The organism is Salicola sp. AFF1 (assembly GCF_056783195.1).
Genome location: NZ_JBXAYL010000001.1, coordinates 171,154 through 227,722, shown reverse-complemented (window position 1 = coordinate 227,722; position 56,569 = coordinate 171,154). Strand labels below are relative to the sequence as shown.

51 protein-coding genes (2 of these 51 running past the window's edge) are annotated in these 56,569 nt (G+C 62.3%); 21 read left to right on the top strand and 30 right to left on the bottom strand.

The window, feature by feature from the left end:
• Together AC1RQI_RS01080 and AC1RQI_RS01075 are read left to right on the top strand one after the other, a co-directional pair.
• A protein-coding gene (locus AC1RQI_RS01080; protein WP_481903309.1) for an L-serine ammonia-lyase crosses the window boundary here: on the top strand, window positions 1-1,050 show its 3' portion. It extends 330 nt beyond the left edge of the window; 1,050 of the gene's 1,380 nt are visible here — the last part of the coding sequence; the start codon falls outside the window, past its left edge; its stop codon occupies window positions 1,048-1,050.
• 38 nt (window positions 1,051-1,088) lie between these two features.
• On the top strand, window positions 1,089-1,664 hold the full coding sequence (locus AC1RQI_RS01075) for a helix-turn-helix domain-containing protein (protein WP_416633718.1): 576 nt from the start codon (window positions 1,089-1,091) through the stop codon (window positions 1,662-1,664).
• 91 nt (window positions 1,665-1,755) lie between these two features.
• Here AC1RQI_RS01075 and AC1RQI_RS01070 read toward each other — a convergent pair whose 3' ends face one another.
• From AC1RQI_RS01070 to AC1RQI_RS00990, 17 genes are all read right to left on the bottom strand, one after another.
• Window positions 1,756-2,949: a glycine C-acetyltransferase gene (locus AC1RQI_RS01070; RefSeq protein ID WP_481903363.1), complete on the bottom strand. Its 1,194-nt coding sequence runs from the start codon at window positions 2,947-2,949 to the stop codon at window positions 1,756-1,758.
• Window positions 2,949-4,457, bottom strand: a complete 1,509-nt coding sequence (locus tag AC1RQI_RS01065) for a Na+/H+ antiporter NhaC family protein (protein ID WP_481903308.1) — start codon at window positions 4,455-4,457, stop codon at window positions 2,949-2,951. Before AC1RQI_RS01065 ends, AC1RQI_RS01070 begins: the two co-directional genes overlap by 1 nt.
• A 64-nt stretch (window positions 4,458-4,521) precedes the next feature.
• Window positions 4,522-5,547 carry an L-threonine 3-dehydrogenase gene (gene tdh, locus AC1RQI_RS01060; protein ID WP_481903307.1) on the bottom strand — a complete coding sequence of 342 codons (1,026 nt, stop codon included), beginning with the start codon at window positions 5,545-5,547 and terminating at the stop codon, window positions 4,522-4,524.
• A gap of 367 nt (window positions 5,548-5,914) precedes the next feature.
• Window positions 5,915-6,823: an AgmX/PglI C-terminal domain-containing protein gene (locus AC1RQI_RS01055; protein WP_481903306.1), complete on the bottom strand. Its 909-nt coding sequence runs from the start codon at window positions 6,821-6,823 to the stop codon at window positions 5,915-5,917.
• Window positions 6,820-7,311 (bottom strand): ExbD/TolR family protein, encoded by a 492-nt coding sequence (locus tag AC1RQI_RS01050; RefSeq protein WP_416633714.1) that lies wholly within the window; start codon window positions 7,309-7,311, stop codon window positions 6,820-6,822. Before AC1RQI_RS01050 ends, AC1RQI_RS01055 begins: the two co-directional genes overlap by 4 nt.
• Window positions 7,308-7,832 carry an ExbD/TolR family protein gene (locus AC1RQI_RS01045; RefSeq protein WP_481903305.1) on the bottom strand — a complete coding sequence of 175 codons (525 nt, stop codon included), beginning with the start codon at window positions 7,830-7,832 and terminating at the stop codon, window positions 7,308-7,310. Before AC1RQI_RS01045 ends, AC1RQI_RS01050 begins: the two co-directional genes overlap by 4 nt.
• A 9-nt stretch (window positions 7,833-7,841) precedes the next feature.
• The gene (locus AC1RQI_RS01040) at window positions 7,842-8,534 is read right to left on the bottom strand and encodes a MotA/TolQ/ExbB proton channel family protein (RefSeq protein WP_416633712.1); all 693 of its coding nucleotides are present in this window, start codon (window positions 8,532-8,534) and stop codon (window positions 7,842-7,844) included.
• Between the two features lie 2 nt (window positions 8,535-8,536).
• Window positions 8,537-8,842, bottom strand: coding sequence for a hypothetical protein (locus AC1RQI_RS01035; protein WP_481903304.1), 306 nt, complete (start codon window positions 8,840-8,842; stop codon window positions 8,537-8,539).
• Window positions 8,839-9,435 carry a tetratricopeptide repeat protein gene (locus tag AC1RQI_RS01030; RefSeq protein ID WP_481903303.1) on the bottom strand — a complete coding sequence of 199 codons (597 nt, stop codon included), beginning with the start codon at window positions 9,433-9,435 and terminating at the stop codon, window positions 8,839-8,841. Before AC1RQI_RS01030 ends, AC1RQI_RS01035 begins: the two co-directional genes overlap by 4 nt.
• Window positions 9,419-12,220, bottom strand: a complete 2,802-nt coding sequence (locus tag AC1RQI_RS01025; protein WP_481903302.1) for a tetratricopeptide repeat protein — start codon at window positions 12,218-12,220, stop codon at window positions 9,419-9,421. The genes AC1RQI_RS01030 and AC1RQI_RS01025 overlap by 17 nt, the downstream gene beginning before the upstream one ends.
• Entirely contained in the window at window positions 12,217-13,278 is a 1,062-nt protein-coding gene (locus AC1RQI_RS01020; protein ID WP_481903301.1) for a tetratricopeptide repeat protein, read from the bottom strand. Before AC1RQI_RS01020 ends, AC1RQI_RS01025 begins: the two co-directional genes overlap by 4 nt.
• A gap of 137 nt (window positions 13,279-13,415) precedes the next feature.
• On the bottom strand, window positions 13,416-14,765 hold the full coding sequence (locus AC1RQI_RS01015) for a tetratricopeptide repeat protein (protein ID WP_481903300.1): 1,350 nt from the start codon (window positions 14,763-14,765) through the stop codon (window positions 13,416-13,418).
• Window positions 14,766-14,769: 4 nt separating this feature from the next.
• Window positions 14,770-15,402 carry an energy transducer TonB gene (locus AC1RQI_RS01010; protein ID WP_481903299.1) on the bottom strand — a complete coding sequence of 211 codons (633 nt, stop codon included), beginning with the start codon at window positions 15,400-15,402 and terminating at the stop codon, window positions 14,770-14,772.
• On the bottom strand, window positions 15,402-15,818 hold the full coding sequence (locus AC1RQI_RS01005; protein WP_416633705.1) for an ExbD/TolR family protein: 417 nt from the start codon (window positions 15,816-15,818) through the stop codon (window positions 15,402-15,404). Before AC1RQI_RS01005 ends, AC1RQI_RS01010 begins: the two co-directional genes overlap by 1 nt.
• A 10-nt stretch (window positions 15,819-15,828) precedes the next feature.
• Window positions 15,829-16,362 (bottom strand): MotA/TolQ/ExbB proton channel family protein, encoded by a 534-nt coding sequence (locus AC1RQI_RS01000; RefSeq protein WP_416633704.1) that lies wholly within the window; start codon window positions 16,360-16,362, stop codon window positions 15,829-15,831.
• 11 nt (window positions 16,363-16,373) lie between these two features.
• Window positions 16,374-17,765, bottom strand: a complete 1,392-nt coding sequence (locus AC1RQI_RS00995; RefSeq protein WP_481903297.1) for a MotA/TolQ/ExbB proton channel family protein — start codon at window positions 17,763-17,765, stop codon at window positions 16,374-16,376.
• Complete coding sequence (locus tag AC1RQI_RS00990; RefSeq protein WP_416633702.1) at window positions 17,762-18,565, bottom strand: DUF3450 domain-containing protein; 804 nt, start codon at window positions 18,563-18,565, stop codon at window positions 17,762-17,764. Before AC1RQI_RS00990 ends, AC1RQI_RS00995 begins: the two co-directional genes overlap by 4 nt.
• Window positions 18,566-18,840: 275 nt before the next feature.
• Between AC1RQI_RS00990 and AC1RQI_RS00985 the strand changes: the two genes are divergently transcribed.
• Window positions 18,841-21,864 (top strand): TonB-dependent receptor, encoded by a 3,024-nt coding sequence (locus AC1RQI_RS00985; protein ID WP_481903296.1) that lies wholly within the window; start codon window positions 18,841-18,843, stop codon window positions 21,862-21,864.
• A gap of 128 nt (window positions 21,865-21,992) precedes the next feature.
• A complete protein-coding gene (locus AC1RQI_RS00980; protein ID WP_481903295.1) occupies window positions 21,993-23,630 on the top strand; it encodes a hypothetical protein in 1,638 nt (545 codons plus the stop codon).
• Between the two features lie 317 nt (window positions 23,631-23,947).
• Here AC1RQI_RS00980 and AC1RQI_RS00975 read toward each other — a convergent pair whose 3' ends face one another.
• Window positions 23,948-24,559 carry a methyltransferase gene (locus tag AC1RQI_RS00975; protein WP_481903294.1) on the bottom strand — a complete coding sequence of 204 codons (612 nt, stop codon included), beginning with the start codon at window positions 24,557-24,559 and terminating at the stop codon, window positions 23,948-23,950.
• Between the two features lie 138 nt (window positions 24,560-24,697).
• Between AC1RQI_RS00975 and AC1RQI_RS00970 the strand changes: the two genes are divergently transcribed.
• Window positions 24,698-25,453, top strand: coding sequence for a VIT1/CCC1 transporter family protein (locus tag AC1RQI_RS00970; RefSeq protein ID WP_416633698.1), 756 nt, complete (start codon window positions 24,698-24,700; stop codon window positions 25,451-25,453).
• A 7-nt stretch (window positions 25,454-25,460) separates the two neighbouring features.
• On the opposite strand, the gene AC1RQI_RS00965 is transcribed toward AC1RQI_RS00970, so the two are convergent.
• The gene (locus AC1RQI_RS00965) at window positions 25,461-25,841 is read right to left on the bottom strand and encodes a MerR family transcriptional regulator (protein ID WP_481903293.1); all 381 of its coding nucleotides are present in this window, start codon (window positions 25,839-25,841) and stop codon (window positions 25,461-25,463) included.
• 127 nt (window positions 25,842-25,968) lie between these two features.
• Between AC1RQI_RS00965 and AC1RQI_RS00960 the strand changes: the two genes are divergently transcribed.
• Together AC1RQI_RS00960 and AC1RQI_RS00955 are read left to right on the top strand one after the other, a co-directional pair.
• Window positions 25,969-28,452 carry a heavy metal translocating P-type ATPase gene (locus AC1RQI_RS00960; RefSeq protein WP_481903292.1) on the top strand — a complete coding sequence of 828 codons (2,484 nt, stop codon included), beginning with the start codon at window positions 25,969-25,971 and terminating at the stop codon, window positions 28,450-28,452.
• Window positions 28,453-28,784: 332 nt separating this feature from the next.
• Window positions 28,785-29,585: a crotonase/enoyl-CoA hydratase family protein gene (locus AC1RQI_RS00955; protein WP_481903291.1), complete on the top strand. Its 801-nt coding sequence runs from the start codon at window positions 28,785-28,787 to the stop codon at window positions 29,583-29,585.
• Here the strand turns inward: AC1RQI_RS00955 and AC1RQI_RS00950 are convergent.
• Complete coding sequence (locus AC1RQI_RS00950) at window positions 29,582-30,046, bottom strand: DUF4112 domain-containing protein (protein ID WP_481903290.1); 465 nt, start codon at window positions 30,044-30,046, stop codon at window positions 29,582-29,584. The genes AC1RQI_RS00955 and AC1RQI_RS00950 overlap by 4 nt on opposite strands.
• Window positions 30,047-30,140: 94 nt before the next feature.
• Between AC1RQI_RS00950 and AC1RQI_RS00945 the strand changes: the two genes are divergently transcribed.
• Genes AC1RQI_RS00945 through AC1RQI_RS00920 form a run of 6 tightly spaced genes read left to right on the top strand, consistent with a single transcriptional unit; the run spans window position 30,141 to window position 35,976 of the window.
• Complete coding sequence (locus AC1RQI_RS00945) at window positions 30,141-32,939, top strand: monovalent cation/H+ antiporter subunit A (protein WP_481903289.1); 2,799 nt, start codon at window positions 30,141-30,143, stop codon at window positions 32,937-32,939.
• Entirely contained in the window at window positions 32,940-33,281 is a 342-nt protein-coding gene (locus AC1RQI_RS00940; RefSeq protein WP_416633692.1) for a Na+/H+ antiporter subunit C, read from the top strand.
• Window positions 33,278-34,801 (top strand): monovalent cation/H+ antiporter subunit D, encoded by a 1,524-nt coding sequence (locus tag AC1RQI_RS00935; RefSeq protein ID WP_481903288.1) that lies wholly within the window; start codon window positions 33,278-33,280, stop codon window positions 34,799-34,801. The genes AC1RQI_RS00940 and AC1RQI_RS00935 overlap by 4 nt, the downstream gene beginning before the upstream one ends.
• Window position 34,802: 1 nt before the next feature.
• Entirely contained in the window at window positions 34,803-35,306 is a 504-nt protein-coding gene (locus AC1RQI_RS00930) for a Na+/H+ antiporter subunit E (protein WP_481903287.1), read from the top strand.
• Entirely contained in the window at window positions 35,303-35,572 is a 270-nt protein-coding gene (locus AC1RQI_RS00925) for a K+/H+ antiporter subunit F (protein WP_416633689.1), read from the top strand. The genes AC1RQI_RS00930 and AC1RQI_RS00925 overlap by 4 nt, the downstream gene beginning before the upstream one ends.
• Window positions 35,569-35,976 (top strand): Na+/H+ antiporter subunit G, encoded by a 408-nt coding sequence (locus AC1RQI_RS00920; RefSeq protein WP_416633688.1) that lies wholly within the window; start codon window positions 35,569-35,571, stop codon window positions 35,974-35,976. The genes AC1RQI_RS00925 and AC1RQI_RS00920 overlap by 4 nt, the downstream gene beginning before the upstream one ends.
• Here AC1RQI_RS00920 and AC1RQI_RS00915 read toward each other — a convergent pair.
• Window positions 35,937-37,331, bottom strand: a complete 1,395-nt coding sequence (locus AC1RQI_RS00915; protein WP_481903286.1) for a sigma-54-dependent transcriptional regulator — start codon at window positions 37,329-37,331, stop codon at window positions 35,937-35,939. The genes AC1RQI_RS00920 and AC1RQI_RS00915 overlap by 40 nt on opposite strands.
• Window positions 37,328-38,797 carry an ATP-binding protein gene (locus AC1RQI_RS00910; RefSeq protein WP_481903285.1) on the bottom strand — a complete coding sequence of 490 codons (1,470 nt, stop codon included), beginning with the start codon at window positions 38,795-38,797 and terminating at the stop codon, window positions 37,328-37,330. Before AC1RQI_RS00910 ends, AC1RQI_RS00915 begins: the two co-directional genes overlap by 4 nt.
• 204 nt (window positions 38,798-39,001) lie before the next feature.
• Here AC1RQI_RS00910 and AC1RQI_RS00905 point away from each other — a divergent pair, with 204 nt between their 5' ends.
• The gene (locus tag AC1RQI_RS00905; protein ID WP_481903284.1) at window positions 39,002-39,388 is read left to right on the top strand and encodes a DUF4168 domain-containing protein; all 387 of its coding nucleotides are present in this window, start codon (window positions 39,002-39,004) and stop codon (window positions 39,386-39,388) included.
• Between the two features lie 137 nt (window positions 39,389-39,525).
• Window positions 39,526-39,930: a DUF4168 domain-containing protein gene (locus AC1RQI_RS00900; protein WP_481903283.1), complete on the top strand. Its 405-nt coding sequence runs from the start codon at window positions 39,526-39,528 to the stop codon at window positions 39,928-39,930.
• Window positions 39,931-40,005: 75 nt separating this feature from the next.
• Here AC1RQI_RS00900 and AC1RQI_RS00895 read toward each other — a convergent pair whose 3' ends face one another.
• The gene (locus AC1RQI_RS00895) at window positions 40,006-40,737 is read right to left on the bottom strand and encodes a DUF481 domain-containing protein (RefSeq protein WP_481903282.1); all 732 of its coding nucleotides are present in this window, start codon (window positions 40,735-40,737) and stop codon (window positions 40,006-40,008) included.
• Between the two features lie 92 nt (window positions 40,738-40,829).
• Here AC1RQI_RS00895 and AC1RQI_RS00890 point away from each other — a divergent pair, with 92 nt between their 5' ends.
• The gene (locus AC1RQI_RS00890; protein ID WP_481903281.1) at window positions 40,830-41,495 is read left to right on the top strand and encodes an SDR family oxidoreductase; all 666 of its coding nucleotides are present in this window, start codon (window positions 40,830-40,832) and stop codon (window positions 41,493-41,495) included.
• Here the strand turns inward: AC1RQI_RS00890 and AC1RQI_RS00885 are convergent.
• The 3 genes from AC1RQI_RS00885 to AC1RQI_RS00875 all read right to left on the bottom strand — a co-directional run bounded on the left by AC1RQI_RS00885 (window position 41,484) and on the right by AC1RQI_RS00875 (window position 44,556).
• Entirely contained in the window at window positions 41,484-41,795 is a 312-nt protein-coding gene (locus AC1RQI_RS00885; protein WP_416633681.1) for a hypothetical protein, read from the bottom strand. The two genes, AC1RQI_RS00890 and AC1RQI_RS00885, sit on opposite strands and share 12 nt — an antisense overlap.
• A 94-nt stretch (window positions 41,796-41,889) precedes the next feature.
• Window positions 41,890-42,669: a crotonase/enoyl-CoA hydratase family protein gene (locus AC1RQI_RS00880; RefSeq protein ID WP_481903280.1), complete on the bottom strand. Its 780-nt coding sequence runs from the start codon at window positions 42,667-42,669 to the stop codon at window positions 41,890-41,892.
• 84 nt (window positions 42,670-42,753) lie between these two features.
• On the bottom strand, window positions 42,754-44,556 hold the full coding sequence (locus tag AC1RQI_RS00875) for an acyl-CoA dehydrogenase (RefSeq protein ID WP_481903279.1): 1,803 nt from the start codon (window positions 44,554-44,556) through the stop codon (window positions 42,754-42,756).
• A gap of 115 nt (window positions 44,557-44,671) precedes the next feature.
• Between AC1RQI_RS00875 and AC1RQI_RS00870 the strand changes: the two genes are divergently transcribed.
• Window positions 44,672-45,676: a GlxA family transcriptional regulator gene (locus AC1RQI_RS00870; RefSeq protein WP_481903278.1), complete on the top strand. Its 1,005-nt coding sequence runs from the start codon at window positions 44,672-44,674 to the stop codon at window positions 45,674-45,676.
• A 221-nt stretch (window positions 45,677-45,897) separates the two neighbouring features.
• Here AC1RQI_RS00870 and AC1RQI_RS00865 read toward each other — a convergent pair whose 3' ends face one another.
• Window positions 45,898-47,337, bottom strand: coding sequence for an HDOD domain-containing protein (locus AC1RQI_RS00865; protein WP_481903277.1), 1,440 nt, complete (start codon window positions 47,335-47,337; stop codon window positions 45,898-45,900).
• Between the two features lie 189 nt (window positions 47,338-47,526).
• Between AC1RQI_RS00865 and AC1RQI_RS00860 the strand changes: the two genes are divergently transcribed.
• The 3 genes from AC1RQI_RS00860 to AC1RQI_RS00850 all read left to right on the top strand — a co-directional run bounded on the left by AC1RQI_RS00860 (window position 47,527) and on the right by AC1RQI_RS00850 (window position 51,528).
• Window positions 47,527-48,078 (top strand): PH domain-containing protein, encoded by a 552-nt coding sequence (locus AC1RQI_RS00860; protein ID WP_481903276.1) that lies wholly within the window; start codon window positions 47,527-47,529, stop codon window positions 48,076-48,078.
• Entirely contained in the window at window positions 48,059-49,561 is a 1,503-nt protein-coding gene (locus AC1RQI_RS00855) for a PH domain-containing protein (protein ID WP_481903362.1), read from the top strand. Before AC1RQI_RS00860 ends, AC1RQI_RS00855 begins: the two co-directional genes overlap by 20 nt.
• A gap of 68 nt (window positions 49,562-49,629) precedes the next feature.
• Window positions 49,630-51,528, top strand: a complete 1,899-nt coding sequence (locus tag AC1RQI_RS00850) for a hypothetical protein (RefSeq protein WP_481903275.1) — start codon at window positions 49,630-49,632, stop codon at window positions 51,526-51,528.
• A gap of 18 nt (window positions 51,529-51,546) precedes the next feature.
• Here AC1RQI_RS00850 and AC1RQI_RS00845 read toward each other — a convergent pair whose 3' ends face one another.
• Window positions 51,547-52,785 (bottom strand): saccharopine dehydrogenase family protein, encoded by a 1,239-nt coding sequence (locus tag AC1RQI_RS00845; protein ID WP_481903274.1) that lies wholly within the window; start codon window positions 52,783-52,785, stop codon window positions 51,547-51,549.
• A gap of 128 nt (window positions 52,786-52,913) precedes the next feature.
• Between AC1RQI_RS00845 and AC1RQI_RS00840 the strand changes: the two genes are divergently transcribed.
• Window positions 52,914-53,903, top strand: a complete 990-nt coding sequence (locus tag AC1RQI_RS00840) for an alpha/beta fold hydrolase (RefSeq protein ID WP_481903273.1) — start codon at window positions 52,914-52,916, stop codon at window positions 53,901-53,903.
• Window positions 53,904-53,952: 49 nt separating this feature from the next.
• Here AC1RQI_RS00840 and AC1RQI_RS00835 read toward each other — a convergent pair whose 3' ends face one another.
• Window positions 53,953-55,677, bottom strand: a complete 1,725-nt coding sequence (locus AC1RQI_RS00835; RefSeq protein WP_481903272.1) for a BamA/TamA family outer membrane protein — start codon at window positions 55,675-55,677, stop codon at window positions 53,953-53,955.
• A 33-nt stretch (window positions 55,678-55,710) separates the two neighbouring features.
• Window positions 55,711-56,569: the 3' portion of a DNA repair protein RadA gene (radA, locus tag AC1RQI_RS00830; RefSeq protein ID WP_481903271.1), read on the bottom strand. It continues 536 nt past the right edge of the window; only the last 859 of its 1,395 coding nucleotides appear in the window; its start codon lies beyond the right edge, outside the window; the stop codon is at window positions 55,711-55,713.

The window sequence follows — 56,569 nt, the reverse complement described above, 5'->3', positions numbered from 1 at the left end:
CGGGACATGCAGCTGTTCGAGGAAAGCCTGCCCCATCACCCCAACGCCATGCGACTGATTGCCCATGGGCAAAACGGTGAGAGGCACCGCAACACCTATTTCTCGGTCGGGGGTGGGTTTGTCATGGATCAGGCCCAGGCAGAGCAGGGCCTGCTGGATAGCGATACCACTAAGCTCCCCTATGACTTTGACACCGCTGCCGACCTGTTGACGATATGCCAAGCAAGCGGCTTGCGGATTAGCGAGTTGATGCTCGAGAATGAGCGCGCCTGGCGCAGCGAAGCCGAGATACGCAAAGGGCTTTGCGATATCTGGGAGGCGATGAAAGCCTGCGTGAATAAAGGACTTGAGACTGAAGGCTTGTTGCCGGGCGGGCTGAATGTTCGTCGCCGTGCCCGCGTCCTTCATCAAAGGCTGCTGGCCGTTGAGGACAATCCTTCAGTGATTACCACAACGATGTCGGCCATGGACTGGGTCAACCTTTATGCGCTGGCGATCAATGAAGAAAACGCGGCAGGTGGCCGCATGGTGACGGCGCCCACAAACGGTGCCGCAGGCATCATCCCAGCGGTATTGCACTACTACATGCACTTTCGCGAAGGGGCTAGCGAACGAGACGTTGTCGACTTCCTGCTGGCGGCGGGTGCGGTCGGCGTTCTGTGCAAGAAAAACGCCTCCATTTCGGGTGCCGAAGTGGGCTGCCAGGGCGAGGTCGGCTCCGCGTGCGCCATGGCCGCCGCCGGCCTGGCGGAGCTGATGGGGGGCAGTGTCGCGCAAGTGGAAAACGCCGCTGAAATAGGCCTGGAGCATAACCTGGGGCTGACCTGTGACCCTATTGGCGGCTTAGTCCAGGTGCCTTGTATCGAGCGCAATGCCATCGCGTCAACAAAAGCGATCAACGCGGCACAGATGGCACTCCGGGGTGATGGTGAGCACTTTGTTTCGCTGGATAACGTGATCCGTACCATGCGCGATACCGGCGCTGACATGCAGGATAAATATAAAGAAACCTCGAAAGGTGGATTGGCGGTTCATACGATCGAGTGTTGAACATTCACCTCTGATTCGTCCTTGGGTTCCTTGAGATCATGAAATCAACATACCCCCAAACCAGTGACGGTCAGTTGCTTTGCGACCGTATCATTGAACTGCGCAAGAAACGCGGCCTGACACTGGATCAGCTCGCCGCGGGCTGTGGCGTCAGCCGCTCGATGCTCAGCCAGATTGAGCGCGGCAGCGCCAATCCAACACTGGCGGTGACCCTGCGCATCGCCCAGGCCTTCGGCCTGAGCATCGGTGACCTGGTCGACCAGCCCTGGACCGCCTCCAGCATTGAGGTGGTCCGCGCTGATGACGCCACCCATCTGTTCCGGGATGACCGCGAGTGCCGTATCCGCACCCTTTCCCCCCTGCACCTCGAGAAGAATGTCGAGTTCTACGAGCTGCGCATCGCACCGCGTGCCAGCCTGCGCAGCGCGGCCCATTTCGAGGGAACCCGGGAATTACTGACCATTACCCATGGTCACGCCCGGGTGATCGCCGGCGACAATGAGTGTCACCTGAACGCGGAGGACTCGTCGCACTACCACGCTGACCAGGAACACTGCATAGTCAACGAAAGCGACGAAGAACTACTGGCCTTCCTGGTCGTGACCTATGAATAAGCCCTCCCCTTCAGGCCAGCGCTACGCGCCAGACTGCTCGCCCCGGACATCGCTACCGGTCAGCCCGAGAAAGCCGCCTATCGGCGTGTGATCATGCGATCACACCCAGTTCGCGGCCAATGCGCGTAAATGCTTCAACAGCGGCGTCAATCTGTTCTGGCGAATGCGCTGCCGACATCTGGGTGCGGACACGTGCCTGCCCCTGTGGCACCACCGGATACGAAAAGCCGATGACGTAGATCCCCTCATTCAACAGGCGTTCCGCAAAAGTGGATGCCAGGCGGGCGTCGCCCAGCATCACAGGGATAATCGGATGATCCGCGCCGGCAAGGGTAAAGCCGGCCTGCGCCAGTCCTTCGCGAAAACGGGCGACGTTCTCCCACAGCTGCCGGCGCAGCGCATCGCCCTGTTCGATCCTGTCAAGCACCTCAAGGCTTGCCGCAACAATGGGCGGTGCCAGCGCGTTGGAAAAAAGGTACGGCCGCGAGCGTTGACGCAGCCATTCCACAATAGCGCCGCGTGCGGCGGTCACCCCACCAGAGGCTCCGCCCAGCGCCTTGCCAAGGGTGGTGGTGATGATATCCACTCGCTCCATCACGTCGTGATATTCAGGCGTGCCACGCCCGCTGTCGCCCATAAAGCCGGTGGCGTGACAGTCATCGATCATCACCATCGCGTCGTAACGCTCGGCCAGATCGCAAATGCCTGTGAGGTTGGCGACCACGCCGTCCATGGAGAACACGCCATCGGTGGCGATCAGCTTGAATCGCGCGCCAGCAGCGTCGGCCTCCTGCAGCCGAGCCTCAAGCTCGGCCATGTCGTTGTTGGCGTAGCGATAGCGGTTGGCCTTGCACAGACGAATGCCGTCGATAATCGAGGCGTGGTTGAGCGCGTCGGAAATCACCGCATCGTCAGGGCCGAGCAGCGTCTCGAAAAGACCGCCGTTGGCGTCAAAGCAGGACGAGTAAAGAATGGCATCGTCCATGCCCAGAAAGTCCGCCAGCCGTTTTTCCAGCCGGCGGTGTTCCACGTGGGTACCACAGATAAACCGGACCGAGGCCATGCCCAGGCCCTGCTCGTGCAGGCCACGCTCGGCGGCCTTGATCAGCGCCGGGTCATCGGCCAGACCAAGATAGTTATTGGCACAGAAGTTGACGACCTCCCCCTGGGCCACGCGGACGCTTGCCCGCTGGGGCGACATCAGCTCACGCTCATGCTTGTAAAGGCCTCCTTCATGGAGCTCATCAAGCTGGCTCGCCAGCTGTTGCTGAAATGCGCGGGTCATCATGCGTTTGCCCCCTCGGGTGCGACCTGTGTCGGGTATTCGGGCCGCTCTTTCAGCTCCTCGCCGTCGGGGCCATCATAGCGCCGCCCCCAGCCGGTAAGTGCTGCCAGCAACATGATCGCCACCAGCAGCCAACCCTGAAAGACAAACGGAAAGACTTGCGTGGGCGCCACATTGGGCAGCCAGTCATAGGTTTCCTGCATCACCTGAATGGTCGACCAGCCCAACAGCACCGGCGCGCCCCAGGGAAATATGTAGCCCAACGCCGAGGTCATGGCATCGAGCATGTTGGCCCGGCGGTAACGGTGGATGCCGTAGCGCTCACCCAGCTCACGAACAAAGGGCGCGGCGGCAATCTCCGCGGCGGTGTTGATGGTGATCGAGGTGTTCAACAGCCCAGCAATGCCCCAGATGGCAAGCTCCGCCCGGCGCATGGAGTTCTTGATCCAGCCCGTCAGCTTACGGGTCACAACCTCCATGGTGCCGCCGAGTTTGAGCAGGTAGGCCGCCGCAACGATCATCAGGATCAGAATCGCCATGTTGACGTAGCCTTTGACCCCCTGCACCAGCGCGCCGGTCATTACCGTGTCGGTTTCGGTGTCAAAACCGATAATATCCCCCAGAGCACCGGTGCCGGCCAGCAGAATCGCTGGTATTGATGCGATAATGCCCCAGGTCAGCGAGGTCACCAGGTGCTGACCGGACAGAGCCAGCACCAGTACCAGGGCAAAGGGCCCCAGCATCAACAGTCCCTCGGGCTGGGTAGAGCTCATCATCTTCTTAATGGCTTCAGACTCAGCAACGCTGACATCGCCACCGCCACCAAATACGGCGAACAGAATGACCGTGGGAATCGCGGCAGCAATGGCATACTTGAAGCGACTGCGCACTACGCCGGGCACGTCGGCTCCCTGAGTGGTCGCCGAGACAATGGTGGTATCCGAAACCGGCGCGAGATTGTCACCGAAAATCGCGCCGGAGAGAATGGCGGCAAACAACATGGTCGGGTCGCTGCTCAAGGCCACGCCGGCCGGGTACATCAGGGTACAAAAGGCCACTGTGGTGCCGTAGCCAGTGCCCACGGCGGTGGAAAAAATCGCCGCCAACAGAAACGTCATGGCCACAAACAGCCCGCCGGTCACACCGGATACACCGCCAATCCAGGCCAGCCCTTCGACCAGTCCACCAACCTGCAGTACCTGGGAAAACATGCCGGCAAAAAACCAAGCGACGATGGCCACGACACCCACGGGCTGAGTCATGCCTTCAAACAGCCCGTGAGCGTAATCGGACCAGCTGCTTGAGCAGCAGAAAAGCCCCAGAACAATACCAAACAGGGCCCCCATTACCAGGCCGATCTGGGACGACACCCCCAGAACACTGGTAGTAACCGCCCAGATAACAAAGAACACCAGCGGAACGGCGGCGCCAAAAGCGCCAAAACGAAACCTCAGGGAAGGCACGGGCGATGGCTCTGCCTGGTCGGGGGTTGCGGTTGTTTCTGACATGCGATCTCTCCTTGTCTATTGTGATTATAATGTCAGGTCGGAATCTTCAGAGGAGAATCTGGCCTCATTCCCAGTTGAGGATCACTTTACTGGCCTCCCCGGCCAACAAGGCCTGGAACCCCTGTTCAAAATCGCTATAAGGCAGCCGGTGCGTGATCACCGGTGATATGTCCATCCCCGATTCCTCCAGCACCGACATTTTATACCAGGTCTCATAGACCTCGCGCCCATACACACCTTTGATGGTCAGCATGTTGAAGATCACGGTATTCCAGTCGATGGCCAAATCCTCGGTGGGAATGCCGAGCATCGCTACCCTGCCGCCGTGACACATATTGGCAAGCATGTCCTGAAAGGCGGCAGGGCTGCCGGACATCTCCAGGCCGACGTCGAACCCTTCCAGCATCCCCAGCGAACGCTGAACCTCGGCCAGGCTTTCTTCCTGAGCGTTGACGGTACGGGTTGCCCCCAGGGTCTTGGCCAGCGATAACCGTTGCGGGTTGAGATCGGTAATCACCACATGCCGGGCACCGGCGTGACGGCACACGGCGGCGGCCATGGCGCCGATGGGCCCCGCCCCTGTGATCAGCACGTCCTCGCCGAGGACGTCGAACTGCAGAGCCGTGTGCACGGCATTGCCCAGAGGATCGAATAACGCCGCTACATCCAGGTCGATACCGGGGCGATGCTCCCAGACATTGGACATCGGCAGAGCCAGGTACTCGGCGAAGGCGCCGGGGCGATTGACCCCGACACCCCGGGTATGGGCGCACAGGTGGCGTCGCCCGGCCATGCAGTTGCGACAGCGGCCGCAGACCACGTGCCCCTCCCCAGAGACGATCTGGCCAGGGCGGAAGTCGTTAACATTGGAACCCACCTCGACGATCTCGCCGACAAACTCGTGGCCGACCACCATGGGTACCGGGATGGTATTCTCCGCCCATTTGTCCCATTTGTAGATGTGCAGGTCGGTCCCACAGATCGCCGTGCGCTTCACCTTGATCAAAACATCGTTGATGCCGACTTCGGGCATAGGCACGTCTTCCAGCCATAGCCCCGGGGCCGCCTCTCGCTTAACCAACGCTTTCATGTGCGTCTCCTTACCGCGGTGACTGATTCCCTTCTCTGGCAATCGCTCACGAGGGAGCTACCATAAAGGAATATTTTCCAGCATAGTGGATTGGATCCATTATGCAAGATAATATTCCTATTTCTCTGAATGCTCCAATCGCCTTGCCAGGCCACCCATTGATCAAACCATGACCCATTTTGACGACTCATCACCCAGCACCCACTCTCTGGGGCCAGCTTAAGTCCGGGCGTTCGCAACTGTTTTGATTCTGAGAGAGGCCGGACCCTCAGGCAGGGTCCGAAGCAACGGATAGGCATGACCGCGAAGCGGCTTAAAAGGACTGATGGGGCCTGCCTGGCTCACGCCACCGGCTGATCCAGATCACCTACCCCGGTGGTGCCAGATCCACCGGGAAGCGTACCGACCGTTCCGGCACGTCCATGGCTCCGAAATCGAACAGGGTGACCCGATCAGCGATCTTACGGGCAACACCCTCGTCTCCCAGCGTGGAGTCGGCCACGGTCACATCCACCACGGAGCCATCCGGGGCGATGACAAGCGCCAGCACCACCTCCCCTTCAAGCAATGGGTTCTGGCGGCGGGCGCGGTTGTAGATGGAGAACAGCGCGGAGCGGTTGCGCTGAAAGGTCTTCCGGATATTCGCCATGGGTCGCTCGCTCGGCTCTGTGTCAGCGGGCCTGCTCTCAGCCTCGCCACTGGCCCCGGCGCTGGCAACATCCCGCGTTTCACGCCGCTGCATGCCACCGTCTTCAACGCCACCACCAGTCGGCTCGTCCGGACCGCCCGACCCTGCCATGATGCGCTGTTTATCAGGCCCGGACGGTACCTCTCCAGTCTCCCCTTCAGAACCTGGCACTGATTCCTTGATCTCCGTCTCGGGTTCCGGGGCCAGTTCACGCAGCTGCGCAAGCTCATCCTTCATTCCAACCAAACCGGACTCCTCGGCCACTTCACGAGCCTGCTCAACGGTTTCCTCCGGCTCCGCCGGCGTCGGCGCGGGGTCCGGCTCGCTGGTTTCCGGCTCGGGTTCGGGTTCGGGTTCGGGTTCCGGCTCCGGTTCGGGTTCCGGCTCGGGTTCTTCCGGCTCTTCGAGCATGCGCGCCACCTGGGGCTCAGGCTCTTCCGGCTGCTGCGGCGACCGCTCTGGCAGATCCAGTCCCGGAATCACAAGAGCCAGCGGCACGAAGAACACCAGAAGAACCGCCAGGATCACCCCCAGCAGGCGGTCCTCGCGCCGGGTACTGCGCCACGGTAATGCTGGAGAGCGATTCAAGGCGTACCTCCCTGGCTTTCCGGTGCGCTCTCCACGGCCAGGTGGAGCCGGGTGTAGCCCGCGTTCACCGCGCTGCGCATCACCGGGCGCAAGCGCGCGTAATCCAGGCTGCGGTCCGCCACGATCATGGCGCCCGCGTTCTCACCCGCCTCCGGACGCGCGGCAAGGTGTGCCTCAAGATCAGCAATGGCACCACTGCCTGCCTCATCGGTCACACCATCCAGGCGCGCGACCTCCTGACCTCCCACCAGGATGCTCTCGCCAGCCACCACCACCCGGAGAATGCTCTCGGGCACCTGCTCAGCTTCGGAACGTGGCAACTGGATATCACTATCCTCCTTGAGCACCTTCACGTCCGAGGAATTCACCATCAGAAAGAAAACGAGGATGGTGAAGATGTCCATCAGCGCGGTAAGGTTCAACCCGCCGGGCCGGTTCATGCGCCGGTAATGGCGCTGGATACGGCGGGCGCGTCGCGATTCCTTCATGAATCCGCCTCCTTACGGGCAGGCGCTGGCGCATCCCCCAGGGCGATCTCCGGGAAAAGCTCGGCGGTTACCACCTCCGCCGCCACAACCTCGGGGTAGCCGCGGACGGTGTCCATGGTCGTCACCAGCGTCTGGTAGTCGGTCTCGGGGCCAGCGAGCAGCCGGATATCGCGGGTATCGGGAAAGCGCTCCTTGACCCCCTTGAGCAGCTCGCGCAGGGCCTCAAAGTCCGGGCTTCCGTTGTCCCTGGGCTCGAAACGCCGGAGCACGCCGCCGTTTCGATCACCCACCTCCAGGTGGCCGTCACGAACCACCACGTAAAGCCCCAGCTCTTCGTCCTTTTTCTCCATTTCACCCAGGCGCTGCCCGGCCTCCGGGAAGCTCAGTTCCAGAATGCGCGTCTGGGTGAAAACCATGCTCAACAGCAACACGGGCACCAGAACAATCATCAGGTTCAGGAAAGGCGTGATGTTCAGGTCCGCTTCCGCCGTTGTCTGCCGGCGATGTCGGCGTCGTCTCATGGGCCTGCCTCAGCCTTCACTGCGTGCGTTACTGCCCGCCTGGGTTTCCGAGATCAGGTTCAGGAGCTTGACCCCGGCCATCTCCAGACTGTCGATCATTTCATTGGTACGGGTCTGGAGGTACGCGTGCGCCAGCAGCAGTGGAATGGCGGACATCAGGCCAAAAGCGGTGGTGTTCATGGCCACGGAAATGCTGTCCGACAGCATGCTGGCCTTGTTGGCCGGGTCCGCGTCCGCTACGGCGGTAAACGCCGAGATCAGCCCCATAATGGTCCCCAGAAGCCCCAGCAGAGTGGCCACATTCGCCAGTGTTGCCAGGTAGGGGGTACGCTTCTCGAAACGTGGCAGCACTTCCATCAAGCCTTCCTCCATGGCGTACTCCACGTCCGAGCGGGACTGGCTGTTACGGAACCGGGCCAGGCCGGCGGCCACCATTTCGCCCACCTCGACACCGGACTCCCGGGCGGCCTTCGAGGCCTTCTGGAATTCCCCTTTCTGCAGCAGGGGCCAGATGCCAGTCTCGAAGACCGTCCGGTTGCGCCGCCGTGCCACCTGCAGGTAGATCATCCGCTCCAGCACAATGGCCAGGCCGATGACCAGAATCAGGCCGATGGGAATCATGAACAGCCCGCCGTCCTGGAAGAAGCGTACAACAACTTCCATCAATGGGTGCTCCGTCACGTTGGATGTCGGTGTCTGCATGATCAGCGTGTCTCTCCGGTTGGGGCAGCTTCCGGCAGCGCTTGCAAAAGCGCGCCGGGCTCGCTGCGGTATCTGAGGTAGCGGCGGTAATTCACGTCATCAACGGGATGCAGGAAGTCGCCGAAACGGCCCTGCTGCGTCGATGGTTCTTCCATGGGCGCATCCCCCGGCAACCGCCAGGCCTTGAGATGCATCACCCCCGGGCGCTCCTCCACGCCCTGGATCCGGATGCCCTCCGTCTCTTCCTGCGCCGCGACCGGCAGCGCCAGAAGCAGCATTGCCAGGGCTGTAATGCCTTTCCCTGTCATTGCACCCTCCGTTCCAGGTCCTGGATCCACATGGCCACTTCCTTGTCCGTGTCGTCACGCAGCGACTGATAGCGGCGGTAATGCTGCAGTGCCTGCTCCAGATCCAGCAGGTAGAGTTCAGACAGCACCGCCAGATTGTAGTGCAGGCGCGCCTCACCTGGATTGGCGTCCAGTGCCTGGCGCAGTAGCCCCGCGGCCGCTTCAATACGCCCCTGCTGACGATAGAGCAGTGCCAGGTCATTGGCAGCCGCTGCGTTCTGCGGAGGCCGCTGCAACAACGCCTCCAGAGCCCGGATGGCCCTGCGGGGCCGCTCCTGGTGGCGCGCCACCCTACTCCTCACCATGAGCACGTCCGGATGAAACCGATGCTCGGTCTCCACCGTTGCCAGTCGCTGAGCGGCCGCCTCCGGCTTCCCGTTGGCAAGCGCATCGCGGGCCTGCTCCAGACGTTCCCGGTCCGCCTCATCCAGAGGTGGCGTCACCAGCTCCACCCTCTCAGGCATACTGCCCTGCCCGGGTGCCGTTTCCAGGCCCGCGCAGCCGGACACAAGCACCAGGGCGGTGACCAGAACCCCTTCAACGTGCCGCTTCATGGTGTGCCTCCGTCCACTCCAGGTCCCGCTTGTAGCGGGCCGGAAACAGGGCCGCCAGGCTTTCAAGGCTGCGGTTGACCCATCCTGTCCAGTGGCCTTCCGGAATCCGCTTCTGGTTGCGCTGGTGGAGCTCGATGGCCTTCTCCTCAAACGGGTAGGCCTCCTCCTCCAGCAGCATTTCATACTGGTTCGCCTGCAGGTCCGTCAGCCCCTCAGGGCGCTCGGAATCCAGAACATCCTGGGCGAGCTGACGGTAGAGTTCAGCCATCCGGTAGGTGCTTTCAGTGGCTGTCTTCGCAATGCCATACCCCTCTGCCCTGCGGAACCAGTCAAGGGCTTCCTTCAGGGCCTCGCGTTTGCGGGCAAGCGACTGCTCCAGCGGCGCGCTGAGCTCAACGCGCTTGAATCCCTGGGCAGCGCGCCGCCCCAGCCAGAGGGCGCTCTCGCTCGCAAGCAGCGCGCTGCGCGAGGTCTCACCAGTGCCCGGTTCCGCATCCACAATGGCTCTGTGGGTGTCGGCCAGCGCCTGCTCGCGGCCCAGTGCCTCCTGCATCACCGCCAGTTCATGCCGACGCTCCTGCTGGAAGGTATGCCCACCCAGGTGCTGGGCCCCTTCCGCCAGGTAGCGCTGGTACAGCTCCACCGCATCCGACAGGCGCCCAGCCCTGCGATAATAGCGGGCGGCTCTCAACTGATGGCGCCAGCGTTCCTCGCCCTCCAGGTCCCGTGGCATTGTCGCGAGCATGGTATCCGCCGCTGCGCCGGGGCGGCCCGCCTGACGGTGCGCGTGGACGATCCGTTCAGCCGCCCTGGGCGCCAGCTCGTGGTCCGGGAAGCGTTTGCGGAAGCTTTCAAGAAGCTGGATGGCCTGATCCCAGTTTTCCATGGCCAGCACCAGCCCGGCTTCATCAAAGCGCGCACTGGCCGCCACATCCGTCCCGGGGGCGGCCTCATAGGCCTGCCTGAAACGTTCACGGGCATCCTGGGGCTGATCCTGGTCCGCCATTTGTTCCGCGTACTGGTAGAGGGCCAGAGCGTGACGTTGGCGGTACTCGGCCTCGCGTTCATCCCCAGCCGGTATCAGTTGCCGCACTTCGGCCCAGGCGCTGGCCGCCTCTTTGTAGGATTCCGCCTGCATGCGTATATGGCCCAGCAGGACCCATGCTGCCCTGTGCTGATCGGGCGTGGCATCGGCCCTCACCAGCGCCCGCGCGACCCGGCGGGCCTGCGCGTGCTGCCCGGCTTCGTAGAGGCGGTTGGCCAGCACCTGCCTAACACCATTGAGGCGTGGATGCCATGGGAAGGCTTCCACGAAACGGCGGGCATCCCCGATCAGCTGGTCGCGGGTCTCATTGTTGCTTTTATCCTGCCATTGGTCCCGCCGGACCTGGACGAGGGCATAGGCGGCCTCGCCCGCGCCCGGGAAAGGGGCTTCCGAGTAGGCGGCACGCTGGTACAGATCGGCAGCGCTGGCCGTCCGGCCACCACGCTGGGCCGCATCCCCCGCAAGCAGGATCATATAGCCAGCCCCCGTCCCCATGACGCCGGCCTCCATCCGGTAACGCCCAGCGCGGTCGGCATACTGGCGCAGCCGCCGTGACGCCTCCCGGTAGTGATGACGGGATTGCGCTCCCTCAAGGGCCTGACCGCGAGCGTAATGCCACACACCCAGCTCCCTCAGATAGCCGACGACCCGCCGGCGCACTCCGGTGTCCAGGCGCGCCATGGCATCCGGCATGGCATGGGCTTCCAGCGCCGCTCTCATGGCCTCGCGCATCCGCTTGGTATTGCCGGCCAGTCGCCAGCTTTCCACTGCCTCCATCAGCATGGCCGGTGCCGCGGCATGCTCCGGGTAGCGCTCCCGGAAGGTCTGGGCCGTGGCCACACTGCCGCGATGATTGCCCTGCTCTCTCTGGAATTGCAGCAGGTGACGAAAGAGGGTGGCCACATAAGGGCGCTCCCCGTGCGTATCCAGAATACGGGCCAGTGTTTCCGGTCCGCGCTCATAGGTGGCGATGAGACTGAGAACCCGCTGGGCATCCGCCACCTGCGAGGCATCCTTGCCCGAAACGGCCTCGAAACCAGCCCCCTGCTCGTGATACTGGTCCAGAAACCGCAGGAACAGCCCAGCCGCCGTCATCCCCCGCTCACTCAGAAAACGACTCCAGCCCAGCATGTAGAGGCTGTCATTACGGAAGTCGTCATCCGACCCGTGGTCTCGCGCTTTGAGGAAGGCTTGAGCCGCCTGGGTGTAGCGGCCTTCGCTGAAGCGGTACTCGCCGGTTCGAAACGCCGCCTCGGCCATGAACCGCGAATCACGATGGTCCTCCAGAATCCGCTCCAGGTAGCCCACGGAGCGCTGCTGCAGACCGGCAAGGTCGCTCGCACGCGCTGCCTCGTACAGCAGTTCCGCCTCACGTTCGTCCTCCGCGCCGGCCAGCAGGGTTTCAAAATCAGCCAGTGCGGCCCTGTGCATTTGCCTTGAGTCTTTTTCCGACAGCCCCAGTGCCCCGCCGAAACGGGCCTGGAGCTTCTGGATGCGGTTCAGCATGCGTACCCGTACCAGCGGGTCATCCGTTCGACGGAAAACCGATGCGTGACGACGGACCGCCTCTTCCAGTGACGCATCCGGGGTCGGGTTGTCGCCAATGTTCAGAACGATGGGGCTGAGTTCTCCCAGAGTCGTGGCGCCTTCCTGCAGGAGCACCCTGGCGCTGGCCCCGCCAGCCCCCGTCACCAGCCACAGTGTCATGCACACAGTCAGGACGCTGACGGCTCGTTTCATTCCCAGCCCCCCCGTTGTACGGGTCGTTCCGTCTGACGCAACGCCACCTCTTCATAGACCAGCGCCTGCTGCCTGAGATTGCGGTCCCTGAACCCCGAAAGCCGTTCCCTCTCCGCCTCGAGGAACGCCAGCAGTCCGGCGTCCAGCTTGGCCCGGGCCGCCGTTAGATCACCGCCATGGGCCACATACTCCAATACCCAGGCAATCAATGGTGAGCGGGCGTGATCGCGGCTTCCCTTCAGGAACTCGACCAGCACCTGGTCCCCTTCGAGCTGGGAGCGGATCAAGCGGGCAACCCCCTTCTCCCGGACCTGACCCATGAGCTTGTTCAGTTTTTTGAGGCTGCGCTCCAGAAAGGCATGGTTGCGCTCTGCGGTTATCAGCGCCTCGCCATGATGGCCGAACTCACTGTAGCCCCAGACACGCGCCAGCCGGGCCTCAACCACGCCCGGCCAGGCCACAGGGAACCCCTCCGCGCGTTCCCATGTCTGCAGCGCGCGGTGCAGCCGGCCGCTGCGGGCACGGGCCATACCGAGCAGGTAAAGTCCCTCGCTGACCAGGGTGCTGTCCGTACGCACCCGCTTGAGGGTCCGTTCCGCGCGCTCGGGATTCCCCCCTCGCAACGCCATAAGCCCCTCGGCGATATGCGCCCTGCTGACCAGGTCCGCCCCCTTCAGCGAGCCGTCCCCGCTGGCCAGGGACCGCACGACGCGCAGCGCCGCCCGGGCACGGCTGAGGGACTCCCGTTCCAGGTACGCCATGGCCAGGTTGTAATAGCCCATGCCCCCCCACAACGGGTCATCGATCCGGTTGAGCTGATTGCCAGCCTCACTGAAGTGCCCGTATTGCCGAGCCGTCTCGGCAAGAAGGAAGAACAGTTCGTCGCGCCGGCCTTTCGCGACACCATTGGAAGACAGGCTCTCGGAAAGAATGGCCTCGGCACGCCCCGGGCGATCCGCCGCCAGGACCTCGCGCGCCCGATCCAGGGGCGACGCCAGCACCGACGGGACGCACAGGGCAAAGACAAGCAAAGAAACCTTGATCAACCGGACCGCCATAACCTCCAAGACTCCGGACTACCGGGATAGGCAAGGAGCAGTCTATCAAGCGCGACCACGGCGGGATGTGGGACAGGTCACCCACTGGCGATCCGGAGTGTTATCGCTGTCGCAATTCCAATGATCGGTATCACCGCTCAAAGGACCTGGGCGGTGCTCTCTCCTTCCCCCTTCCCGGTTTCGGTGGATGCTTCAAGCTGCTGGCGGCGTTTCTGCTCCCGTTCAACGTAGTCATGCCACTGTTTGGCCATCTTTTGGGTGGCCTCAAAGCGCCGACCCTGCTTGAACGCCCGCAGGCTTTCGCTGAAACGGTCCTGGTGATAGAGGGCAAGCCCCCGCACCACATGGGCTCGGCCCAGGCGGTCGAAGCCACCCCGTTCGATTGCGGTGGCGGCGTACGCTCCGGCCTGCTCCCATTGGCCAAGATCCGCCGCAACCTGGGCCATGCGCAGATGCAATCGACCGTCGTTGGTTTTCCCGGCGGCTTGCTCGAACGCGTTGATGGCCTCATCGTATTCCTTGGCCATCAGGAAGTGATCCCCCATGCGCTCAAGGTTGTCGCTGTTGGCCTCAATGTTGCCACTGTCGATGCCTTGGCGCATGACCTGAGCCGCCTTGAAGGGACTATCCTGGGAGGCCAGCAGCTGGGCCAGGCCCACCAGTTCGGATTCTTTATCCAGATACCCTTTCTCATAGGCCGCCTCGCGCACAGCCAGCTGTTCCCTGGGTTTGTCGAGCTCGCCATAAACGGAAGACAGTTGCATCAGGTAGCTTTTCTGCGGGTATTCGCGCACCAGAACCTCCAGCACTCTGGCCAGGCCCTGATAATCCTCCTTCTGATAGAGAATGCCGCGCTTGAGCAGGTACCAGTTCTCGGCCACGTCGCCCTTGCCTTCCCTGCGGGTGCCTATGGCGCGATCAATAGCCGCAAGGGCCTCATCCCAGTTCTCCTGCCGGTACTGCAGCTGGGCCTTCAGCGCATAGGCCTCGGCGCCCGGGTCATCCTGCAATGCAAACCACTCCTCCAACGCCTCCATGGCAGCGCTATAACGCTCCCGCACCATTTCAACCTTGGCGAGGCTGTACCAGGTGTCCTGCTCCAGGCTCAGGGGAATATCCGATTGCTTCAGCAGCTCGCGGTAGGCATTGGCAATGGCACCGTGGTCATCCTTCTGATGGTGCAGGAAGGCCGCCAGGTTCCAGCGCATGGCCCGCTCGTAACTATTGAGGCTGGCCGGGTCCATCCGCTCCCAGACCTCGAACGCCTTATCGAGCTTGTCGTTGTCCGCGAGCTGGCGAATACGGCTGAATCGTTTGTGAACGTTCTGTCGCATAGCCGGGGTCCGACGGACATTGTCGTCCTTTTGAGCGTGCGCCTGGCTGAACAGCGCCGCCGCCATTCCGGCCGGAACCGGCAAAGGCTCCGCCAGCAGGAATGTCGCCGCAAGCAGCGGCATCCCGAATGTAGCAATGCTGCCCCGTTTCATGACCTCACCTCCCCTTATCCATCTCGAAGCGGATGATATTGCGTACTCCCGACACCTCCACGGGCTCGCCGTTAACGGTCTTGGGCCGGTATTTGAACTTCAGCGCCGCCTTCTTGGCTGCCTCGTTGAAAACGCCCTTGGGATCCGCTTCAACCACCCGCGGGCTTTCCACATTGCCGTTCTCCGTGACAGTGAATTCCACGACCGCATACCCCTCAATACCCCGCCGCAGGGCACGCTGGGGGTAATTGGGCTCGACCTTGACGATCGGCAGATACTCGCTGTTGCCCCCGCCGGATATGCCTGCCCCAATGTCCAGATTGCTGTCCATGGCAACATCCCCGATATTGAGTCCTCCGGAACCGGTATCAGCCGTCTGTTGCGTCTGCTGCGGCGTCTCCGGCTCTGGGGGCTCCTGCTGTGGTTCAGGAGGCTCCGGTTTCTCTCGCTCCTTTTTCTTGACCTGGCTCTTCTCCGGAACGCGCACAAAATCCACGGTGTAACGCTCCCCTTCCTCGCCCAGCGCCGTCGTCCCGGAGGCAATCAGCTGTTGCATGAGAAAGAAGACCGTAAAGGTTACAGCAGCCCCGACAGCCAGCGCTGCCAGAAACCGCCCCAGAATGCCGACTCCGCTCATTACGGCTCCTGCGCTGCAATGGACACGTTATTCACACCCGCCTCACGCGCGGAATCCATAACCGACACCAGATGCCGCGTGGCGGCCTCCTTATCGGCCTGGATCACCACGGACCCCTGGGGATTCTGGGCATGCAGGCGCTCGATATTGGCCCGGACAGAGCCTGGCTCAACCTTGCGTTGGTCGATCCAGATGTCGCCATCCGGTCCGATCGCCACAAGGATGCTGGCCTGATCCTGCTGATTCGCGGTATTGGCATCCGGCCGGTTCACTTCCAGCCCGGACTCTTTCACGAAGGAAGCGGTGACGATGAAGAAGATCAGCATGATGAAGACCACGTCCAGCATGGGCGTGACGTCGATGCTCTCCTCTTCTTCGGCTTCCTGGTTGGCGAATGATTGGAAACGTCTGCGCATGATTCGCTACTCAGTGGTCAAAGGTCAGTTGGTCTTCGAGCCGCGTGGCCTTCAGCCGCGCATTGCGCTGAAGCACGGTGATGGCGAAGACACCTGTCAGGGCACCCACCATTCCGGCCATGGTCGGGATGGTGGCCTTGGAAATGCCGGAGGCCATGGCCCGGGCGCTGCCGGTGCCCATTACCGCCATCACGTCGAACACCTCGATCATGCCGGTAACGGTGCCCAGCAGCCCCAAAAGCGGGCAGATGGTCACCAGTGCCTTGATCAGCCCCAGCGAGCGCTGGAGCTCCTGGTGGACGCTGGTGACCATGTCCTGGCGCACCTGGTGGGCGTACCAGGACTGGCGCTCGGAGCGCGCTTCCCACTGGTTCCGCACCCGGTCGGCCAGACGCCGGAACGTCAGTGCAAAGAACAGCCCGCGCTCGATGATCAGCAGCCACATCACAAAGATGACCACCATGATGAAGCCGAGCACGGTGCCCCCGCGCTCCAGGAACTGGAGCACCTGGTTGTAGGCTTCAATGAGCTGTACCGGTACCATCCTCGGCCTCCTCAGGCATTCGCCTCGGCGGTTGCAGCGCCCTCGTCATCACGCCGTGCGACGATGCCGATGGAGCGCTCTTCCAGAAGCTGGCTGAGACGCTTGCTCCGGCCCTGAACAACGGTGTGCAGCAGCACCGTGGGTATGGCCACCGCCAGGCCCATGACCGTTGTTACCAGCGCCTGCGAAATGCCGCCGGCCATCAGCTTGGGATCACCGGTGCCGAACAGCGTGATCGCCTGGAAGGTGTTGATCATGCCGGTGACGGTGCCGAGCAGTCCCAGCAGCGGTGCGACCACCGCAATAATCTTGAGCACCGCCAGGAAGCGGGTCAGCTTGGGCGATTCCTGGGCAATGCTTTCGCTCAGCTTGAGCTCCAGGGTCTCGGAATCCTTGTGCTTGTTCTGCTGGTAGACCTGCATCACCCGGCCCAGCGGATTGTTGGGGTCGGGCTCGTCACTGCGCGCCTGGCGGTTGACCTTCATGGTGATGATGCCGAGCGAGACGAGCCGTTCCAGCGTCAGCAGCAGTGCGAACGCGCCCAATGCCAGGATGATGTAACCGATCATGCCGCCCTGGTTGATGCGCTCACGCAGATCCGGGGTCTGAAGCAACAGCGAGAGCAGTGAGCCGCCGGAAGGATCCAGCCAGAAGTCCTCGCGCTCGCCGGCCTCTGCGTTAACGAACTGCTGGGCGGCCGAGACATAGCGGTCGCCCGGTTGGCTGGGAAGCTCCACCAGATTGCCGGTATCGCTTTCCCAGTTCAGGTACCGACCATCGCTGTCCAGAATGTTGAAGGTGCCAACGCGGATCACCTCGCGCTTGCCCTTCTTGCCGCTGTCATCGACCACCTCGGCGCGGTAGCGTTCGATTTCACCGGAAGCGACCATCTCTTCCTGCATGCGGTACCAGAATTCCTCGAGCTCCCGTATGGTGGGTAGTTTGGAGGAGGACCCCGCCTTCTTGATCAGCGCCTGCAGGAAGTCACCGCGCCCGGGGTACTGGGAGCTGGTGGGCGAGGCTTTCATGGTGGAACGCACATCGCTGCCCACCTGCTGGAGCACGCCAAACAGCTCCTTCAGGTCGCCGGAGCGCTCATCAAGCCGCTTCTGGAGCTCCGCGATCCGGGTTTCATTCTCGTCAAAGCGATTTTCCATCGCCTCAACCTGATCCTGAAGCTCGCCCAGGCGCTGCCGGCGTTGCTGCAGCCGCTGGTCCTGTTCCTCGCGCTCTTGTATAAAGCTTTCCAGGCGCTCGCGCTGCTCACTGGCATCCCGGGCCTTGCCCTGGCGCACCAGCTCCAGCAGCTCGCCGAGACTGGCCTTGCGGTCGGAACCGGCATCCTGCGCCAGAGCCGGGGCGGTCAGGCACAGACACAGCATCAACATCAGAATACGCTTCATTCCTCGGCCTCCTGTGGCGCGCTCAACGGCAGTCGGATCAGATCGGGGGCAGCCTGTTCACGGGCGATGCGCAGCCCTTCCTGAACCTGGCTGTTGTAGGTGGCGGGCAGGCTCTGCCACTGCTCCTGTTCGGTATCCCAGACGCCACTGCTGCTGCCATCGAGTGTCTGGTAGAGCAACGCGATGCGCCCGATCCGCAGGAAGTCCACCTGGCGCTCCTCACCATTGCGCTCGAGCGTGCCGCGATAGGCTTCGATGGTGCGCCCGTACTCGATCTCCTCCTGATAGGTTTCAAGGAGATTGCGGAACTTCTCGGCGGTACTCACGTCCGAGCGGTCCATCGTTTCAGCGATGGCCGCGACCTCACCCTCACGCTTGTCCTTGAGAAACGGCATATCCAGGGCAACGAACTGCTCCAGGGCATCCACCATCTTCAGCATGAGCGGGGTGATGCGGCGTTCGGTCTCGGTGACCTCATCAATGGACTGCTCCAGGTCGGCCATTTCCTGTTCCTGGCTCTCAACCTGGCGCTCCAGTTGGGCCAGATAGATCTCCAGGCCCTCAATCTCGCGGTTAACGCCACGGTAGGCTTCCACCTTCTCGCGGATCTCGCTGTCCAGCTCGTTAATGCGCTGCTGCATCTCACGGTTCTGCACCAACCGGTCCTTACCGGTCTCAACAATCTGCTCCAGCGGTTCATCCTGCGCCTGCGCGGCGCTGCCCAGCGCCATTCCCAGGACGGAGGCCGCGAGCAACGAGCGGACAGGCCGCCAGGGCCAGCGAACACTTGCGTGGGTCATCGGAACTCCTGGTTCATCGGTTTAGTTCAGGCGGGATGGTGGCAGGGGAATGTTGCGGAAACGTTACAGAACGATGTAACCGGGATGACAAGCCAGGCGCTGCGCTGGTGTAAGCGCTGTCATTTTTTCGTCATCTTTCCGACTTAGTCTGCGCCTACGGTTCACCGGCCATGACAGCCGGGATTCGGCAATGGCCGGCCACCCACTGCGATTCTCAAATTCACTGAAAGGGATCAACATCCATGCACAGACACAGGTCTCCCATAAGCGAGCGGATGCGAGCATTCCTGCTTTGCCTTCCAATCGCCCTGTTCGCGCAAAACGCCCTGGCAGCCGAACTCGTGCTGTACGTCTTCCAGGACGGCTCCCCGCTATCCGGGGCGGAGGCGCGTCTTGACGGGGAACAATCGGAAACCATCCCGGATTCCGGTCGTGTTCAGTTTGATCTGAATGAAGGCAATCACCAGCTTCAGCTGGCCCGTGGCGGCTCTGAACTGCATCAGATGCGCTTCACCAGCAATGCCAACGAAAACGCCGACATCATCCTGCGTCTGCCCTCGGAAAAGGACGGGTCCGTGGATGCTGTGGTGGAAACGTACAATCCGCGTGAAGCGCTCACGGAACGCGAGGGCGAGGCCACCGGCCAACTCTCCGGTCGGATCCGCTCCCAGGAGACCGGCGCCGCCATCTCAGGGGCCAGGATCACCGCCGCGGGATCAGACACGGCCGCAACGACCGGCACGGATGGCCGCTTCAATCTGGAACTTCCCCGTGGCGTCTACAACCTGGAAATCAATCACCCTGAATACGGCAACCGCACGCTGCGCCAGGTCCGCATCGTCACCAGCATCAACCAACAGGTGAGCTACAACCTGAGCCTCAGCGGCAATGGGGGGCAGGTTGAAGAAGTGGTCGCCACGGCCAGCTATGTGCCGGATACGACCAGCGAACAGATGCGCACCTCCGAAGGCGTACTGGATGTCATCGGCTCCGAGCAGATCGACGCCGTGGGCGATTCTGACGCCATCGGGGCCCTTAAGCGCGTTACCGGCCTGTCGATCCAGGACGGCAAGTTCGTCTCCATACGGGGCCAACCGGAGCGCTATACCGAAACAACCCTGAATGGTTCGCCCCTGCCCAGCCCCGACCCCATCCGCGAAATCGCGCCACTCGACCTGTTTCCCACCAGCATTCTGTCGTCGCTCAGCGTCTCCAAGAGCTACGATGCGTCGCAGCCGGGCTCCTTCGGGGCCGGCCTGGTCGACCTGCAAACGCTTTCCGCGCCCGATGAAGCCTATTTCGAGATTTCGGCAAAAACCGGCGGCAACAGCGTGAGCACCGGCGAGGACGGGCTGACCTACGAGGGCGGCAACCGCGACTTCCTCGGCATGGATGACGGCACGCGCGAGATCACCGGCGGGCTCGCCAGCGAACTCGATGGCAGTCGCGGCACGAGCGCCGAACTGGAGGAAGGCGCGAAAGCGATGCCGAACGTCTGGGCCACCAAGGACAAGACGCTCCCCCCGGACCTTGGACTGTCGATCGCCGGCGGCACAAACACTGAAGCCTTTGGCGCCTACGTCGGCATCAACGGTACTTTTGGCTGGAGTCGTGAGTATCGCCAGAGGGATACCCTGGAGCAGCGGTTCGCCGTGGCCGACGACGGACTCCAGCTGCAGGACTCGCAGCGTGAGGAGCGCACGGACCATGACATCGACCTGAGCGGCTTCCTGTCCGTCTCGCTGGACTGGGTTGACCACAAGCTCACCAGCAATACCTTCCTGAGCCGCAAGACAACCGAACGTACCGAGTTCAGGACAGGTGAACGCACGGTCAGTGATTCACTCGAGATACAGGATCTGACGCTCGACTGGAACGAGCGCGAGCTGATCGGTGAGCAACTGCTCGGCGAACACGAATTCGATGCGTTCAGTCTGGATTGGCGAGCGCTTCTCGCCCGGGCCCAACGGGACAACCCGGACCGTCGCACCTATCGCCGGACACGGGCGCTCGATTCAGGCAACGACTTTCGCCTGACGAGCCGTGAAGACGCGACGCGGACCTTTATCGATACCGAAGACGACGTCACCAGCTTTGGATTCGATCTGGAACGTTCGGTTTTCAACGGAGACAGGTTCGCGGTGGACCTCAAGGGGGGTGCGTCCATTGACAGCCAGGACCGCGAATCCAGCACGCGCTCGCTTGGCCTGCGGGTGGATCCCAGAGAGGTGGACACCAGCGCGCCGATCGAGGAGATCCTGGCTCCAGAGCATATCGGTAACGGTGTCCGCGCCGACGACAGTTCCAACCAGACTGACTTCTACGAGGGCACGGCGGACGTCGAGGCCGCCTATATCAGGGCCGATATGGACTGGGCGAACACAGTGCGCCTGGTGGGCGGCCTGCGCCAGGAAGGCGCCGACTATGAGGTCGAGAGCCTGACGACCACCGATAACCCGGTAACCTCGGGCTTCGACGAGTCGGACCTGCTGCCCTCCCTGTCCGCCACCTGGTTCTTCGCGGACCAGATGCAGGCCCGGGTCGCCTTTGGCAGCACCATCTCGCGCCCGACGCTGAACGAAATCGGTGGCAACCCGGAGACCGGCATCGGCGTCCGGTACCGCGATCCGGACAGCAACGAGCAGTTCCAGGGCAACCCGGATCTCAAGCCCGCCGAGATCGATTCACTGGACGCACGCTGGGAGTGGTTCCCGTCCCAGGGTGAGCTCGTCACCGCCGGTTTCTTTGCCAAGGACTACACCAATGCCCTCGAGGAGGAGCTGATCCCGACGACTACCGGCACGCTTCGCCGGGTGGTCAACGCCGAAGAGGCAACGGTCCGCGGCCTCGAAGCGGAAGCCCGGCTGTACCTGCCGACCATCATGGGCGGCTATGACATGAGCTGGGACTGGGCCGAGATGCTCTACCTGCAGGGCAATATCGCCCTGATCGACTCGGAGGTCACCATCGGCAACACGACACGGCCGCTGCAGGGCCAGGCCGATGAACTGGTCAACCTGCAGGTCGGTTATGAAACCGGTGCGCACGACCTGACGGTGGCCGCCAACTACACGGGTGAACGCCTGGCCTCGGTGGTGCGCGATCAGCCGAACACCTTCGAGCAGGCGCGCACCCTGGTCGACATCAAATACGACTACCGGTGGAACGACCATATCAGTGTCAGCGCCGAGATCGGGAATCTGCTCAACGAGGCGGTCGAGGAAACCCAGGGCGGTCGCACCTTCGAGCGATACGAGCCGGGCGTCGATTTCGACATCGGCATGAAATACCGTTTCTGAGCCGCCGGGGTGTCATCCGTTGGTTACATAAAAGTCATTAACCTGAAACATCCGTTCTCTAGGGTCTAGAGCATCCCTGATTGGGATGACAATCAAGGCAGTAAATGCACATTAGGAGGCATTCACCAATGCAATACAGAAAGAGTACTCTCGCGCTCGCGATCGTGATGTCCCTCGGGCTGACAGCCTGCGGCGGCGATAGTGACAGTGGGGGGAACGATAATTCTGACAACGGCAACGATAACGGCAACGACAACGGTTCCGGAGTTGTTGGAACAATCCAGGGCAACGTCACGAACCTGAACGATCGCGGTGGCTGGGGCAGCATTGTTCTGTCCGGTTACGGCAACATCAACATCGCTGGCGCCGACGAAAACCACCAGGCCCAGACTGAGGCTGTGCCGGACAACGTCACACGTTGGTACGGCGGCACCGACAACAGTGATTCCAGTGGCTCGATCGAGTATGCCGTGGTTGCAGAGACCGGCACCGCTTTCCGTCAGGACGAAGAAGTCCAGGGCATCACCATCGAGGCATCCGGCTCAGGCACGAAGATTGACCACGTGCAGGTCATCAACTCGGATGACGACGGCATTGAGTGGTTCGGCGGCGCTGCCGACGCACGTAATATCGTAATCCAGGCCGCCACCGACGACTCGCTCGACCAGGACCAGGGCTGGCAGGGTACTGTGAAGAACGCGCTGGTCATCCAGGGGCCGAATTCCGGCAACCGTGGCATGGAGACAGACAACAACGGCGACAACTTCGGTGCCACACCGAAAACCAGTCCGGTGCTGGCCAACGTCACCGTACTCGGCCATCGCGGGAACGAGGGTGACCAGAGTGCGGGGGCACTGCATCGCGAAGGCTATGGCGGTCAGGTGTATCGCTCCGTCTACTCGGACAACACCTCCAGTGTCGCCGGCGGCGCAACGGGATCAGCAGCGTTCCAGGAAGGCTGCCTCGACGTCGATGACGAGCTCGATGGCAATATGACGTACGGCGATGTGGTGTTCAACTGCACCAATGGTGCCCTCTCGGGCGACAGCGATGATAATTCCAGCTCCAGCTTCCAGGAAGAGTTCAGCAATACGAATCGCTATGGTGTTACCGTCGATAACGGTCTGACCATCAACAACCAGACGCTCGCGATCAACACCAGCGCGACCCCCAGCTCGGATCTAGGAAGCGAGTTCACCACCCCGAACGGCAACAGCGTGACTCCGAACGGATGGCACGGCGCGGTGGATCCGAATGCTTCCGCAGCAGACGACAATCCGAGCAACGGCGGCCCCTTCTGGGACGGCTGGACCTATCGCAGCTCTGAGCTGTCGACAAACCTGCCCGGGAATACGCAGGATTTCCATCCGCTTCAAGCCGAAATCGAAGCCGGAACCATCGCGCCGGCAGAGTCCTCCAATTGCGAGAACATCGCTGGTGGCCTGAGCAACGGCGGCACAACTGATGTGTTCGGCGTCGAGTTCCCGGTGTGCGCCATCAACGACGGCGATCTTGACGGTGAATACACGCTTACAAACGACCACATCTATGTGCTGGCCGAGACAGTCCAGGTCGGTAATGGCGACGTCGAAAGCGCTGCCGATCCGTCTACAGTCCGCAACGATAAGCTGACCGTAGAAAAAGGAACGCAGATCATGGGCGACGACAATGCGCAGTCTTCGCTGGTGATCACGCGTGGGTCTGAGATGGACGTCAACGGCACTGCGGAACAGCCCGTCATCTTCGGTAGCGTTTCGTTCGAATAAAATAAGCAAGTAAACTTTCCTGATACCCCTCTGGGGTATAGGAAAGGGTTCCTGCGGAGGCTGTGTGAAAACAGCTTCCCGCAACTCGCCCAATAACCGCGACGCTGTTCGCGGTTATTTTTTATAATGCCCTGTGTTCCTCTGGCGACGTTTGGCCGAAGCCCTGCTTGTAGCGGTTATCGGGGCCATAGGTTTCGATATGCTGATGAATGCCCAAGTGCCTGCAACGCAATAAAGGAGCGCTTAAATGAAACATCATGCAACCAGCAAGCTTGCGCTGGTTAAATGACACAACGGTGATAACGGTGACAGCACCATCACTCCAGTCGCTCAAACCAGGCAGTCTGGGTCGGTGCTCCCAATTCAGGATCCGCCTCACCAATTCCGCCCGTCCTCACACGGTAGCCATTGCGGCTCGCCACCCCGCCTACCCACTGGCGGAACTTATCCCGGCTCCATTCAAACCGGTGATCAGGGTCGCGTAACTCACCCGGAGACAGATCGAACAGAGGGTTGTAATCAGCATTGGGGGTGGTAATCACGACCTTGCCCGGCCTGAAGTATTCAAAAACCGCCCGCTCAACCGTGGATAGATCCCGTGGCGGAACATGCTCGATGACTTCCACCATGGCGGCGGCATCAAAGCCGGTGCAGGCTGGATTGGGCTCCTGGAAGGATCCCCGTACCAGTTGCACCCTGGGATCCGGCTGCTGCAGCCAGTGTTGCAAACGCTCGCGCGCATTGCGCAATGAGATCCCAGAAGACTCAAGCCCCACCAGCCGCTCAAAATGCCCCATCTGCAAGCATCGCTGGAGCAGCGCACCGGACCCGCAACCCAGATCCAGGACGCTCTCGGCGGCGCTGTGGATCAGTAACGAGGCAACGTGATCGAGGCGGACCTCGTGCAGGTTACTGGTCTGGGTATCCATGGACGAAGGCCGGCTCAGAGGTGGAACCAGCAGTCTACGGACCCGGCGGTAAAACTGACAAGCGTTCGGCATTCCATCTTGCGCCGGAAGCCGTGCTAGTCTCTGGGTTGTCAACCAAACGCTGAGCGGCCTTTACGCATGCCCAATCATCACCTTGAACACAGCCATGAACCGGACGCCATCCGGCAACGACTGAACGCCGAACCGGCTCCCAGTTACCTCCGCGATGCCATCCTCGGGGGTATTGATGGCTGTGTTACCACCGTTGCGGTCATCGCCAGTGTTGCCGGCGCAGGGCTTCCGGGCATGATCGCTTTTGTGCTCGGCATTGCCAGCCTGATCGCCGATGCGTTCAGCATGGGCGTCAGCAATTATCAGGCGGTCAAAAGCGATGACGACGCCAGGAACCAGCTGCGGGACCAGGAGGAGCGCCATATCCAACTCGATCCCGAAGGCGAGCGCGAGGAAATACGCCAGATCTTTGCGCAGAAAGGGTTCGAAGGCCAAACACTGGATAACATCGTGGAGACCATCAGTGCGGATCACCGCCTCTGGGTGAACACCATGCTCCAGGAGGAATTCGGCCATCCCCTCTCCGGTCCCTCCCCCTGGAAAGCGGCCATCGCAACCTTTGCCGTCTTTATCGGTGTTGGGCTGATCCCCCTGCTGCCGTTCATTGCGCCCTTCCTGGTGGGCTTGGACATGTTCCTGGTCAGCGCCATCGCCGCCATCATCTCGCTGTTTGGCATCGGCTGGGTCAAGGGCGTTGTACTGGGCATGAGCCGTTTCCGGGGCGGGCTGGAGACACTGGCCATGGGCGGTGGCGCGGCCATACTCGCCTTCCTGCTGGGCTTTGTCTTTGAGCCCATGCTGGGCGACCTTGCGGTTGGCTGAGCGTAGCTTATACCCCGAATGACGCCAGAATGGGACAGGGCCCGGAATCGTCCGCTTCACAGTCCGCCGCGAGCTGCTCCAGGGCATCGCGGGCCTGCTGCAGCTCCTGGATCCTGGCATCAAGCGCCTCGACCCGGGTTCGGGCAAGCTCGCGGGCACGACGGTGATCATGGCTGGCATCCAATCCGATCAGTTCCCGGATCTCCGCCAGTGCAAAGCCTGCCGCCTGGGCCTTGCGGATGAACCGCAGACGGCGCAGGTCTTCATTGCCATAATACCGTACGCCCCCCTCACTGGGAGGGGTATCGAGCAACCCCTTGCGTTGGTAGAAGCGGACTGTTTCCACACCCACGTTGCAGGCAGCCGCCAGTTTGCCGATGGTAAACACGGATCGCTCCCGGAACCCTGAACTTGACTCCGTACCATGGTACGGCATCTACCGTGATTGTGCATTGTGATCCAGGGGTCAATAACGAGGATCTCAACCGCTGGCGTTGGCAGCAGGAGGAATACCGATGAACACGACGAACAGAGCAAACCACGAGTACGACCTCACCATTGAGGGCCTGAACTGCGGTGGTTGCGTCAGCAAGACAGAAAAAGCCCTGAACGGCGTGGACGGCGTGAGCGAGGCCAGCGTCAACCTGGCAACCAGCAAGGCCCATGTCCAGGCCGAGGCCTCCGTTTCCCTGCAGACCCTCAAAGAAGCGGTCCAGCAGGCTGGTTTTGATGTCGCAACGGAAACATACCGCTTCCAGGTCACCGGTATGCACTGCGGCTCCTGCGTCAGCCGTGTGGAGGAGGCTGCCCGCGCCCTGGCGGGGGTGGTTGGCGCCAGCGTCAATCTGGCAACCGAAAAAGCCACGGTCACGGTCGTGGCGGGCACCGTCAGCGCGGATGACGTGGCCCGCGCCATCAGTGAAACCGGCTATCAGGCCACCCCCATCCATGAGGAAACACCCGAGGGAAACGAGGAAGACGCCCAGGCCAGGGAGGCGCGAACCCTGAAACGGTCCGTGGCAATCGCCGCCGTCTTCACACTGCCGGTCTTTATCCTTGATATGGGCGCCCATTTCATCCCGGCGTTCCATGCATGGCAGATGCAGGCCATTGGCCAGCAGCCCCTTTACTACCTGTTCTTCGCGCTGGCCACCGTCGTTCTTTTCGGCCCGGGCCTGCGTTTTTTCCGCCAGGGCCTGCCGGCGCTTCTGCGTGGCGGCCCCGACATGAACACGCTGGTCATGCTTGGCGCCAGCGCGGCCTGGGGCTATTCCGTCGTGGCCACTTTCCTGCCCTCGGTCCTTCCCAAGGGCCAGGTTCAGGTCTACTACGAGGCCGCCGCCGTGATCGTGACCCTGATCCTGGTCGGCCGGCTGATGGAGGCCCGCGCCAAGGGCCGGACCGGTGAGGCCATCAAGCGGCTGCTCACACTCCAGGCCCGCACAGCCCGTGTTATCCGCGACGGCGACGCACAGGAGATTGCCATCGAGGAGGTCACCGAGGGGGATACCGTGCAGGTGCGCCCTGGCGAGAAAATCCCGGTGGACGGCACCGTAACAGGGGGCGGCTCCTGGGTGGACGAGTCCATGATCACGGGCGAGCCCGTGCCTGCTGAAAAACGCCCCGACGACGAGGTGGTCGGTGGCACCATCAACCAGTCCGGCAGCCTGACCTTCACGGCCACACGCGTGGGCAACGACACCACACTGCAACAGATCGTACGCATGGTGGAGGAAGCTCAGGGCTCCAAGCTGCCCATCCAGGCGCTGGTGGACCGGGTGGCCGGTATCTTTGTACCGCTCGTCATGGCAGCGGCGGCCCTGACCTTCGGCATCTGGCTGTCTTTCGGACCGGATCCGGCACTGAGCTTCGCGCTGATCAACGGTGTGGCCGTACTGATCATCGCCTGCCCCTGCGCCATGGGACTGGCGACGCCCACCTCCATCATGGTGGGCACCGGCAAGGGCGCCGAAATGGGGATCCTTTTCCGGCGAGGGGATGCCCTGCAGCGACTGCGCAATACCGAGGTGGTTGCGTTCGACAAGACCGGCACCCTCACCCGGGGCCAGCCGGAGATGACGGATTTTGAGGTGATGGGGGATCAGCAGGAAGACGCACTGCTGCGCCTGATAGCCAGCGTGGAACAGGCCTCCGAGCACCCCATCGCTCAGGCCATCGTCGCTGCCGCACAGTCACGTGACCTGAGCCTTTCGGAGGTCTCCGGATTCGATACGGCAACCGGTAAAGGGGTTATCGCCCATGTTGAGGGCTGCGAAGTCGCTCTGGGTGGCGCCGGTTATATGAAGGAGCTGGGCGTGGCCATTGACCAGGCTGGCGACACGGCGGAGCGGCTCGGCAACCAGGGTCGCACCCCGCTCTATGCGGCGCTGGATCGCCAGCTGGCGGCCGTGATCGCGGTGGCGGACCCGCTCAAGGAGACCACCATCGATGCCATCCAGCACCTGCACGATGCTGGCCTGCGCGTGGCCATGATCACCGGCGACAACCAGCACACCGCCAACGCCATTGCCCGCCAGTGCGGCATCGATGAGGTCCAGGCGGAAGTCCTGCCGGACGGCAAGGTGGACGCGATCAGGTCGCTGCAGGAAGGCGGCCGCGCCGTGGCTTTCGTGGGCGACGGCATCAATGACGCACCGGCGCTCGCGCAATCGGATGTGGGCATTGCCATCGGCACGGGCACGGACATTGCGATTGAATCCGCGGAGGTTGTTCTGATGTCCGGGGATCTGCGTAACGTGCCCAATGCCATCGGACTGTCACGGGCCACCATCCGCAACATCAAGCAGAACCTGTTCTGGGCGTTCGGCTACAATACGCTGCTGATTCCGGTGGCGGCCGGGGTGCTGTATCCGTTCATCGGGGTGTTGCTGTCGCCGATGTTCGCGGCCCTGGCGATGGCGGCTTCCAGTGTCTGTGTGTTGACCAATGCCTTGCGGCTGCGGCGGTATCAGGCGCCTATGCAGACTTCGCCAGCCTGATAGACTGTTCTTAGCAGAGGGGATGGCAGTCTCTGTTGGGAAACGCTGTGAATACGTCCGTGTACGCTTGTCTTCCGCCATCCATGGCTCCAGACATTCCCAACAGAGACTGCCATCCCCTCCACTCCAATGCGTGTGGGTAGAGCTAACTCACTTCTTACAAACGAGACGTTAAACGCCCGCAAACCATTCAGGAGTCAGGGCGGGGACTGCTAAGCGGGACTGTCTGGAGCCATGGATGGCGGAAGACAAGCGTACAGGGATGTATTTACAGCGTGTCCCGATTAGCAGTTCCCGCCCTGACTCCGTCTGTTCACAATGGAGTCTGATACATGTCTGATCGTGTCACTCTCGAAATAGATAACAACATCGCCTGGGTCACCCTGAACCGCCCGGACAAGTACAACGGCCTGGACATGGCCATGTTTGAGGCCATCGCCAGCACCGCGAAAGCCCTGAAGAAGGATTGTTCCATCCGTGCCGTCATCCTTCAGGGGGCAGGCCAGGCGTTCTGCTCCGGATTGGATGTGAAGAGCGTCACATCCAATCCGGTGAATTTCGCCAAATTACTCTTCAAACCCGGTCGCAAGATCAGCAACCTGGCCCAGGATGTAGGCTACCTCTGGCGGGAGGTCCCGGCACCGGTGATCGCCGTGACCCATGGCGTGTGCTACGGCGGCGGGCTGCAGATCGCTCTGGGGGCGGATTTCCGTTACAGCACAACGGACTGTGAGTTCTCGATCATGGAAGCTAAGTGGGGGCTGATTCCGGACATGAGCATCACCACTACCCTCTCCGAACTCATGCCCATCGACTGGGCGAAGGAGCTGACCATGACGGCCCGGGTCGTGGAAGCACCCGAAGCGCATCGGCTGGGAATGGTCACCCATGTGAGCGACACGCCCTTGGATGATGCCCTGGCCTTCGTGGAGACGCTGAAGGCGACGTCACCGGACGCCGTGGCGGCCACCAAGCTGCTCTACAACCGCGCCTGGCAGGCGGACGACCGTACGGCACTGGGCTGGGAAAGCCGCCTGCAGAAGAAGATCCTTGCCCGCGCGAACCAGCGCACGGCCGTGGCACGCAACACCGGAAAGCCGGACAAGGCGTTTGAGCCACGGCGGACATTCTAGGCCAAGAGCGCTATCCCAAGGGCCAGTACCACCAGGAGCGTGAGGATCAGCAGCAGCCAGGCACCGCGGGGCCAGCCCCTGGCCTCGGGCTCGGGCGCGGCCCCACGGGCCTCAAGGTGCTCGCGCAGCAGCGCCACATTGCGGTCGTTTGCCCGATAGAACACATCGAACACATCCCCGACCACAGGCAGCGTGCCGCCCAGAGCGTCAACCAGACCATTGGCCAGCATCCGCAGCTGGAGGGTGGACGGCGCGCCCACCTGGCGCGCCTGCTGGATGAGATACAGCGACAGTACCAGGCCCACAAAGTCCCCGACCCCCGGCAACACACCGAGCAGGGGGCCAATACCAAAGCGGATGGAAGTCAGGGGAATCCGGAACCGGGAGTCGGTCAGGCGGGCAAACCGCTCCAGCCGGGCCAGTGTGGCACTTTCCTGCCCAAGCGTTGTGGTCTCGTTCATAACGCTGACAGCCTATACCTCCCCTGGGTAGCTGACAATCCAGTCGCCGTCCACTATCCTGCGCACCGTTGCAATGCTCAGGATGCTTTTGTTCATGATGTTGCTGTCGATCGTCACCCTGCCCCTTCTGGGGGCACTGATCATCCCGCTGCTCGCCTGGCGCTCGACAGCTGTCCTGCCCGCTCTGGTTGCCGGTGCCATTGGCATCACGGTCGTCGCCATGATGCTCAGCCAAGCGGTGGACGTACTGGGCGGTGCTGCCCTCATCGAGCACTATCCCTGGTTACCCAGCCTGGGTCTATCGCCCGCCTTCCGCCTGGACGCTCTGGCTCTGTTCTTTGCGCTGATCATCGCTGGCATGGGCATCCTGATCACCTTCTACGCCCATTTCTATTTTGCGGGCAAGCACGGCACCGTGCGCTTCCATTCGCTTATGCTGGCGTTCATGGGCGCCATGCTGGGCATTGTGATGTCCGAGAATCTTCTTTTCATGCTGGTTTTCTGGGAGATGACCAGCCTGATCTCTTTCGTGCTGATCGGTTTTCATCAGGACGAACGACCGGCCCGCCGCGGCGCCCGCATGACGCTGGTGATCACCGGCGGGGGCGGGCTCGCGCTGCTGGCCGGAGTCCTGCTGATCGGCAACAGCGCGGGCAGTTTCCGGCTCACTGACATCCTGGCGCCGGAAGCGGCCCTGACAGCCGACCCGCTCTACCCATGGATGCTGGGCCTGGTTCTGCTGGGGGCCATGACCAAGTCCGCACAGTTCCCGTTCCATTTGTGGCTGCCCAATGCCATGACGGCGCCCACCCCTGTCTCGGCTTATCTGCACTCCGCCACCATGGTCAAGGCCGGTATCTTCCTCCTCGCTCGGCTCCATCCCGTGCTGGGAGACACGGAAGCCTGGCTTTACGGCGTTTCAACCGCCGGCATGGCTACGCTGTTAAGCGGCGCCTTCATCGCCATGTTCAAGCACGACACCAAGGAACTGCTGGCCTATTCCACCGTCAGCCACCTGGGTCTGATCACCCTTCTGGTCGGTCTGAACACCCGTATGGCGATGGTTGCGGCCCTTTTCCATCTGTTGAACCATGCTCTGGTGAAGGCGCCCCTGTTCATGATGGCTGGTGCCGTCCAAAAGGCTACGGGCACCCGTGATATGCGCCAGATCAACGGCCTGTGGCGCACACTACCCGCGCTGATGGTCATCAGTGCTGTGGCCGCTGCCTCCATGGCGGGGCTGCCCCTGCTTGGCGGCTACCTGAGCAAGAAAATGTTCTTCATTGAAAGCCTGCAGGCACCGGTCGTGCCTCCACTGCAGTGGATCACACCGGCGCTGGCGGCCATTGCGGGCCTGTTTTCGGTTGCCTATGCCCTGCGCATCTTTCACAACGTTTTCTTCAACGGCCAGCCACGGAACCTGCCAGTCTGGCCCCCGAAAAACCCCGGCGTGGGGATCCAGGTTCCTGCGGGAATTCTGGCACTGGCGGTTATCGGCGTGAGCTGGCATGCAGAGGCTGTGGTCCATGCTGTCATCGGTCCCGTCGCCTCGGTGGCTTCAGGCCACCCCCTCCCCGAGTACGACATGCACCAGCTGCATCACATTGGCACAGCCTTTTTCATGAGTCTGGCGGCCATGCTGGGCGGGCTGCTGCTGTACATGGCACGCCAGCCGCTCTTCCGGCTTTACGATCGGCTGCCGCCAGCGGATGCGCGGGAGATTTTTGAGTGGATGATGACCCGGACCGGTCGCGGCGCTGAACGGCTTGTCCGTGGGCTGGAAAACGGTTCGGTGCAGCGCTATATCGCCCTGATCGTGCTTACCGCCATCGTTCTCGTCGGGCCAGTGTTGTTTTCCGGTATCCAGTGGCACGGGGGCGAAGCCCTGACGCCGATTGACCCATTAACCAGCCTGGGGCTGGTCCTGCTGATGGCCACGGCTGTGGGCACGGCGCTCGGGCATCACCAGCGCCTTTTTGCCCTATTGCTATTGGGCAGCGCCGGCCTGTTCGTAACCCTCACCTTTGCCCGGTTCTCGGCCCCGGATCTGGCGCTTACCCAGCTCTCCGTGGAGGTAATGGCCGTCATCATCATGATGCTGGCGCTGTCCTTCCTGCCCCAGGATACGCCCCGGGAATCGAGCCGTTTCCGCAAGGGGCGGGACCTGGGCATTGCCGGGCTCGGCGGGCTCGGGGTCGGCATGGTAGCGTTTGCGATCATCACCCGCCCCCACAACACCATCGCCGAGTTCTTCCTGGACCAGAGCAAGCCCGGGGGCGGCGGCAGCAATGTGGTGAACGTGATTCTGGTTGATTTCCGCGGCTTTGACACCCTGGGTGAGATCACGGTACTCGGCATCGCTGCCGTGGCGGTCTTTGCCCTGACCCGCAATCTCCAGCTCAAGGACCGCATTCCCCAGGAGCGGGACCAGTACTGGGCTTCCAATCCCCATCCACTGATCCTGCGCACCATGGCCCGGCCGATCCTGCCCATTGCCCTGATGGTCTCAGCCTACATCTTCCTGCGCGGCCACAACATGCCGGGTGGCGGCTTTATTGCCGGCCTCATCACGGCGGTTGCCCTGTCACTGCAGTACATGGCGGGCAGTATGGCCTGGGCCCATAACCGCATGCTCACATCCTTCCGCCCGCTCATCGGCGTGGGTCTGCTGCTGGCGTGCGGCACCGGTGTGGGGAGCCTACTGTTCGGCGAGGCGTTCCTGAGTTCCTGGCACGGCCACTTCAGCCTGCCCGTTCTGGGGCACCTGGAGCTGGCAACGGCCCTGCTCTTTGACCTGGGCGTATTCGCCACCGTGGTCGGCGCTACCCTGCTGATTCTCGCCAATCTGGGCAAACTCATGACCGTGAACGGCCCCGGCAAGGAGGTTGGATAGATGGAAGCGCTTTACGCCATGGCTGTGGGCGTACTCACTGCCTGCGGCATCTACCTGGTGCTGCGTGGCCGCACCTTCCCCGTCGTCATGGGCCTGACCCTGCTGTCCCACGCGGTGAACCTCTTCCTTTTCGCCAGCGGTCGGCTGGCAATGGCAGCCCCGGCGGTGATCGGTGAATCCACTGATCCTACGGACCCCCTGCCCCAGGCACTGGTCCTCACGGCCATTGTTATCGGCTTCGCCATGACCGCCTTTGTGGTGGTCCTGACCCTGCGCGCGGCGGTTGAGCTGCGCAATGACCATGTTGATGGCGTCGATCCCGGGGAGGACTGGCGACCATGAACCACCTCCCAGTGCTGCCCATACTGCTGCCCCTTCTGACCGGAGCCCTGCTGGTCACGCTGCCACGCCTTGGCCTCAATACCCAGAGACTGGTCAGCCTGGCCGCCACCGGCGCCACACTGGGAGTGACGCTCTGGCTCGGCAGCCATATTCTGGAACAGGGGCGACTGGTGTATGCCCTGGGAGGCTGGGCACCGCCTTTCGGGATCGTGCTGGTACCGGACCGATTGAGCATACTGATGCTGGTCCTGACCGCCACTCTGGCACTACCGGCCCTTGGCTACGCTTGCCGGGGTGATGATGACGCTGGCGCCCATTTCCACGCGCTCTTCCAGTTCCAGCTCATGGGGCTCAACGGCGCCTTCCTGACCGGCGATATTTTTAACCTTTTCGTATTCTTCGAGGTCCTGCTGATCGCCTCCTATGCCCTGCTGCTCCATGGCGGAGGCACCGCCCGCAGCCGCGCGGGGCTCCACTACGTGATCATCAACCTGATCGGCTCGGCGCTTTTCCTGCTGGCGCTGGGCATGCTCTACGGACTCACCGGCACCCTCAACATGGCGGATCTAGCGGCGAGGATCAGCCAGGCTCCCCCCGCTAACCAGCCGCTTCTGGAAGCCGCATCGCTGGTGCTGCTGGTGGTCTTCGGAGTCAAGGCGGCGCTTCTGCCGCTTCTGTTCTGGCTCCCGCGCGCCTACACGGCCGCTGCCGCGCCGGTGGCAGCTCTTTTCGCGGTGATGACCAAGGTGGGTCTCTACGCCATGCTCCGGGTCTTTCCCCTGGTGTTCGCCCTGAACCAGCCCTTGGTGGATCAGCTCGCATGGCACTGGCTCTGGCCTCTGGGACTGGCCACCCTGGCGCTGGGCGGCGTTGGCGTTCTGGGCGCCACGAGCCTGCGCAACCTCACGGCCTACATGGTGATCGTTTCTGCCGGGACCCTCATGGCCACCATTGCCCTGGGCAGCGCTGAGGCGCTGGCCGCCGGGCTTTTCTATCTGGTACACACCACGCTGCTGACCGGCGGTTTCTTCCTGTTCTCGGACCTGATCGCCCGTCAGCGGGGCGAAGCCGGTGACTACATGGTGGTTACGGCCGCCATGAAGGATCGGCGCACCCTGGGGATCCTGTTCTTTTTCGCTGCGGTAGCACTGGCTGGCCTGCCCCCATTCAGTGGCTTCGTGAGCAAGGCCTGGCTCCTGGAAGCCAGTCTCGGGGAAGGGGCGGCCGCTGTTTTCTGGCCCGTTCTGCTTGGCGTTGGCTTTCTCGTTCTGATTGCACTGAGCCGCGCGGGGAGCAAGTTCTTCTGGCGCCAATCCCCCACAAGGGACCATGAGGTGCGTGCCGACCGTGTACGGCTGGCGTGTGTTCTCGTCCTGATAGGCGCCGGCCTGATACTGAGCCTCACAGCAGCCCCGCTGATGGACTATACCCGTTCCGTGGCGGCCCAGGTAATGGCCCCCGAGGATTATGTGAGAACGGTCCAGGAGGCCGGACTCGGACTGACGGGAGGAGGGCACTGATATGCGGCTACCCGCCCAGCTCACCCACTGGTGGCCACGTCCGTATTTTTCGCTGTTCCTGCTGGTGCTCTGGCTGCTTCTGGTCAACTCGGCCGCTCCGGGCCAGATACTGCTGGGAGCCGGCCTCGCCTGGCTGATCCCTTTCTCCACCCAGCAATTCTGGCCGGAACGGCCACGGCTGAACAGTCCAGGACGCCTGCTTGTGTATCTGATGCGGCTGCTCGTTGATATCCTGCGCTCGAACCTGACGGTCGCCCGGCTGATCCTTCGAGACCCTGAGTCCCTGCAACCAGGCTTCGTGCGCTTCCCGCTGTCGGTCACCAACGAATTCGCCATCACCCTGCTCGCCAGCAGTATTTCGCTGACCCCGGGCACTGTGTCCGCCGGCTTGAGCCCGGACCGGGGCTACCTGCTGGTGCATGTACTGCACCTGGACGACGAGGCGGAACTCATCGAGCACATCCGCAAGCGCTACGAGACGCCCCTCAGGGAGATCCTGGAATGACCGCCACTGTACTGCCCATTGCTCTTGCATTGTTCAGCCTGAGTCTGCTGCTGAATCTGTACCGGCTACTGCGCGGCCCGGACATCATCGACCGGATCCTGGGGCTGGATACGCTCAACATCAATGCCATTGCTGTGATCGTTCTGGGCGGGATCTACATGGATTCGCCCCTGATCTTTGAGGCGGCTCTATTGATTGCACTGATGGGATTTGTCGGCACGGTTGCCATGACCAAGTACCTGGTGCGCGGGGACGTGATCGAATGATGGGAGAAGGCGCCACACTACCGTTCTGGCTGGACGCACTGATCGCGCTGCTGCTGCTCGGCGGCGCTGTGGTCGCCCTGCTGGGTTCCATAGGGCTGGCCCGCATGCCGGATTTCTACATGCGCCTGCATGGCCCAACCAAGGCCAGCACTCTGGGCGCCGGAGCGACCCTTCTGGGCTCCATGATCTGGTTCAGCGTGGGCCATGAGGGCCTGAGCGTACAGGAGATCCTGATCACCGTATTCCTCTTCGCCACGGCCCCGGTCAGCGCCCACATGATGGGCCGCGCCGCGCTGCATCGGCGTGTCGCCTGCCGCGAGCGCACCCACGGTGAACCCTGGGATGAAATGGATCGGCTGCCCGGCTACGCGGAATCCTCTTCATCCTCCGACAGCCAGCGGTAAAGCGTCCGGCGGTTCACGCCCAGAATCCGCGCGGCCTGGCGCTTGTTGCCATCCACCTGGGCCAGCACATGCTCAACGTATCGCTGCTGCAATGTCTCCAGGGTTGGCAAAGGCTCACCAGCGCCAATAAGCCCGCCGTTTTCTTCGGTGCGCGTTTCGGCGGAGGCGACCGGGGTGCCATTACTGGCGGCCTGAACCCTTGGCGGCAGATGCTCCGGCAGTATCCACTCGCCACTGCAGAAGGTCACGGCCCGCTCCACTACGTTCGCCAACTCGCGGATGTTGCCGGGATAGTCATAGGCTCTTAAACAGGCCAGAGCGCGCTCGTCAAAGCGCACCTCCGCCCGCTCACCACGGCGTAGCGACGTCTCCAGAAAGAACATGGCCAGCCGTTCGATGTCGTCACCACGCTCACGCAGCGGCGGTACTTCCAGCGCCAGAGCCTCCAGCCGATAGTAGAGGTCTTCCCGGAACTCGCCCCTGCTCACCCGGGCCTGAAGGTCCTGATGGGTTGCCGCGATCACCCGCACATCCACCTGATGCTCAGTGTCTGAGCCCACGGGCCGGATGCTGCCTTCCTGCAGTGCCCGCAGCAGCTTGGCCTGCAATGCCATGGGCATTTCCGCGATTTCGTCCAGCAGGAGTGTGCCTCCATCGGCCTGCCCGAACAGGCCTGTACGGGCCCGGTCCGCGCCCGTGAAAGCACCCTTGGCATGCCCAAAGAACTCACTTTCCATCAGTTCCGCGGGGATACCGGCACAATTAATCGCCACAAAAGGGGAGCCCGAACGCGGACTCTCCGCATGGATCGCTCTGGCCACCAACTCCTTGCCGGTTCCACTCTCCCCCAGAACCAGCACCGGCATGGCCCCATGCGCCACCTGCCGAACCTGGTCGTACAGCCGGTGCATGGGCTCGCTGCCACCAATAATGCCATGGAAACCAGCGGCCCCTTCACTGGAGCGGTAAGCATCCACCTCCCGTCGCAGCGCTCTCTGTTCCAGGAGGCGCCGGATCATCAGCAGCAGGTGATCCATCGACAAGGGCTTGGTCAGGAACTCATCGGCTCCGGCTTTGAGAGCGTCCACGGCCTGATCCACAGTCCCGAAGGCCGTGATCAGTACAAACAGTGGCGGATCGGCAAGGGCCTGGGTAGCGCGCAGAACGCCCATGCCGTCATTGTCCGGGAGCCGCAGATCCGAGACCACCAGCTCCGGCTCCCATTCCCGGCAACGCTGGATGCCCGCGTCCGCCCGTTGTGCGGTCGCCACCTCATGGCCCTGCGCTTCCAGTTCCTCCCGCAACAGTTCGAGCAGGCTTGAATCGTCCTCAATCACCAGGATACGCACGTTCACGCCGTTTCACCTCCGTCCGGCTCCCTTGGCAGGGGCCACTGCAATACCACGGCACAGCCGCCCCAGCGGCTGGTTCCGATGACAATGCCGCCGCCATGTTCCTGCATCACGCTGCGAACCACGGCCAGCCCCAGGCCAGTACCGTCTCCCGCTGCCCGGGTCGTATGAAAGGGTTCCAGCACCGACTCCCGATCCTGGGGCGGAATCCCTGGCCCGTCGTCTTCCACTGTCACGGCAATCGCTTGGGGGCCAGCGTGAACACTGAGCATGACACGGGCATGGGCGGCAAGATAGGCGTTACGGAGCAGGTTGGAAACGGCCATCTCGCAACGCGTCCGGTCCCCCTGAATCACCGCCCCGAAAGCGTCATTGTGGACTTCCATCATGATCCCTTCAGGAACCTCAACGTCGGCATCCAGTACGCCGCTCACCAGCTCCGCCGTCGTAAAACGCCCTTCAGTGGCATTGGGCGAGTGCCGGAAGCACTCCAGAAGCTGCTGCACAATCCGCGTCATACGCTGGACCTGATGGCGTATGTCGCCCAGGTTGCGCTGGCCCCGCTCGTCGGTGGTCCGGCGCTCCAGCATGCGGGCCCGACCATCAATAACACTCAGGGGCGCTCCCAGCTCATGGGCGACGCCCCCGGCAACGCGCCCGATCATGGCCATTTTTTCCTGGTGCTGGAGGCGCTGGTTCAAACGGGACTCGCGAGCTTTTTGATCCAGGATTGCCTGCTCCGCAGACTCAATGCTGTCAAGCATCTCGTTAAGCGCCCCCGCCAGCTGGCGTGTCTCGCGAGGGCCTTGGAATGGCGCCCGGATGCGGCGATCGCCCCCCTGTACCCGAGCCATGACACTGGCAAGGCGACGCACATGCCGCCCTACCCCCCCATAATGGCCGCCGATCGCGACCAGCAGAATAGCGCCAGCAGTCAACGACCAGACCCACCAGGCATTCTCGCGGAGCGTCGCAAGCCGGTGATCAAAGTCGCTACGCCGCCGGGTGATCTGAAGCAGCCCCATGATACGCCCGTCCTCTGCGAACAGCGGCGTGAAATGCGAGAACACATCCTTGCCCTCGATCTCGCGGTAGGTACCCAGCTCATCGCCCTTGGCCACCGCATCGGCGGCGCTGCTGCTGTCGCTCACATCCCGGTCCACGATCCCCACCTGGGAAACACGGTCGCCACGCTGGTCGTAGACCGAGGCGCCATAGACCCGGTCCACACTGAAGATGGAGGTGGTGATGTCGTCCACCTGAACATAGTCGCCATTCTGCAGTGCCCGGGAAAGCGGGTAGCGGGTCGCCTGAGCCAATAGCGCCAGGTCCTGCTGCAACCGTGCCTCGTCATGGGACTGGATAACACCCAGCCCCCAGTAAACGGCCGCGCCGCTGACCAGCAGCAACGGCAGAACCACCGCCAGGATCAGCGTGACCTGGAGACCGGGCAGATGCAGACGTTTCATGAATCACTCCTGAACACCGGTGACATAATGTCACACACCTTTGTCCCATGTGTCATTATGCCACACAGGAAAACCGTCCCCAGATGGCGCTTTATTCACACAGATCCCCGTAGGCTATTAAATATCATCAACTTTTTGGGGTTTCCCCGGCATGGCACAGCTCCTGCAGGTTGTGGCGCGAATACAGCAAAGGAGACTACCGTTATGATTCGAATCACCAGCCTTGCCCTCGCAATGGTGCTCGGGCTCGGCGGCGCCCAGGCGCTGGCCCAGGATTACGGCAGCAGCGAAGCGCAACAGGATCCGGGCATGGAGCAATCCCAGAAGCCAGCGGACTTCTCCGATAAGAAGCTGAAGCAGTTTGTGGACCTTCAGGACCGCATCGGGAAGATCCGCGAAGAATACGTCTCCCAGATTGAGGCGGCCGAGTCCGAGGACAAGGCACGCAAACTCCAGCAGGAAGCCCAGTCGGAGATGGTCACCGCCATTGAGGACGCTGGTATGTCCGTTCAGGAGTACAACGCCATCGCCGTGGCTTACAACTCCAATCCGGATGTTCAGGAACGCGTCGACAACATGGCCAGCGACTAACCCTGTCCGTCGCGCCATGAACGCCTCCTCCGGGAGGCGTTTTTATTTAACGCCTGTTCATCCAAGGCAATCCTGGCACGGCAGTTGTTTCCCTCGTGGTGTCGCATCACACACCGGTACCCCGAGGAGGTATCACTATGAAACTGAAGACACTGACCGCCGCCGTCGCATTGGCTCTCAGCGTCTCAACCATGCCCGCCATGGCCCAGGACGGTAACAGCACCAATCCGGAAGGCCAGAAGCAGAACCAGGACATGAGCTCGGCGAAGCAACAGAGTACTGACTTCTCCGACAAGCAGCTCAGGAACTTCGTGGAACTGCAGGATAAGATCGGCAAGGTGCGGAAACAGTATGTTTCCAAGATTGAATCCGCGGAGTCCGAAGACAAGGCCCGTGAGCTCCAGCAGAAAGCCCAGACCGAGATGGTCAAGGTAATTGAGGACGGGGGTATGACGGTGAAGAAGTACAACGCCATCGCCGTCGCCTATAATTCCAACCCGGACATCCAGAAGCGCGTGGACGAAATCTCCGGAGACAACTGAGCCGATCCTGAACAGAGCAGCCCCGGCGCCAACGGGCCGGGGCTTGAGATACCCGCCAATCAAGACCGCCTTTCTTCAAAAGTTGTAAAGCAGGGTCACCGAGGTGATGGTATCCGTATTCTCGGCATTCTCCGGCGGGTTGGAATCATGCTCCACCGTATAGGAGAGATTCAGAGCCATGGAGCTGTTGAGGTTGGCCTTCAGGGACGTGACCGAGCGCGAGATGGACTCCCCGTCACCAAGCCCGATCTCCGACTCCATTTCCTGACGGAAACGAGCGGTTTCGGACAGTGGATAGCGGAAATCGCCGGCCAAGCGTCCGATGGGCTCCTCACGCGCGGAGCCTTCGTCCGGATCCCGCTCCTCAAAGCGACTGTAGCGGTAACCCGCACCAATGGACGTATCCAGATAACTGTCTCCTGCTTCCCACAGCCGGCGCCCGTAACCAGCGGCCGTGGAGGCCTGGAACGCATAGCCACTAAAATCATCATCGTCATAGCGGCCACGCAGAAACAGAAAATCATTGGGATTGAACTTGTAGTCCAGCTGGCTACTGGCGGTATAACGCTCCGCCGTCCGGTCACCGTCCTGCTCCGTATAGCGTGACTGCAACAGGACGTTGTGGCGCCAGTTGCCCAGGTTCCGCGTCACATCAGCTTCACCGGAAATCGACGTCTCCTCGGTATTCCCCGAGGCCTCCACCAGCCCGGCTTCAATATCACCGCTCCAGTCACTGCCCTGCTCCCCATGTGCGGCCACCGCACAAAGACCACAGCCCAGGATCAGCATCTTGGTTGTTCCGGCCAACACGTTTTCTCCTCTGCTCGTTCGTAATAAGGTATGACAGGCGAAAGCCTACCAAACACATCGGTTTTCCAGTTACGAGAAGAGGAAAGCGTATGAGCCAGCACATTGTTATTTCCGGCGCCAACCGCGGTATCGGGTTGGAGCTTGCTCGCCAGTGGCAGGAACGGGGCGACCGCGTAACGGCCCTGTGCCGCGCAGCCTCGGATGACCTCAAAGCCCTGGGCGTGAACATCATTGAAGGTGTGGATGTGACGGACGACATCAGCCTGGGCAAGGCGCGGCGCAACCTCGAAGGCGAGACCATTGACGTGCTCTACAACAACGCCGGCCTTATGACGGATGAGAACCTCAAGGATATGGACTGGGATCGCATCCAGACCGAGTTTGAGGTGAACACACTCGGACCGCTCAAGGTGACCAACGGCCTTCTGGACCTGATTCCACAGAACGGCAAAGTGGTCATGATGACCTCACGGATGGGCTCCATTGCGGACAATGACTCCGGGGGGCGTTACGGTTACCGCATGACCAAGGCTGCGCTCAACGCCGCCTCGAAATCACTCGCGGTGGATCTGCAGCCGAGAGGCATCAGCGTCGGCATCATGCATCCCGGCTTTGTCCAGACGGCGATGACCGGCCACACCGGCCATATTACGCCCGATGTGGCAGCCCAGCGACTGATCCAGCGGGTGGATGAACTGAATCTGGAAAACAGTGGCGTGTTCCGTCACTCGGACGGGTCCGAACTACCCTGGTGAGTTGCTGCGCGAGATCTTGCGCCGACGGCGGTGGCTCACCTTGACGCCACTGCCTTCCTCCTGGCGCGGCTTGCCTTCAGCCTTGGCCACATGAGGCCCTCCCTCTTCCGGCCAAGCCTCCTCAAACGCCTGATAGCCTTCACGGATCAGGCGTACCAGTTCCAGGGACTGCATGCCGTCCGGTACTTTCGAGGGGCTGCCTGAAAAGTGTTTCGTCCGGGGGCGCCCCTCGAACGTTAGTTCCAGACCGCTGCTGTGGCGAGCCTTCTGGCTCTCCACGTCAATCTGCCAGTCGTCCATCGTGTTTGATCTCTTGCGACGTTACATACTCGTAAGGTCGGCAGCATATCGAGGCACCAACCATGGATCAACCGCCCCCCTGGTCTTTCCGGTCTCAACAGCCCCTGAATACAGCATCACGGCGCTCCAGGAACGACTGGATTCCTTCCTGGACATCCTCACTGCGCATGACCGGCGCCAGATCCGGAAACAACCGCGCCTTGGCGGCATCATGGCCCTGCGTGCGGGCAATACGCGACGAGCGCAGACTACCCTGAACCCCCAGTGGCGCGGCGCGGGCCACTTTGCCCGCCAGCTCGCGGGCCCGCTCGAACTGCTCTCCCGGGGCAACCAGCTCCTGTACCAGGCCCCACTCCCGGGCCTGCTGGGCACTCCATTCATCGCCAGTCAGCAGATAACGCTGGGCATTGGCCCAGCCAATCTCCTCCTGCAGCCGGATGGTGGCGCCCCCACAGGCAAAAATGCCCCGCTTGACTTCCAGCTGGCCGTAGCGGCTGTTATCCGCCGCCACCCGGATATCGGTATTGAGCATCATTTCTACACCACAGGTAAAACAGATCCCCTGGGTGGCATAGACCACTGGCTTGTCCATGGCCGGCCCCACGATCCCGAACGGATCCATCTCGCCCTCGTTGAGACTCAGTCCTTCACCATTGGAAAACACACCGGCCCAGTCATCCAGCTCAAGACCGGACGTGAAATGATCTCCCTCGGCGTAAACCAGCCCCACGCGCAGCTCCGGATCCCGGTTCAGCCAGCCATAGGCGGCAGCGATGTCGTGGTACATCTGACGGTTCATAGCATTCATCTTCTCCGGCCGGTTCAGGCCGATGTAGAGGATGTGCTCACGGGCTTCAACGTTCACAAGCGGCATGGCCATTTCTCCAGGTGCTTGGTTGGGGGTTACAGGAGCAAGGGGACAGGCTTCCTGTTCCTTCCTCCTTGCTTCGATCTCCGTTCAAAACCACTCATCACGCATCGCGTAGCAAGTATCATCCTGGTTCTGCAGCAGGACCAGATCCTGGGCCACCGTGGGCAGCTCCCAGTGGAAAAAGTACTGAGCCGCCTGGAGCTTGCCCTGGTAGAACGCCTCGTCCGCGCTGGAAACCTCCCCGGCCAGGGCCTGTGTGGCGGCATTGGCCTGGCGCAGCCACATCCAGGCTATGCAGATGTGGCCAAAGAGCCTCAGGTAGACACTGGCGTTCGCCAGGCCTTTCTCGGGTACCTCCTGGGCAAGGGCCTGGCCCAGGGTCTGGGTCACCCTGCCCGCCTGCTGCAGTGTTTCGCTCAGTGAATGGGCCCATTGCCGGCACCGTTCATCGGGTGCGTTCTGCAGGTCCGCCTGGATGGCCCCAAACAGCTGCTGAATGGCTTCCCCATTGCCCTGCCAGACCTTGCGCCCGAGCAGGTCCATGGCCTGGATGCCATTGGTGCCTTCATGGATGGGATTGAGCCGGTTATCCCGCCAGCACTGTTCCACCGGGTATTCCCGCGTGTAGCCCGCACCGCCATAGACCTGGATTGCCAGATCATTGGCCCTGGGCCCGTATTCCGAGGGCCAGGCCTTGATGACGGGGGTCAACAGATCCAGCATCTGCCCGGCCTGGCGGCGCTGCTCCTCATCCGGATGGGTATGGCTGTCGTCCATCAGTCGGGCACCGTAGAAACACAGCGCCAACGCCCCTTCCATCCAGGATTTCTGCGCCAGCAGCATGCGACGCACATCCGCATGCTGGATGATGGGGACCGGCTCGCTCGTGGGATCCTTTTCAGACGGGGGCCGGCCCTGCCGGCGGTCCCGGGCGAACTCAAGACTGTGCCGATACCCCCGGTAACCGATCGAGGCCGCACCAAAGCCCACGCCTACTCGCGCCTCGTTCATCATCTGGAACATGTATTTCAGTCCCTGGTGGGGCTCGCCCACCAGGTAACCATGACAGTCCGCGTCGTCCCCGAAGCTCAGTGCCGTTGACGTGGTTCCCCGGTACCCGAGCTTGTGGATCAGACCGGCCAGCCCCACGCCGTTGCGTTCCCCGGGATTACCGTCAGCGTCCAGCCGGTATTTGGGCACGATGAACATGGAGATGCCCTTCACCCCGGCTGGGGCACCGTGAATCCGCGCCAGCACGAGGTTAACAATGTTGTCGCTGAGCTCATGCTCACCGCCGGAGATATAAATCTTGGCGCCTTTGATCAGGTAGTGCCCTTCGTCGGTGGGCTTGGCACTGGTGCGCAGATCGGCCAATGAGGATCCCGCCTGGGGCTCCGTCAACGCCATGGTGCCGGTAAAGCGCCCTTCCAGCATGAGCTGCAGGAACTGGGCCTGCTGCTGCTCGGAGCCAAAGGTCCGGATGACATTGGCGGCGGCCGTGGTCAGGAAGGGGTAGCCGGCAGTACTGGGATTGGCAGCCATGAAGAAGCCATTACAGGCGGTCATCACCGTTTCGGGCAGCTGCATGCCCCCTACTTCATAGTCGTACCGCCCCGCAATGAAACCAGCCTCAGCGTAGGCATCCATGGCGGTCTTCACCTCTGGGCGCATGACCACCCGGCACTCCTCGAAGCGTGGTTCCTCTTTATCCGCCAGGCTGTTGTGGCTGGCAAACTGTTCCCGGGCAATGCGCTCCGCCGTATCGAATACCGCATCAAAGGTTTCTCGGCTGTGATCGCTGAAGCGCCCGCGCTCGGTCAGGGAGTCGGTGTCCAGCACCTCGTAGAGCTGGAAGGCCAGATCGCGTCGATCAAGCAGGGTATCGGCCATGGCGATGATGTCTCCACTGGTTCATTCAATGACCACATTGCCATAACCAACCATGGCCGCCTAATGTCATCAATGACACAATCTTGGCGGATCCTGCCAAATGCTGGAGGCAGACATGAGCCAGCCAGAGCACTACCAGGTCACCATCATCGGCTTCGACAAGGCGCTCGCCACCGCCATCACCGGTGTCATGGACCTGTTCCGGATGGCCGGGGTGACCTGGGCCCGCATCCACGACCAGCAACCAGAACCCCGGTTCAGTGTCACACTGGCAACCGAGGACGGCGGGCCATGCCACTGCGTCAACGGCGTCAGCCTCATGGCCGACAGCCGGTGGGACACTACTCCGGCGCCGGACCTGGTGGTCGTGCCCACCATCGGCGGCGATATTGAAGCAACCCTTGATGCCAACAAGGCGCTGCTCCCGCTTCTGCGGCACTGGCAAGCGCAGGGCCGGGACCTGGCCAGTAACTGCACCGGCGCCTTCCTCCTGGGCGAGGCAGGTTTATTGGACCAGAGGGAGGCCACAACCCACTGGGGTTACAGCAACCTGTTCCGCCAACGCTACCCGGACGTGACCCTGCGCCCCCACCGGCTGATCACCGCGGACGGCAGCGTTTTCTGCGCTGGCGGCGGCATGGCCTGGTTTGACCTGGGCCTCTTCCTGGTGGAGCGCTACTGTGGTGTGGACACCGCCCGCTCCCTGGCGCGCGCCTTCGTGATGGACATGGGCCGGGAAAGCCAGGCGGCCTACGGCAGCATCCCTGCCCGCCGCTACCATCAGGACGAGGCCATCATGGCCGTTCAGGACTGGCTGGATAACCACCTGAGCGAGCCGGTCCGCATGGACGAACTGGCCGCGCACTTCCACATGACGCCACGCACCTTCAAGCGCCGCTTCCGCGATGCCACCGGCGATACGCCCCTGCACTACCTCCAGCAGTTGCGCCTGGAAAAGGCCAAGAAGCTGCTGGAACAGCCCCACCGGCGCCTGGCCGAGATCACCCGGGCCGTGGGTTACGAAGACACCAGTGCCTTCTCCCGTCTGTTCCACGCCCGCACCGGTATGACACCTGGCGCCTACCGGAGCCGGTTCCTCCCCTCTACACCCACCGGCTGAGCAGTACTTTCAGGAAAAAGAAATTAATGCATTGTCGTTTGCATTTGAGATTGATTATCAGATAATATTAAAAACATCGGAGCCAAGGCTTCGATGACTGGGCAATCTGACCTTAATCAGGGTCATGGCATGACAGGGACGTCATATCCTCTCGGGGCCTCAGGGCCCCTTTTTTATTGCCGCATGACGGTATTGTGACGTCGCCCCGGACCACTCACTCGTCAGGACGTCTCGGAGAGGTTGTTCAGGCAAAGCTGGGCCTGCTGGACAAAGTGACTGAAAGCCTGGAACTGTTCCCGATCAGGAGGCTGGTAGAGATCACTGTTGTCGGCGTAGAACAGTCCGACCACCCGCTCCCCCACCATGAGCGGTCCAAAGAGCCCCGTCCTCCGACCAATATGGCGATCAAACCCCGGGCGCTCATAATGTTTCCAGGGCTTTTCGTCAGGCGCTGAAAGGAAAACACTTTCGCCCGCGGTTGCCGCCCTGGCCAGAAGATCGCGCCCCTGCATGTCGATGATGAACTCGTCGCGCCAGTGCGCCGTTCCCTCTCCCAGCACTTTGCGCGTAATCAGGTGTTGCCCTTTCCGATCCCGCATCAAAAGCACAACACGCTGCAAGCCAATGGCGCGGTGCATGCCTTCCACCACGGTCTGGAACACCAGGTTCAGATCCGGCTTATCCACCAGCAGCTCAGAGAGCTCGCGCAGGATCTGGAGCTGCAGCATGGGATCTCCCTGAGAGTCCAGGTGGCCCTCACTGGAGGTGCCGTCATCGTCCCGATCCGGCAGCAACGCGGTGACCTGCGGCATGCCGTAGGAGACAGCCACTTCTGCTGCCTCATGGGAATTGTCCTGCACCTTCTGAAGAAGGTCTTCCTTGGTCTCATTGAGCGACCCCGCCAGCTTCGCCACCACCTGCTCCACCTGACGGTCGTGCCAGCCCCGCTCAGAGGCTTCCGCAAGCGTCAGCGAGTGGCGCACCAATGCGGAGGCGGCCGAATTCGCCTTCCCCGATGACACCACCTCTTTCACCAGCGGGCCCAGAGACCAGGTCGCAACCAGCCCCCGGGTAATACTCACAAAACTGGCCCCAATAACCTCCTTCTGGGCCTCCACCGGATCCATCTGGTTCATCTTACGGTCCAGTTCATCCGCCTGGGGAATGCGGCAGGCCCAGAACGCAAGCTCGCCAATGTGGCTGAGCAACGCCGCCACGAATGCCTCCTCCTTTTTCTCGGCACTGCGTACCGGCAGCAGTGATCGAGCCTGGACCGCCGCATGCAGCGACCGCGCGAGACAGCGCAACAGATGGGTTCGCGGATTACGGGAAAGCAGCGCATCAATGACCAGTGTTGAGATGGCCATTGCCCGCACCGCATCAAACCCGATCAGGGTAATGGCGCGACTGACGGTGCTCACGCTCACCCGGGAGCGGTTATAGAACACTGTATTGGATAGGCGAAGAACTTGGGAGGTCAGGTCGGCATCCTTGAGGATGACATCCGCAAGCTGGTTGACGGTGGAGCTGTCGCTGTCTGTCAGCTGACTGATTTCCCTCAGGGTTTCGGCCAGAACCGGCATCTCCACCTGGCTCAGGTACTGGACCCAGTCATTGGCGGAGCCCTGGGTCGGGGGGCGTGTTACGTCCGGTTCGGCCATGACACCTCTCGCTACAGCCGTTTGCATGAATCGCCCGTGATTACCCCAGTGTAGATCACCAGCACCGGCGTACCAGCTGCAAGGGCCGCACTCAATGCTTCAGGGCTTGGCCCGGTCCTGTGGCGCTTGCAACACCAGGCGCACGCCCCTGATACTCGTGACTTCCATACCCGGCCCCTGTGGACGCGCATGCAAACGTCTTTCTCCAACCAGAGCCTTGATGCCGATGAGCTCCCGAGCATTGATACAACCCATTGGCACCGCCTTGCCCCCGTCTATCCGCGCATGGTGTTGTTGAGCGGACTCGGCTTCTGGCTCCCCGCCGGCATTGTGGGACTCGCCCTCAGCGGCCTGGAACTCATCCCCTTCAGCATGGGGCTTGTGGCCGCGGCATGGGGCCTGCTTCTTGTGCCAACCCTGCTGACCTATCCCGCCGCGAGGGTGAAGCGCTATGCCATCCGGGAGCAGGACGTTCTTTTCCATGAAGGCCTTTTGTGGAAAAGCACCACCGTCATCCCCCGCAACCGCATCCAGCACATCCAGACCGGGAATGGCCCGCTGGAGCGCTGGTTCGGGCTGGTAACCCTGAGGTGTTACGGCGCGGGCGGCCAGCAGGCGGACCTGGTGATTCCCGGCCTGGACGAAGACCTGGGGCAACGCCTGCGCCAGTACCTGCTCAACCAGGCCGACGATACGGACACCCCGGACAACCCTGGTGGGTATGATGATCCACAGCAGTGACTGGCACCGGGTCTCGCCGCTGGCCATCATTCACCATGGCCTGATCTTTCTGCGCCAGCTGGTGGGCACCAATCCAGGGCCGCTCCTGGGCCTGGCGGCGGGCGCACTGGCGTTTGCACGGGAATCCCCCCTGATGGTCGCCACCACGGCCCTGACCCTGGTGGGTCTGGGCATTGCCATGGCCATCATGAGCTGGCTGCGTTTCATCTATCGCGTCCATGATGGGGCCATCCAGGTGCAACAGGGCGTTTTCACCCGACACAAGCTGACCCTGGCCTTCGAGCGCATCCAGAATGTGCGCCTTGAACGCCCCATTTACCTCAGGCCCTTCGGGCTGGCCCGTCTGAGCATCGAATCCGCGGGCTCCGCCAGTGACGAAGTGCACCTGCCCGGCATTCCGCTGGCGGAAGCGGAACACCTGCGGGACAGAGCCCTGGCAGAAACCAGTGACCTAGAGGGCGCAAGCACCACGGAGGCCGGGCCAGGCTCAGTCAGCCACCAGGTGCTGCTTGAACGCCGCCCCGCCGACCTGATCATCTATGGCATCAGCAGCCCGGCCATTCTCTGGGGCAGCGCCATTGCCGCCTCCTTGATGGGGGCCCTGACCCGGAACATGGGTGAGCCCGAAAGCCAGCAGGCCGAACAGGCGATGAATGCCACTGCTGACAGCATGCCTGAATGGCTTCCGGAGCCTTTGCTACTGCCGCTGGCCATTCTGTTACTACTGGTAGTGATGGCCCTGGCGTCGGTCATCATGGCGCTGGTGCGCTACCAGGGCTACCAGCTGTGCCACGAAGGCGAACGCTACCGGACCACCGCCGGGCTTCTCACCCGGCGCGATCAGGGCATCCGCCATCAACGCATTCAGCACCTGCACCTGGCCCAGAGCTTCGTCGCGCGCCTGTTCCGCCGGCATCATCTAAGCTGCCACCCTATTGGGCCTTCCATGCCCGACCAGCCGGATGGCGGCGGTGGGGCCCTCCTGGCGCCATCACTGACGGCCGGGGAGCAGACGCGAATCATCCAGACTCTTTATCCAGATCTCGACTGGATGAGCCTGCGCTTCCACCCCGTCAGTGCCCGCTTCATGCTGCCAAGGTTTGCCGTCTGGGCCGCGCTGACGGCGGCAGCCACGGCCTGGGTGGCCACCAGTGACCTCCCCGCCTGGAGCCTGATCGCGCTCCTGCCGGTTCCGCCCCTGATTGTACTGAGCTGGCGCCGCCAGGGCTGGTGCCTTCAGGGCGAACGCGTGGTGCTGCGAGGGGGCCTGATCGGGTGCCACTACACGGTCTTCGATGCCTACCGCGTGCAGGCCCTGCGACTGTTCCAGAACCCACTACAGCGCCGGGCGGGTCTGGCCAATCTGGGCATCCGGCTCGGCTCCGGTGGCTTCCGGATCCCGTTCATTCACTGGAAGACCGGCACCAGGCTCATGGACCGCCTGCTGTGGCGGGTCGAAACCAGTCGCGCCCCCTGGCTTTAACCCCGTACCAGCGCGTAAGTGCTAGAATTACCCGGAAAGCACCTGCATCGACCACCGGACCGACCATCTTGTTCCAGCTTCTCAACCGCCGTGGCCTTGAGCGCAACAGTCAGGATAGCGACGACGACACCGCTGCCATCAACCTGGAACACGTCGGGCGCAGCCGCATCGAGGACCTGGTTTCCAACACACGCGAAGTGCCATGGGCCCTGACCCTGGCGCAGCTGCTGTGGACCGCGGGCCCGGTTACCTTCCTGGCTCTGCAGGGCGGATCACTGCTGGGCTACGGCGAGCCCGTCAAGTTCCAGACCTACCTGTTCTTTGCCATCTACGTGATCATCGCCGCCATCATCGGCGTGATCGCCCGCATCATGGCGAGCACCATCCGGGGCCGCAAGCAGGACCGTGCGCGTGCTGACATCACGCGCACGCTCGACATGATCCCCGATCTTATTTTCACCGCCAGGGATCTTCACCTGGGCACGCTGACCAAACCCGAGCGCCAGCGCGACGCCGCCGCCATCCTGCTGCGCAAGCACGACCTGGGCTCCAACACCATCTCGGTAGCCGTTTACGACCTGACCAACGACAATACCCTCGCCACCATTGCCGAGGAAATCGAGGTCTTCCGCCGCGCCGGCATGTTCAGCCGCATCCGGGATCTCAACCTCCGCTATGAGGAACACATCGAAGCGGCGCTGACCCAACTCCAGGGCTATTCGGGCGAAATCGCCGATCTGCTGCGGGAACGCCTGCAGGGCATTGCGCCCAACCAGGACGAAGGGCTCGCCCGTGGCGACCACTTCATAAGCCAGATCTATGCCGCCGCCCACCAGGAAGACCTCTCCCTGATGACGCTGGAGGACGTGGAAGACATGCTGGGTCTGGCCTTTGAGCTGCTCAGCGGGCGCGAGATCACGCGCCTGACCATCGACTACGAGGGCGACTGGCAGCTCGCCCGCGCACTGGACGAGCTGGAACGCTGGCATAACGCCTACCGCCAGGTGAAGGCCTCGGCCGTGCTCTACCTGCGCGAGCTTGCCTACTTCCTGATCGAGACCCGCCTGACGCCACTGGATACCAGTATCCTGGATGCGGACACCGATACCCTGCTCCAGGAGACCAGTAACGCGCTGACCCGCCTGGTGGGACGGCTGCGCTGGTCCGGACAGGACGAACTGCAGACCAACCGCCGCGCCGTGCGCAACCTGCGCATGGCACTGCGCTACGCCAAGCTCACCCGCCAGTCCGTAGCGCGCCTGCAGGACCGTTACGTACGCTATGTGCGGGCCCTGGAACGCTGGGCGCTGTTGCGTGAGCGCCTGTTTGAGAACGAAAGCCTGGCGCAACCCGGCGAGGGATTGCGCATCCGGGAAAGCATCATAGCGCTCAATGATGAGCAGAAACTGGAATTCGCCCGCCAGTTTGTACGCTATCTGAACGACCACGAGATTGAACCCGGCAATATGGGCGTCCTGCGACACCATTCGCCGCTGTCCGTACAGCACGCCAAGCACCTGGCTATACGGGTGCTTCTGGTCCTCCGGCCGCTGATCGAGCTGGATAACCCCAGTGTCCAGCGGGCGCTGGAAAGCAGCCGTGGCGCCTACCTGGAGGGACTGGAAATGGGCTTCAGCGCGGATGCCAAGGCAGGGCTGGGCTCAGCCGTGGTCAAGGAGCTTTCGGATAATCAGGGCCCCGCGGCCGAACTCATTGCCCTGCGCCTGACCAAGCTCTACCGGATGCCGCTTTCCCCAAAGGTCCGGAATTTCCTGGTCGAGCACTACGGGGCGAACCCGGACCGTCTCCAGTTCATCTCGGACTCGGCACGGGATGACGAACAGGACGACGCGCCCCCCATTCCCCATGCCCCTGCCATGGTCCACAGTTACGAGGAATGGCGGGCCCCCATTGAGGCGGCGGAAGGGTTGCTGGGGCAGCTGCTCAGGCAGGTGGAGAACAGCTGAGCAGCCACCCGGTCAGGGTTAGCCCTCCAGAAGCTCGAAGGTCATGCCGGCAGCGCTCTGCAGACGCTCGAAAAGCGGGCCATCCAGAGCTGTGGCGGGCGTCCAGAAGCCGCCTCCAACCTGTTCGCGGTCAATATCCCGGGCCAGGCACACACCAGCCTGGCCAAGCATCCTGGAGGTGGCACCATAGCCGGGATCGCGATCCCCGGTCACCTTGCCACGAAGCGTCTCGCCGGCCTCGGTTTCACCCAGGAAGCGCAGATCGAAGAACCCTTTCTCGCGCGCCTCACGGGATGGGCCCTGACCGGGCTTGGGCACCACGAACCGCTCCAGCAGCCAGCGTGTCGGGGCCATGGATGCCCCCAGCATAAAGCCGGCCATAGCCCCGGTCATGCCCCAGCCGGAGACACGCCCCTTGAGCCCCTTGCCCATCATCACTGCCTCGTCATAACGGAAGTCTCCCCCATAAGCCTTGCCGGAGAGCGCGTTCGAACGATGGACCACGCGCGTGTTGATGGCCGCCATGACAAAAGGCGCTGTCCAGGCCTGGAAGTCCGGATCGTACTCCGCCTTCTTGACCGTATGCTGACGGGCCGTAAATCCGTGGTTTGCGGGACAGATGGAATAGGGGTTGGCCAGCTCCCGCCGCAACTCCGGATTGGACGACGCTTCCTTGACCACATTGAGAAGGCTGGCAACGGTGCCGCCGGACAGCTCCCCCTTGGCAGCCTTGACCCGCATGCTGACGCGGGTCAACGGCTTACCGAAACGCGCCTGCGCCTGCTGCTGCATGAACCAGACGCCCATGTCCGAAGGGATGGAATCAAAGCCACAGCAGTTCACGATGCGGGCCCCCGAGGCCTGCGCCGTCACCTCATACTGCTGGATCATCTCGCGGAGCCATTGAACCTCACCGGTCAGATCGCAGTAATCAGTGCCGTTCTCGGCGCAAACCCGCACCAGGGGCTCGCCGTACAGCGCGTACGGGCCGACGGTGGAAATGACCACGCGGGTGCCTTCACACATGGCCTTCAGCTGCGCCTCATCCGAGGCATCCGCGACAATCACGGGCAAATCCGCCGCCATGGAGCCCAGCTCGGAGCGCAGCGCTTCCAACTTGTGCTCCGAGCGCCCGGCGATGGCCCAGGTCAGGTCTTCTCCCACCCCAAAGGTACGCAAGAGGTATTCCGAGAGAATACGCCCCACGAAACTGGTCGCGCCGAAGACAACAACGTCGTATCCGCTCTGGTTCATCATGATTTCCCTGTGACGGTTTCCGTAAAACGCCTATGAAGGCAACTGTTGTGATGATACGCCCAACAGGCCACTGGATGACACCGGGTAGAGCAGCTACTCTATCCCTTTCTCTGGGATGAGGGTCTCAAATGACAAAACGCTGTTTCCCGCTACTGGCCCTGCTACTGACCGTTGCGCTCCTGGAGGGGTGTGCCGGGATCCAGCAGTCCTTCCACGATGCCGCTATCGGTTATGAAACCAGCGCGGCCGGCCTGGAACCCCAGACCCTGGCTTTCGACTACGGGGAACTGCGGATCCTGCGCACGCCCGAACTGAAAGGGGATCGGCCTACCCTGGTACTGGTCCATGGCTTTGGCGCCAACAAGGAGAACTGGCTGAAGCTGGGGCAGGCACTCAAGGGCGAGTACAACATGGTTGCCCCGGACCTTCCGGGCCACGGCGACAGCGTTCAGAACCCCGACCTTTCCTACCGCATTCCGCGCCAGGCACAGCGGCTGGTGCGACTGATGGACCGCCTCAATATTGAACGGGCCCATCTCGCCGGCAACTCCATGGGTGGGGCCATTGTGGCGGTGGCGGCAGCCGAGCATCCCCAACGGGTAGCCAGTCTCACCCTTATGAATAACGCCGGTATCCATGAACACCCGGCTGAATTGGACCAACGCCTGGCCAAGGGCGAGAACCCGTTGATCCTGGAGGCTCCCTCGGACTACGACGAACTGATGGCCTTCGCCATGAACGAGCCCCCATTCATTCCCTGGCCCGTCAGTGCCGTGATGGCCCGGGAAGCCTATAAGCACCGCCACATCAACCAGGCGATCTTCGCCGATTTGGAAGCGGACCGGGAGCAGGATTTCCGACGGATCCTGAACCGTATCCAGGCCCCCACCCTAGTCCTCTGGGGCGCCGATGACCGCATCATCGATGCCGCGAACGCGCCCCTGGTGGCCGACGCCATTCCAGACAGCCGCCTGAAAATACTGGAGGACATTGCGCATATGCCCATGATCGAGGCGCCGGAGAAAACCGCCGAGTTGATGCGGGCGTTGATTCAGGAGACAGCGACCCCAACTGAAAGCGAAGGGCAATCTGCAACCAACCCCGAGCCTGGATCCTGAATTCAGACCAACTACGGGTCAAAGACCGATCGTTGCGTCTCGCTCGATCTCAGAAGCGTGTCCGCCCCCGCAACAGGACCTGGACCTGGTCGATGCGGTCGGTCCGGTCCAGCGGCCAGGCGACATCCAGGTGGAGCATGCGCTGTACCTCGATCCGGCTGGAGGCCAGGCGGAGCCCGAAGCCGACATCTTTCAGCACCCCCTCATCCGGTCCCGGATGGCGGCCATCATCGAACCAGGCCCGCCCGGCTTCCGCGAACACAACGCCACCAACCCGGAACAGCTTGAACGGATGCCAGTCCGGGAAATACCGCCGCTCCAGCGTCCACTGGGCCCGCCGGTTGCCCTGCTGGTAGTCGCTGGGATATCCCCGCAGCCCGCTATTGCCGCCAATCAGAAGCTGGCGATCCGCCGTGAGATTGTGTGCTGCGGTCATGGATAGGTGGCTGTACCAGCTGTTCCAGGGCACCGTTCCGCCATGAAAGTACGTCAGGCTGAGCGTTCCCCGCAGGTTCTCAAAGCGGCTTGCGTCCAACCTATAGGTGCCGCTCTGGCTGATGCCGTAACGGGCGTAGGTCGTATTCGTCGCCAGCAGTGCGTCCCGGAAGTCCAGGTTCACCACCACCCGTTCATCGCTGGCCCCCAGCCCGGGTGAGGAATAGCCCAGCTCCGTGCGCCACACGAACCCATCGCGCACGTCCTCCACCCGCTGAAGGCGCGTGAGATTCACCATCTCCCGGAACCGGTTCTGGCGGAGGTCAAACCCGATCCAGGGATAGCTCAGGGTGCGGTTCGCTGGCAGCCTATCCAGGGCCGGCCCTTGTGCGAGCCGCTCAAAGCTCAACGCTTCGTAGCGATACCCACCCAGAAGCCGCAGCTGGCGGTCATGGCGCTCCGCAAGACGCCACCCCCAGTCAATGCTGGCGTAATCCCGGCTGCGCCGATAGTCGGCAATGGCCTCGGCTCCCACAAAGCGGGATTCCTCCCGCACATCGTCCACTCCCCTCAGACCAATACGCCAGTCAGCCTGTTCACTGTAGAAAGGCCGTTCCAGATAGGCGCTGCGGCCACGACCATCGCTGCGCTCATCGTAGGAAAAGCCGGTCCGCCAGTGGGAACCAAACACATTGGGATCATCAAAATCCAGGCTGGTTTCGGTCCGGTCCGGATCACTGGTCTGGGAGATGCTGAGCTGTTTGCCGGATCCCAGAAAGTTCGGGTCGGAAATGCCGGCATTGGTGGTGTTCTCGCCCCCGGAGCGGGAAACCCCGAAACTCGGCAGCAGCGTCCAGGTGTCCCGGGCCAGCACGCTGACCTCCACCTCCTGGCCACAGACCCGCGTTACGCCAACCCAGGCGGCAGTCAGGTAATCCCGCTGGCGCAGGATGCGCTCGGATTCGGCGAGCATGCCCGGGGCATAGGGATCACCCTGTTCAAAGACCAGCTGCGCCCGCAGTGCGGAGGGCCAAGTCGGCGTATTCAGGGCGTTCAGCGTGCGGTAAAGGAGGTTATCCTGTTCCGGATCGCTGGTATCGAAAATGGGGCGCCGCTGGATGCGGATACGGCCAATACGGGCCCCTTCCGGAATCACCAGGTCAGTCTGGCGAGCCAGCTGATCGCGGGGCTTGTCGAGGTCTATGGATCCAGGCTGGACCTCGCTTGCCACACAGCCCCCGGACCCGGTCTGAGCCAGGACGCCAGCGCTGAAAAGAACACTTCCCAGAGCCGCCAGAAGTGCCGCGGGGGCGGTGCCGGCCTCATTGCGATCAACCATACCCCGGAACTATAGCGCTTGCGGGCGGCTGCGTCAGTGGGAAAAGAAACCGTCCAGAGCGTCGAGAACGTCAGCCAACCGGTTCACGCCTGTTACCTGCATGCCCTCGGGCGGACGCTTGGGCACATTGGCCGAGGGCACCAGGGCCTTGCCGAAGCCGTGCTTGGCCGCCTCCATGATGCGCTCCTGGCCGCTGGGAACGGGGCGGATCTCACCGGAGAGCCCCACTTCACCAAAGATGACCAGATCCCTGGGCAGGGACCGGTCACGGAAGGAGGAGATAATGGCGGACAGTAAGGCCAGGTCCGCGGTGGTTTCCGCGACCTTCACACCTCCCACCACGTTCACAAACACATCCTGATCGCCGCAGTGAAGCCCGCCATGGCGGTGCAGAACCGCCAGCAGCATGGCCAGCCGGTTCTGGTCCAGCCCCACCGCAACCCGGCGAGGGTAACCGCCCTGGCTGTCGTCCACCAGCGCCTGGATCTCAACCAGCAGCGGCCGTGTTCCTTCCCAGACCACCATGACCACACTGCCGGGCGCCGCCTCCGTGCCACGGTTCAGGAAAATGGCGCTGGGATTGCGCACCTCACGCAGGCCCTGCTCCAGCATCGCGAACACGCCCAGCTCATTCACGGCACCAAACCGGTTCTTGATGCCGCGCAGCGTGCGGTAACGGCTGTCGCTGTCGCCCTCCAGCATCAGGGAGGCATCGATCATGTGCTCCAGAACCTTGGGGCCAGCCAGAGCGCCATCCTTGGTCACATGGCCCACCAGGAACAGCACCACCCCACTCTGCTTGGCAAAGCGGGTCAGCGTTGCGGCACTCTCGCGCACCTGGGAGACGGACCCCGGGGCGGATTCCACGTCCGCCACATGCATAACCTGGATA

What these genes read in the sequence shown, in the direction of transcription:
- AC1RQI_RS01025 (WP_481903302.1), bottom strand. Translation starts at nt 12,220, where the DNA reads ATGAAACGAGCCGTCAGCGTCCTGACTGTGTGCATGACACTGTGGCTG.
- AC1RQI_RS00975 (WP_481903294.1), bottom strand. Translation starts at nt 24,559, where the DNA reads ATGGATACCCAGACCAGTAACCTGCACGAGGTCCGCCTCGATCACGTT.
- AC1RQI_RS00950 (WP_481903290.1), bottom strand. Translation starts at nt 30,046, where the DNA reads ATGAACGAGACCACAACGCTTGGGCAGGAAAGTGCCACACTGGCCCGG.
- AC1RQI_RS00855 (WP_481903362.1), top strand. Translation starts at nt 48,059, where the DNA reads ATGATGATCCACAGCAGTGACTGGCACCGGGTCTCGCCGCTGGCCATC.
- AC1RQI_RS00960 (WP_481903292.1), top strand. Translation starts at nt 25,969, where the DNA reads ATGAACACGACGAACAGAGCAAACCACGAGTACGACCTCACCATTGAG.
- AC1RQI_RS00990 (WP_416633702.1), bottom strand. Translation starts at nt 18,565, where the DNA reads ATGACCCACGCAAGTGTTCGCTGGCCCTGGCGGCCTGTCCGCTCGTTG.
- AC1RQI_RS01065 (WP_481903308.1), bottom strand. Translation starts at nt 4,457, where the DNA reads ATGTCAGAAACAACCGCAACCCCCGACCAGGCAGAGCCATCGCCCGTG.
- AC1RQI_RS00845 (WP_481903274.1), bottom strand. Translation starts at nt 52,785, where the DNA reads ATGATGAACCAGAGCGGATACGACGTTGTTGTCTTCGGCGCGACCAGT.
- AC1RQI_RS00940 (WP_416633692.1), top strand. Translation starts at nt 32,940, where the DNA reads ATGGAAGCGCTTTACGCCATGGCTGTGGGCGTACTCACTGCCTGCGGC.
- AC1RQI_RS00890 (WP_481903281.1), top strand. Translation starts at nt 40,830, where the DNA reads ATGAGCCAGCACATTGTTATTTCCGGCGCCAACCGCGGTATCGGGTTG.
- AC1RQI_RS01030 (WP_481903303.1), bottom strand. Translation starts at nt 9,435, where the DNA reads ATGAAGCGGCACGTTGAAGGGGTTCTGGTCACCGCCCTGGTGCTTGTG.
- AC1RQI_RS01035 (WP_481903304.1), bottom strand. Translation starts at nt 8,842, where the DNA reads ATGACAGGGAAAGGCATTACAGCCCTGGCAATGCTGCTTCTGGCGCTG.
- AC1RQI_RS01050 (WP_416633714.1), bottom strand. Translation starts at nt 7,311, where the DNA reads ATGAAGGAATCGCGACGCGCCCGCCGTATCCAGCGCCATTACCGGCGC.
- AC1RQI_RS00995 (WP_481903297.1), bottom strand. Translation starts at nt 17,765, where the DNA reads ATGAAGCGTATTCTGATGTTGATGCTGTGTCTGTGCCTGACCGCCCCG.
- AC1RQI_RS00920 (WP_416633688.1), top strand. Translation starts at nt 35,569, where the DNA reads ATGATGGGAGAAGGCGCCACACTACCGTTCTGGCTGGACGCACTGATC.
- AC1RQI_RS01075 (WP_416633718.1), top strand. Translation starts at nt 1,089, where the DNA reads ATGAAATCAACATACCCCCAAACCAGTGACGGTCAGTTGCTTTGCGAC.
- AC1RQI_RS00880 (WP_481903280.1), bottom strand. Translation starts at nt 42,669, where the DNA reads ATGCCGCTTGTGAACGTTGAAGCCCGTGAGCACATCCTCTACATCGGC.
- AC1RQI_RS00840 (WP_481903273.1), top strand. Translation starts at nt 52,914, where the DNA reads ATGACAAAACGCTGTTTCCCGCTACTGGCCCTGCTACTGACCGTTGCG.
- AC1RQI_RS01010 (WP_481903299.1), bottom strand. Translation starts at nt 15,402, where the DNA reads ATGAGCGGAGTCGGCATTCTGGGGCGGTTTCTGGCAGCGCTGGCTGTC.
- AC1RQI_RS00925 (WP_416633689.1), top strand. Translation starts at nt 35,303, where the DNA reads ATGACCGCCACTGTACTGCCCATTGCTCTTGCATTGTTCAGCCTGAGT.
- AC1RQI_RS01040 (WP_416633712.1), bottom strand. Translation starts at nt 8,534, where the DNA reads ATGCAGACACCGACATCCAACGTGACGGAGCACCCATTGATGGAAGTT.
- tdh (WP_481903307.1), bottom strand. Translation starts at nt 5,547, where the DNA reads ATGAAAGCGTTGGTTAAGCGAGAGGCGGCCCCGGGGCTATGGCTGGAA.
- AC1RQI_RS00860 (WP_481903276.1), top strand. Translation starts at nt 47,527, where the DNA reads ATGCAAACGTCTTTCTCCAACCAGAGCCTTGATGCCGATGAGCTCCCG.
- AC1RQI_RS00900 (WP_481903283.1), top strand. Translation starts at nt 39,526, where the DNA reads ATGAAACTGAAGACACTGACCGCCGCCGTCGCATTGGCTCTCAGCGTC.
- AC1RQI_RS00910 (WP_481903285.1), bottom strand. Translation starts at nt 38,797, where the DNA reads ATGAAACGTCTGCATCTGCCCGGTCTCCAGGTCACGCTGATCCTGGCG.
- AC1RQI_RS01070 (WP_481903363.1), bottom strand. Translation starts at nt 2,949, where the DNA reads ATGACCCGCGCATTTCAGCAACAGCTGGCGAGCCAGCTTGATGAGCTC.
- AC1RQI_RS00875 (WP_481903279.1), bottom strand. Translation starts at nt 44,556, where the DNA reads ATGGCCGATACCCTGCTTGATCGACGCGATCTGGCCTTCCAGCTCTAC.
- AC1RQI_RS01020 (WP_481903301.1), bottom strand. Translation starts at nt 13,278, where the DNA reads ATGGCGGTCCGGTTGATCAAGGTTTCTTTGCTTGTCTTTGCCCTGTGC.
- AC1RQI_RS01015 (WP_481903300.1), bottom strand. Translation starts at nt 14,765, where the DNA reads ATGAAACGGGGCAGCATTGCTACATTCGGGATGCCGCTGCTTGCGGCG.
- AC1RQI_RS00935 (WP_481903288.1), top strand. Translation starts at nt 33,278, where the DNA reads ATGAACCACCTCCCAGTGCTGCCCATACTGCTGCCCCTTCTGACCGGA.
- AC1RQI_RS00870 (WP_481903278.1), top strand. Translation starts at nt 44,672, where the DNA reads ATGAGCCAGCCAGAGCACTACCAGGTCACCATCATCGGCTTCGACAAG.
- AC1RQI_RS01005 (WP_416633705.1), bottom strand. Translation starts at nt 15,818, where the DNA reads ATGCGCAGACGTTTCCAATCATTCGCCAACCAGGAAGCCGAAGAAGAG.
- AC1RQI_RS00980 (WP_481903295.1), top strand. Translation starts at nt 21,993, where the DNA reads ATGCAATACAGAAAGAGTACTCTCGCGCTCGCGATCGTGATGTCCCTC.
- AC1RQI_RS00985 (WP_481903296.1), top strand. Translation starts at nt 18,841, where the DNA reads ATGCGAGCATTCCTGCTTTGCCTTCCAATCGCCCTGTTCGCGCAAAAC.
- AC1RQI_RS01000 (WP_416633704.1), bottom strand. Translation starts at nt 16,362, where the DNA reads ATGGTACCGGTACAGCTCATTGAAGCCTACAACCAGGTGCTCCAGTTC.
- AC1RQI_RS00930 (WP_481903287.1), top strand. Translation starts at nt 34,803, where the DNA reads ATGCGGCTACCCGCCCAGCTCACCCACTGGTGGCCACGTCCGTATTTT.
- AC1RQI_RS00835 (WP_481903272.1), bottom strand. Translation starts at nt 55,677, where the DNA reads ATGGTTGATCGCAATGAGGCCGGCACCGCCCCCGCGGCACTTCTGGCG.
- AC1RQI_RS00955 (WP_481903291.1), top strand. Translation starts at nt 28,785, where the DNA reads ATGTCTGATCGTGTCACTCTCGAAATAGATAACAACATCGCCTGGGTC.
- AC1RQI_RS01045 (WP_481903305.1), bottom strand. Translation starts at nt 7,832, where the DNA reads ATGAGACGACGCCGACATCGCCGGCAGACAACGGCGGAAGCGGACCTG.
- AC1RQI_RS00865 (WP_481903277.1), bottom strand. Translation starts at nt 47,337, where the DNA reads ATGGCCGAACCGGACGTAACACGCCCCCCGACCCAGGGCTCCGCCAAT.
- AC1RQI_RS00905 (WP_481903284.1), top strand. Translation starts at nt 39,002, where the DNA reads ATGATTCGAATCACCAGCCTTGCCCTCGCAATGGTGCTCGGGCTCGGC.
- AC1RQI_RS00970 (WP_416633698.1), top strand. Translation starts at nt 24,698, where the DNA reads ATGCCCAATCATCACCTTGAACACAGCCATGAACCGGACGCCATCCGG.
- AC1RQI_RS00885 (WP_416633681.1), bottom strand. Translation starts at nt 41,795, where the DNA reads ATGGACGACTGGCAGATTGACGTGGAGAGCCAGAAGGCTCGCCACAGC.
- AC1RQI_RS00945 (WP_481903289.1), top strand. Translation starts at nt 30,141, where the DNA reads ATGATGTTGCTGTCGATCGTCACCCTGCCCCTTCTGGGGGCACTGATC.